At 64.4% G+C, this 44,836-nt stretch carries 39 protein-coding genes, 2 tRNA genes and 1 pseudogene; 26 read left to right on the plus strand and 16 right to left on the minus strand.

The features are described 5' to 3' along the window. Window positions 1–50: 50 nt before the first annotated feature. Window positions 51–126 (plus strand) — tRNA-Gly (locus tag QZ497_RS01635). Window positions 127–250: 124 nt separating this feature from the next. After that, a tRNA-Gly gene (locus QZ497_RS01640) sits at window positions 251–326 on the plus strand. 370 nt (window positions 327–696) lie between these two features. On the opposite strand, the gene QZ497_RS01645 is transcribed toward QZ497_RS01640, so the two are convergent. The 3 genes from QZ497_RS01645 to QZ497_RS01655 form a co-directional block, all read right to left on the minus strand. Beyond that, entirely contained in the window at window positions 697–1,470 is a 774-nt protein-coding gene (locus QZ497_RS01645) for an outer membrane protein OmpK (protein WP_295470502.1), read from the minus strand. Between the two features lie 433 nt (window positions 1,471–1,903). Continuing rightward, window positions 1,904–2,722 carry an NAD(P)-dependent oxidoreductase gene (locus QZ497_RS01650; RefSeq protein ID WP_295470504.1) on the minus strand — a complete coding sequence of 273 codons (819 nt, stop codon included), beginning with the start codon at window positions 2,720–2,722 and terminating at the stop codon, window positions 1,904–1,906. 74 nt (window positions 2,723–2,796) lie between these two features. Continuing rightward, window positions 2,797–3,522, minus strand: coding sequence for an oligogalacturonate-specific porin KdgM family protein (locus QZ497_RS01655; protein ID WP_295470506.1), 726 nt, complete (start codon window positions 3,520–3,522; stop codon window positions 2,797–2,799). 353 nt (window positions 3,523–3,875) lie between these two features. Between QZ497_RS01655 and QZ497_RS01660 the strand changes: the two genes are divergently transcribed. The 9 genes from QZ497_RS01660 (at window position 3,876) to QZ497_RS01700 (ending at window position 14,418) form a co-directional block, all read left to right on the plus strand. After that, on the plus strand, window positions 3,876–5,030 hold the full coding sequence (locus tag QZ497_RS01660; protein ID WP_295470507.1) for a mandelate racemase family protein: 1,155 nt from the start codon (window positions 3,876–3,878) through the stop codon (window positions 5,028–5,030). 69 nt (window positions 5,031–5,099) lie between these two features. Further along, window positions 5,100–6,710, plus strand: coding sequence for an ABC transporter substrate-binding protein (locus tag QZ497_RS01665; RefSeq protein WP_295470509.1), 1,611 nt, complete (start codon window positions 5,100–5,102; stop codon window positions 6,708–6,710). Between the two features lie 64 nt (window positions 6,711–6,774). Then, a complete protein-coding gene (locus tag QZ497_RS01670; protein WP_295470510.1) occupies window positions 6,775–7,812 on the plus strand; it encodes an ABC transporter permease in 1,038 nt (345 codons plus the stop codon). Between the two features lie 51 nt (window positions 7,813–7,863). Then, window positions 7,864–9,474 (plus strand): ABC transporter substrate-binding protein, encoded by a 1,611-nt coding sequence (locus QZ497_RS01675; protein WP_295470512.1) that lies wholly within the window; start codon window positions 7,864–7,866, stop codon window positions 9,472–9,474. Window positions 9,475–9,536: 62 nt separating this feature from the next. Next, window positions 9,537–10,454 (plus strand): ABC transporter permease, encoded by a 918-nt coding sequence (locus QZ497_RS01680; protein WP_295470514.1) that lies wholly within the window; start codon window positions 9,537–9,539, stop codon window positions 10,452–10,454. A gap of 11 nt (window positions 10,455–10,465) precedes the next feature. Further along, entirely contained in the window at window positions 10,466–11,305 is an 840-nt protein-coding gene (locus QZ497_RS01685; RefSeq protein ID WP_295470515.1) for an ABC transporter ATP-binding protein, read from the plus strand. Window positions 11,306–11,316: 11 nt separating this feature from the next. Then, complete coding sequence (locus tag QZ497_RS01690) at window positions 11,317–12,090, plus strand: ABC transporter ATP-binding protein (RefSeq protein WP_295470516.1); 774 nt, start codon at window positions 11,317–11,319, stop codon at window positions 12,088–12,090. A gap of 82 nt (window positions 12,091–12,172) precedes the next feature. Further along, complete coding sequence (locus tag QZ497_RS01695) at window positions 12,173–12,541, plus strand: 5-carboxymethyl-2-hydroxymuconate Delta-isomerase (protein ID WP_295470517.1); 369 nt, start codon at window positions 12,173–12,175, stop codon at window positions 12,539–12,541. Between the two features lie 131 nt (window positions 12,542–12,672). Then, the gene (locus QZ497_RS01700) at window positions 12,673–14,418 is read left to right on the plus strand and encodes a glycoside hydrolase family 28 protein (protein ID WP_295470561.1); all 1,746 of its coding nucleotides are present in this window, start codon (window positions 12,673–12,675) and stop codon (window positions 14,416–14,418) included. A gap of 13 nt (window positions 14,419–14,431) precedes the next feature. On the opposite strand, the gene QZ497_RS01705 is transcribed toward QZ497_RS01700, so the two are convergent. Beyond that, window positions 14,432–15,175: a FadR/GntR family transcriptional regulator gene (locus tag QZ497_RS01705; RefSeq protein WP_295470519.1), complete on the minus strand. Its 744-nt coding sequence runs from the start codon at window positions 15,173–15,175 to the stop codon at window positions 14,432–14,434. Window positions 15,176–15,273: 98 nt separating this feature from the next. Between QZ497_RS01705 and QZ497_RS01710 the strand changes: the two genes are divergently transcribed. Next, window positions 15,274–15,981, plus strand: a complete 708-nt coding sequence (locus QZ497_RS01710; protein ID WP_295470520.1) for a FadR/GntR family transcriptional regulator — start codon at window positions 15,274–15,276, stop codon at window positions 15,979–15,981. On the opposite strand, the gene QZ497_RS01715 is transcribed toward QZ497_RS01710, so the two are convergent. Both QZ497_RS01715 and QZ497_RS01720 read right to left on the minus strand, forming a co-directional pair. Next, window positions 15,963–17,099 (minus strand): M50 family metallopeptidase, encoded by a 1,137-nt coding sequence (locus QZ497_RS01715; protein ID WP_295470522.1) that lies wholly within the window; start codon window positions 17,097–17,099, stop codon window positions 15,963–15,965. The two genes, QZ497_RS01710 and QZ497_RS01715, sit on opposite strands and share 19 nt — an antisense overlap. Before the next feature lie 57 nt (window positions 17,100–17,156). Continuing rightward, window positions 17,157–17,636 carry an Lrp/AsnC family transcriptional regulator gene (locus tag QZ497_RS01720; RefSeq protein WP_295470524.1) on the minus strand — a complete coding sequence of 160 codons (480 nt, stop codon included), beginning with the start codon at window positions 17,634–17,636 and terminating at the stop codon, window positions 17,157–17,159. A gap of 139 nt (window positions 17,637–17,775) precedes the next feature. Here QZ497_RS01720 and kynB point away from each other — a divergent pair, with 139 nt between their 5' ends. The 5 genes from kynB to QZ497_RS01745 all read left to right on the plus strand — a co-directional run bounded on the left by kynB (window position 17,776) and on the right by QZ497_RS01745 (window position 23,045). Beyond that, window positions 17,776–18,417 (plus strand): arylformamidase, encoded by a 642-nt coding sequence (gene kynB, locus QZ497_RS01725; RefSeq protein ID WP_295470525.1) that lies wholly within the window; start codon window positions 17,776–17,778, stop codon window positions 18,415–18,417. Between the two features lie 5 nt (window positions 18,418–18,422). Continuing rightward, window positions 18,423–19,673, plus strand: coding sequence for a kynureninase (gene kynU, locus QZ497_RS01730; RefSeq protein WP_295470527.1), 1,251 nt, complete (start codon window positions 18,423–18,425; stop codon window positions 19,671–19,673). 10 nt (window positions 19,674–19,683) lie between these two features. After that, window positions 19,684–20,535: a tryptophan 2,3-dioxygenase gene (gene kynA / locus QZ497_RS01735; RefSeq protein WP_295470529.1), complete on the plus strand. Its 852-nt coding sequence runs from the start codon at window positions 19,684–19,686 to the stop codon at window positions 20,533–20,535. A gap of 249 nt (window positions 20,536–20,784) precedes the next feature. Continuing rightward, window positions 20,785–22,200, plus strand: a complete 1,416-nt coding sequence (locus QZ497_RS01740) for an amino acid permease (protein WP_295470530.1) — start codon at window positions 20,785–20,787, stop codon at window positions 22,198–22,200. A gap of 170 nt (window positions 22,201–22,370) precedes the next feature. Beyond that, window positions 22,371–23,045: a lytic polysaccharide monooxygenase auxiliary activity family 9 protein gene (locus QZ497_RS01745; protein WP_295470531.1), complete on the plus strand. Its 675-nt coding sequence runs from the start codon at window positions 22,371–22,373 to the stop codon at window positions 23,043–23,045. 163 nt (window positions 23,046–23,208) lie between these two features. Here QZ497_RS01745 and QZ497_RS01750 read toward each other — a convergent pair whose 3' ends face one another. Together QZ497_RS01750 and QZ497_RS01755 are read right to left on the minus strand one after the other, a co-directional pair. After that, entirely contained in the window at window positions 23,209–23,484 is a 276-nt protein-coding gene (locus QZ497_RS01750) for a hypothetical protein (RefSeq protein WP_295470533.1), read from the minus strand. A 46-nt stretch (window positions 23,485–23,530) separates the two neighbouring features. Then, window positions 23,531–24,001, minus strand: a complete 471-nt coding sequence (locus tag QZ497_RS01755; protein ID WP_295470534.1) for a RidA family protein — start codon at window positions 23,999–24,001, stop codon at window positions 23,531–23,533. A 130-nt stretch (window positions 24,002–24,131) separates the two neighbouring features. Between QZ497_RS01755 and QZ497_RS01760 the strand changes: the two genes are divergently transcribed. Together QZ497_RS01760 and QZ497_RS01765 are read left to right on the plus strand one after the other, a co-directional pair. After that, window positions 24,132–25,550 (plus strand): PLP-dependent aminotransferase family protein, encoded by a 1,419-nt coding sequence (locus QZ497_RS01760; protein ID WP_295470536.1) that lies wholly within the window; start codon window positions 24,132–24,134, stop codon window positions 25,548–25,550. 410 nt (window positions 25,551–25,960) lie between these two features. Further along, window positions 25,961–26,746 (plus strand): transporter substrate-binding domain-containing protein, encoded by a 786-nt coding sequence (locus tag QZ497_RS01765; protein ID WP_295470537.1) that lies wholly within the window; start codon window positions 25,961–25,963, stop codon window positions 26,744–26,746. A gap of 6 nt (window positions 26,747–26,752) precedes the next feature. On the opposite strand, the gene QZ497_RS01770 is transcribed toward QZ497_RS01765, so the two are convergent. The 3 genes from QZ497_RS01770 to QZ497_RS01780 all read right to left on the minus strand — a co-directional run bounded on the left by QZ497_RS01770 (window position 26,753) and on the right by QZ497_RS01780 (window position 31,077). Then, window positions 26,753–28,066, minus strand: a complete 1,314-nt coding sequence (locus QZ497_RS01770; RefSeq protein WP_295470539.1) for a nitrate/sulfonate/bicarbonate ABC transporter ATP-binding protein — start codon at window positions 28,064–28,066, stop codon at window positions 26,753–26,755. Window positions 28,067–28,076: 10 nt separating this feature from the next. Continuing rightward, window positions 28,077–29,801, minus strand: a complete 1,725-nt coding sequence (locus tag QZ497_RS01775) for an ABC transporter permease subunit (protein ID WP_295470540.1) — start codon at window positions 29,799–29,801, stop codon at window positions 28,077–28,079. A 262-nt stretch (window positions 29,802–30,063) separates the two neighbouring features. Continuing rightward, window positions 30,064–31,077 carry a helix-turn-helix domain-containing protein gene (locus QZ497_RS01780; RefSeq protein ID WP_295470542.1) on the minus strand — a complete coding sequence of 338 codons (1,014 nt, stop codon included), beginning with the start codon at window positions 31,075–31,077 and terminating at the stop codon, window positions 30,064–30,066. Window positions 31,078–31,184: 107 nt separating this feature from the next. On the opposite strand from QZ497_RS01780, the gene QZ497_RS01785 reads away from it, so the two are divergent. Together QZ497_RS01785 and QZ497_RS01790 are read left to right on the plus strand one after the other, a co-directional pair. Beyond that, window positions 31,185–32,039 (plus strand): alpha/beta hydrolase, encoded by an 855-nt coding sequence (locus QZ497_RS01785; RefSeq protein ID WP_295470544.1) that lies wholly within the window; start codon window positions 31,185–31,187, stop codon window positions 32,037–32,039. Between the two features lie 7 nt (window positions 32,040–32,046). Then, the gene (locus QZ497_RS01790) at window positions 32,047–32,670 is read left to right on the plus strand and encodes an FMN-dependent NADH-azoreductase (RefSeq protein WP_295470546.1); all 624 of its coding nucleotides are present in this window, start codon (window positions 32,047–32,049) and stop codon (window positions 32,668–32,670) included. A 9-nt stretch (window positions 32,671–32,679) separates the two neighbouring features. Here QZ497_RS01790 and QZ497_RS01795 read toward each other — a convergent pair whose 3' ends face one another. Beyond that, window positions 32,680–34,704 (minus strand): methyl-accepting chemotaxis protein, encoded by a 2,025-nt coding sequence (locus tag QZ497_RS01795; RefSeq protein WP_295470548.1) that lies wholly within the window; start codon window positions 34,702–34,704, stop codon window positions 32,680–32,682. A 328-nt stretch (window positions 34,705–35,032) separates the two neighbouring features. Next, window positions 35,033–38,803 (minus strand): Ig-like domain-containing protein, encoded by a 3,771-nt coding sequence (locus QZ497_RS01800; protein WP_295470549.1) that lies wholly within the window; start codon window positions 38,801–38,803, stop codon window positions 35,033–35,035. A 204-nt stretch (window positions 38,804–39,007) separates the two neighbouring features. Here QZ497_RS01800 and QZ497_RS01805 point away from each other — a divergent pair, with 204 nt between their 5' ends. Further along, on the plus strand, window positions 39,008–39,748 hold the full coding sequence (locus QZ497_RS01805; RefSeq protein WP_295470551.1) for a transporter substrate-binding domain-containing protein: 741 nt from the start codon (window positions 39,008–39,010) through the stop codon (window positions 39,746–39,748). A gap of 119 nt (window positions 39,749–39,867) precedes the next feature. After that, window positions 39,868–40,587 carry a class I SAM-dependent methyltransferase gene (locus tag QZ497_RS01810; RefSeq protein ID WP_295470553.1) on the plus strand — a complete coding sequence of 240 codons (720 nt, stop codon included), beginning with the start codon at window positions 39,868–39,870 and terminating at the stop codon, window positions 40,585–40,587. 158 nt (window positions 40,588–40,745) lie between these two features. On the opposite strand, the gene QZ497_RS01815 is transcribed toward QZ497_RS01810, so the two are convergent. Together QZ497_RS01815 and QZ497_RS01820 are read right to left on the minus strand one after the other, a co-directional pair. Further along, a complete protein-coding gene (locus QZ497_RS01815; RefSeq protein WP_295470554.1) occupies window positions 40,746–41,042 on the minus strand; it encodes a chorismate mutase in 297 nt (98 codons plus the stop codon). A 71-nt stretch (window positions 41,043–41,113) separates the two neighbouring features. Continuing rightward, on the minus strand, window positions 41,114–42,061 hold the full coding sequence (locus QZ497_RS01820) for an AraC family transcriptional regulator (RefSeq protein ID WP_295470555.1): 948 nt from the start codon (window positions 42,059–42,061) through the stop codon (window positions 41,114–41,116). A 169-nt stretch (window positions 42,062–42,230) separates the two neighbouring features. Here QZ497_RS01820 and QZ497_RS01825 point away from each other — a divergent pair, with 169 nt between their 5' ends. Together QZ497_RS01825 and QZ497_RS01830 are read left to right on the plus strand one after the other, a co-directional pair. Beyond that, entirely contained in the window at window positions 42,231–42,662 is a 432-nt protein-coding gene (locus tag QZ497_RS01825) for a hypothetical protein (RefSeq protein ID WP_295470557.1), read from the plus strand. Between the two features lie 52 nt (window positions 42,663–42,714). After that, entirely contained in the window at window positions 42,715–43,377 is a 663-nt protein-coding gene (locus QZ497_RS01830) for a hypothetical protein (protein ID WP_295470559.1), read from the plus strand. Between the two features lie 9 nt (window positions 43,378–43,386). Here the strand turns inward: QZ497_RS01830 and QZ497_RS01835 are convergent, their stop codons facing one another. After that, the gene (locus tag QZ497_RS01835; protein ID WP_295470560.1) at window positions 43,387–44,046 is read right to left on the minus strand and encodes a phytanoyl-CoA dioxygenase family protein; all 660 of its coding nucleotides are present in this window, start codon (window positions 44,044–44,046) and stop codon (window positions 43,387–43,389) included. Window positions 44,047–44,340: 294 nt separating this feature from the next. Here QZ497_RS01835 and QZ497_RS01840 point away from each other — a divergent pair. Continuing rightward, a pseudogene (locus QZ497_RS01840) lies at window positions 44,341–44,836 on the plus strand (calcium-binding protein); the annotation flags it as partial.

The following is a 44,836-nucleotide window of genomic DNA, read 5'->3' on the forward strand; positions in this document are numbered from 1 at the left end:
CCCTTTCACGGCGGTAACAGGGGTTCGAGTCCCCTAGGGGACGCCAATAAGCGGGAATAGCTCAGTTGGTAGAGCACGACCTTGCCAAGGTCGGGGTCGCGAGTTCGAGTCTCGTTTCCCGCTCCAGATTTGGCGTTTGAAGCCTTGCGGCTTCAGGGCAAAGAAGCCCCGAGCATATCGGGGTTTTTTTATGAGCCTTGCGAGGCTCATGAAGGTTCAACGACTCGTCGCTCTCGACGGGTCGTCACAAGCGGGAATAGCTCAGTTGGTAGAGCACGACCTTGCCAAGGTCGGGGTCGCGAGTTCGAGTCTCGTTTCCCGCTCCAAATTCAGGTTTCGCAAGCATCACTCGGCTTGGTAAACCATAGATAGAAGGGGCTTCGGTCCCTTTTTTCATTTCTGCTTTCCACACCGAGAACCCTTCCTGGCGATGATCCCGGTGGCTGCGCGCTGCTTTTTCATTCGCGGCACAAGCGCCCGACCGCGTGCTGATCAAGGTCGACGGTGTACGGCGACCAGCCTGGCGGGGCGCTACCCCTTTCAGGCGGTTGACGTTGATGTGCGCGGCCAGGCTGCATGCCTGGAAGGTCTGCTCAAGATGTGTTGCGCAGGCGTTTGGTGCGTTTTCGGCCCTGTGCCTCGCATGTTTGCGTTGCAAGCCTTCCTGGTCATGGGGTCGCTTGCCTGCGCAGGTACTTAGAAGTGTGCCTTGAGCAGGAAGCTGATGGCGCTCTGGTCGGTGGCGAAGGCCTGGCTGTCCTTGATGCCGTACTTGTCGCTCCAGTAGTCGTATTCCACGCCCACATAGAACTTCTTGCCCAGCCCGAGGCCCTTGGCCAGGTCGTACTTGATCTGCGGGTTGAAGTGCAGGTTGGCGTGGTAGCTCTTGTCGTTGTCCACCACCCAATCCATGAAGCCGTCGATGACCAGGTCGGAGTTGCCCACGGGAATGGTGTAGCTCCACACCGGGGTAATCTGCCAGACCCCGCTGCCATGGCGCTTGCCATCGGTCTCGCGGTAGTAGGTGTTGAGCTGGAAGTAGTCGAAGCCGGGAATGTTCAGATCCACCGCCGGGCCGAGCAGATAGCTCTCGGTGTCGTCTTCACCGAATTCGTAGGTGGCGGCCAGCAGCACGTCCTTGATCGGGCCGAACGACAGGTCCTTGCCGCTGATCTTGCCGAACGACAGGCGCGGGCTGATCTCGCCGTAGAAGGTCCGGTCATCACCGGAGGCGTTGGTCGCTTCGGTGTTGTAGTGGATGCCGTCGACGAACAGGAACAGGTCGCCGAAGCTCCAGCCGCTGGCGTGTTCGAAGGTCACGGTCTGTTGCCGGGGCGGGTCGACCTTGAAGTCGATGCCGTTGAGGTAGGTCAGGCTGTTGTCCTGCCAAAGCAACAAGTCGCCAGCCAGGCTGTGTCCGGTCATCAGCATGCCGCCGGCCAGCATCAGGGAAGTTGCGTTGCGCATCATAAAGGGGATTCTCAAATCGAGTGGTGAAGTGTGGGTCTTTACAGGTGTCGGGTCGTGCAGGCCGTCTCGGCATGCCGTCTGGCGGGACGGCGCCCGCTCATCGGCGTTGCGGTGCAAGTCGCTTCATGGTTCGAACGCGACGAGTGCGAAGCCGAATGCTGCTGGCCTGCAGCGAGGATGCGCTGCGCTTGAGATGGCATAGGTCGCTATGACGCTCTGTAGCGAATTCGAGACACGTGCCGGTCTTCTGTGGCGGCGTTGTGCGTGAAGGAGAGGCTCGCTCGACCGCAGAATCGGTGTCGCGGTGGTGCGCAGCGCAGCTCGCTGATGTTCGGCGGTGTGCTGGCTGATGCACGAGGTGGCTGGGGTGGTCTGGTGGGAGGAGGGCGGTCTGGGTGACCGCCTTCGGTTTGCGAGAGGGGGGGGCGTGGTTTCAGTCGAAGGGCCCTGCAGCGGTGAACGGGCCGCCTTGCAGCAGGGCGGTCGGGTCATCCGCAGCCGGCCTGGGTTGCTGTTCCAGCTTCTCGCGGAAGCGCTCGGAACTGTCTTGCGGATTGAATCCCAGGTGCGCGGCATAACGGTTGTTCCACCACAGGTCGCGGTTTGCCGACATCCCGTACACCACGGTGTGACCGACATGCTCCGCCAGCAGGGCGCGTTCGATCAGGTGAGCCAGGTCGCGGTAGCTCAGCCAGGTGCTGAGCATGCGCAGGTTGCGCGGTTCGGGAAACGATGAGCCGATGCGCAGGCTTACGGTCTCGATGCCGTAGCGATGGAAATAAAAGGTCGCCAGGTCTTCGCCGAACGATTTCGACAGCCCGTAATAGCAGTCCGGGCGGCGAAGGGAGTGCGCATCGACTGGCTCGTCCTGGCGATAGAAGCCGGTGACGTGGTTGGAGCTGGCGAAGATCACGCGCTTGATGGCGTGTTTGCGGGCCGCTTCATAGATGTGGAAGGTGCCGCGGATATTGGTTTCGAGAATGGCCTCGAAGGCACGTTCGGTGGAAATGCCGCCCATGTGCACGATGGCATCCACACCTTCGGCCAGCGCCAGTACGCCGGCCTTGTCGGCCAGGTCGCAGGGCCGGACCTCTTCGTGTTCACCGGCAGCGGGCGCCAGCGGGCTGATGTCGGAAACCCGCACGACGTCGGCATGTGCCTGCAGCGCCTCGCGCAGTATCTGGCCCAGGCCGCCGGCGGCGCCGGTCAGCAGGAGGCGGTTGAAGGGTTTGCTCGTGGCGGTCTGAGTCATGGCGGAACCTTTGCGCAGTGGCGGGGAAGCGAAACGGTGCCGGGCCACCCTGAGGGCGGCCCGGCGGCGAGGTGTCACAGGAAGTTGTACTGGATGCCGATCCGCCAGCGGGCCTGGCGATCGTCGGTGGTGGAGTTGACCTTGATGTCGCCCACCTCCATGAAGGGCGACCACTGCTTGTTGAGCCTGTACTTGACGATCAGGTTCTGCTCGTAGTCGCTCTTCTTGTTGTCGTAGCGGATGTAGTCCGTCTCGAAATGGATGTACTGGTATTCGAATGCCCATGGGCCCTGGGGCGTATAGCCCAGCCAGCCTTCCAGTCGCGTGGTGTTCTGGTTGTCCTTGGCGCGGTCATCCTTGCTGCGGTCGATCAGGTCGCGGTCGAGACTCCGGGCGTCCTGGCGTACACGTGTGGCGACGTACCAGGTGTCGGAGATCTTGTAGCTGTACTTGAGACCGAACTTGTAGGTGGTGGCGTCCTTGGAGCTGTCCATCTGGAAGGCCGGAGTCAGCGTCGACTGGGGGCTCAACTTGTAGTTGTAGTCCACCGTGAATTCATGGCCGTTGTTGACCATGTTGTCGTACGCGACGTCTTCGCGGTCGCCCGCGGTCTTGTATTTGATCTCGGCGGCGAACCCCAGACCGCTGTCCATGCGGTAGCTGAGCTTGATCCGGTCGGAGTGCATGCTGTCGTCTTCGGTGAAGCCGTGGCGGTAGTTGATGCTCGCGGAATCCGCGCAGGCATAGAAAGACAGGCTGAGGGTGCTGACAGCGATGAGGCTGCGAAGTGTTGTGTTCATGCGATCTTCTTTTTTGTTGTTGTTGAGGACGTTATGAGACAGAGCGGCGAGTCGGGCGGTTGTAGGTCTTCTCCGTGGGAAATTTCGCGATAAGTTATCGTACAACCATGGGGTTGTCTACGATTTCTTGAGATGTTGTCATACCACGTGAAGGGTGGCTCTATTTAGCGCGTTTCATGGGTTTTGTCTGGTTTGGCAGGGGCGATTGACCATTGGTTGGCCAGGTTTTTGTGCGTGAGGGGGCGTTTTTGAAAAGTTTGCGAGGGGCGCTTTTCAAAAGTTGTATGATGACGTAGGATCCGTCGCAGAGCGTGACACACCCGCCACAAATCCAAGAAAAAGGCTCAATGTCCATGATCATCACTGCTGTGAACGTCCAGATCTTCTCCTACCCCACGCGTCGTGCAGTCGACAGCGCCGGGCATGCCCACCCCGGCGATGTCACCCAGGCCAGGATGGCCCTGCTGCGTATCCGCACCGAATGCGGCAACGAAGGCTACGCACTGGGTGCGCCTGAGCTGATTCGCCCCTACGTGCTGGATAACTTCGTGCGCAAGGTGCTGGTGGGCGCCAATGCCTTCGATCGCGAAAGGATCTGGCACGACCTGGCGCACTGGCAGCGCGGCAGCGCCAGCCAACTGACCGATCGCGCTCTGGCGCTGGTCGAACAAGCCTTGTGGGACTGGGCCGGGCGCAAGCTCAAGCTGCCGGTCTACAAGTTGATCGGGGGCTACCGCGACAAGGTGCCGGCTTACGGTTCGACCATGTGTGGCGACGAGCTGCCCGGTGGTCTGTCCACACCGGAGGAGTACGGCCGCTTCGCCGAGACCCTGGTCAAGCGTGGCTACAAGGCCATCAAGCTGCACACCTGGATGCCGCCGGTGTCCTTCGCGCCGAGCGTCAGCATGGACATCAAGGCCTGCGCCGCCGTGCGTGAAGCCGTGGGCCCAGACATCGCGCTGATGATCGATGGTTATCACTGGTACAGCCGCACCGAAGCCCTGACCATCGGCCGGGCCCTGGAGAAGCTGAATTTCGCCTGGTTCGAAGAACCGATGATGGAAGACTCGGCCGAGTCTTACGCCTGGCTGGCCAGCCAGCTGGATATCCCGATCCTTGGTCCGGAAAGCCTGGGCGGCAAGCACCTCAGTCGTGCCAGCTGGGTGAAGAACGACGTCTGTGACATCCTGCGTGCCGGCGTGGCCGGTGTCGGCGGCATCGCTCCGTGCCTGAAGGTCGCGCACATGGCCGAGTCGTTCGGCATGGATTGCGAGATCCACGGCAACGGCGCCGCCAACCTGACAGTGGTCGGTGCGATCAAGAACTGCACCTGGTACGAGCGCGGCCTGTTGCACCCGTTCCTGGACTACGACGAGGTGCCGGCCTACCTGAATCGCCTGGTCGACCCGATGGATGCCGACGGTTTCGTGCACCTGTCCGACCAGCCTGGCCTGGGTGAAGACATCAACTTCAACTACGTCGAAACCAATACCCTGGAAAGCTTCTGATTCGTCCATGGCGACACGCGCCAGATGCGTGTCGCCCGAGAGTCCAATAACTATAAAAAGGCTACTCACATGAACGTTATCCCGAAACTCTGGGCGGGCGCCTTCGCCGCATCGCTGGCGTTGACTTCGCTGCCTGCCGCATTCGCCAAGACGCCTGCCGACCAGCTCATCGTCGGCATGAGCATGATCAACCTGTTGTCTCTCGACCCGGCCGCGGCCACTGGTCTGGACGTCTCCGAGATCAACGCCAACCTGTACGACATGCTGTTGGTTCAGGATGTCAGGCAGCCTGACACCCTGAAACCCGCACTGGCAGAAAGCTGGCAGGTCAGCGATGACCGCAAGACCCTCACCTTCACGCTGCGCAAGGACGTGAAGTTCCAGTCGGGCAACCCGCTCAGCGCGCAGGATGTGGCCTGGTCGCTGCAACGCGTGCTCAAGCTCAACTTGGCCCTGGCCTCGACCTGGAAGGCCTACGGTTTCACCGCCGCCAACGTCGAACAGCACATGCGCGCCACCGACGACTCCACCTTCGTCGTCGAACTGCCGCGCCCCACCGACCCGATGCTGGTGTTCAACACCCTGGCCACCTCGCCCAGTGCGTTCATCCTCGACCGCAAGGAAGTGCTCAAGCACCAGAAGGGCGATGACCTGGGCGCCGCCTGGCTGACCACCCATGCCGCCGGCAGCGGCCCGTTCATCCTCAACGACTGGCGCGCCAACGACGTGCTGCTGATGAGCCGTTTCGAGGGCTACTGGGGAGGGCCGGCCAAGCTCAAGCGCATCGTCATGCGCAACATGACCGAGTCGCAGTCGCTGCGCCTGATGATCGAGCGCGGCGATCTCGACCTGGCCAAGGGCATGGCGGCGCCGGACATCGCCGCCCTGGAGAAATCCGACAAGGTACGCGCCGAGACCGTCCAGCGCGGCACGCTCTACTACGTGGCGCTCAGCGTGAAGAGCAAACCGTTCGACGATGCCCGGGTGCGCAAGGCGGTGCGTTCGCTGATCGACTACCAGGGCATCAACCAGACGGTGATGCCGCACTATGGCCTGCTCAACCAGCGGCCGCTGCCACTGGGCCTGCCTGCACGCCTGGACGATCCCGGCTATACCCTCAACGTCGCCGAGGCCAGGAAGCTGCTGGCTGAAGCCGGCTACCCCGAGGGCTTCAAGACCACCATCCGGGTGCTCACCGAGCCGCCGTTCGTCAACATCGCTTCCAGCCTGCAGGCGACCCTGGCACAGGCCGGCATTCAGGCCAGCCTCATCACCGGCACCGGCAACCAGATCTACGGCGCCATGCGCGATCGCAGTTTCGACATCCTGGTAGGGCGGGGCGGCGGAGGGGCCGAACGGCATCCGCATTCGAGCCTGCGTACCCTGGTGTACAACCCGGACAACCGTGACGAAGCCCGCCTGAGCAATTTCCAGGGCTGGCGCACCTCGTTCTACAGCCCGGAACTGAACCAGTTGATCGAAACCGCCGAGGTCGAACCCGACAAGGCCCGGCAACGGGCGCAGTACCAGCAGATCCAGGAAAAGCTCGACGAGCAGGTCGGGGCCATCATGCCGGTGTCGCAGATGACCGACACCGTGATGGTCTACCACGACGTGCAGGACTATCAGGGCCACACGGCGGCCACCACTCGTTACAAAGACGTCTACAAGTCGCGTTGAGCGGGCAGGGGCGTGCGCGCCCCTCACGCCCTGGTGACCGATAACGCTTTTTCAGGAGCCTGTTATGTTTGTTTCGACTGCCTCTGCCCTGGGCACCCGCGTATCCGGGACCGCCCGCCGGGCCAGCACCGTCCTGGTGACCTTGCTGGGCCTCTTGGCGCTGACCTTTTTCATCGGCCGGGTGATGCCGCTGGACCCGGTACTGGCCGTGGTCGGTCCGGACGCCGACAGCTCCACCTACGAGCAGGTGTACCGCTCGATGGGCCTGGACAAGCCGATCTGGGCACAGTTCGGCCTGTACCTCAACGACCTGGCCCACGGTGACTTCGGCGATGCGCTGCTCACCGGCCATCCTGTGCTGGAGGACATCAAGCGCGTCTTCCCCGCCACCATCGAGCTGGCGACCCTGGCCATTCTCTTCGGCATCCTCATCGGCCTGCCATTGGGCGTGGTAGCGGCCAGCAATCAGGGGCGCATCGGCGATCACGTGGCTCGCGTCATCACCCTGTTCGGCTATTCCACGCCGATCTTCTGGGTGGGCATGATGGGCCTGCTGATCTTCTACGCCTGGCTGGGTTGGGCCGGCGGCGCCGGGCGCATCGACCTGGCCTATGACGGCATGGTGACCGAAGTCACCGGGCTGCTGTTAATCGACACCGCGCTGGCCCGCGACTGGGAGGCTTTCTCCAGCGCCCTGCGGCACATCGTGCTGCCTGCGCTGATCCTGGGCCTGAACTCGGTGGCCTATATCAGCCGCATGACCCGCAGCTTCATGCTCGAACAACTTTCGCAGGAGTACATCATCACCGCCCGGGTCAAGGGCCTGTCGCGGCGCCAGGTGGTGTGGGGGCATGCGTTTCGCAACATCCTCGTGCAACTGCTCACGGTGGTCGCGCTGGCCTACGGCTCGCTGCTCGAAGGCGCGGTATTGATCGAGACGGTGTTTGCCTGGCCCGGTTTCGGCCAGTACCTGACCAGCAGCCTGATGCTCGGTGACATGAACGCGGTGATGGGCTGTGTCCTGCTGATCGGCCTGATCTTCGTCGCCCTCAACCTGATCAGTGACGCGCTCTACAAGGTGTTCGACCCACGGACCCGCTGAGCCCCGCGCCAGCCCGAACACACGAATAACTATAAAAAGAAGGACGACTCCATGAAGACTGTATTCCCTTCCCTGCGCATGAGCCTGCTCGGTGCGATCCTGGCTCTGGGGCCGATGGCTGCCGTACAGGCCAAGACCCCGGCTGACCAACTGATCGTCGGCATGAGCATGGTCAACCTGTTCTCCATCGACCCGGCCAACGCGCCCGGCCTGGATGCTTCCGGGATCAACGCCAACCTCTACGACACGCTGATCAAGCGTGACAACGGCAACCCCGACCGGCACCTGCCACAACTGGCCGAGCGCTGGAGCGTCAGCGAAGACGGTACGCAGATCACCTTTCACCTGCGCAGCGACGTCAAGTTCCACTCCGGGAACCCGCTCACGGCCGAAGACGTGGCCTGGTCGTTGTACCGGGTGATGAAACTCAACTTCGGCCTGGCCACCACCTGGAAGGCCTATGGCTACAGTGCCGAGAACATCCAGGGGCTGATCCGTGCCACCGATGCGCACACGCTGGTGATCGACCTGCCGCAGCCGGTCAACCCGCTGCTGGTGATCGATTCGCTGGCCGTATCACCCAGCGCCGTGGTGGTGGATCGCGTGCTGGCGCTCAAACACGAGAAAAACGGTGACCTCGGTGCTGCCTGGCTGGTCACCAACGAAGCGGGCAGCGGTCCCTTCACCTTGAGCAAATGGAGCGCCAACGACGCGCTGGTGATGACCCGCTTCGACGGCTACTGGGCCGGCGCGGCGAAGATGAAGCGTGTGCTGGTGCGGCACATGACCGAGTCGCAGTCGCTGCGTCTGATGCTCGAACGCGGTGATCTGGACCTGGCCTATGGCATGGCCGCGCCGGACATCAAGGCCATCGAGGGGTCGGACAAGCTGCAGGTGCAGGCCTTGCAGCGCGGCACCATGTACTACGTGGCGATGAGCATGAAACAGCCGGAGTTCGCCAACCAGAAAGTGCGCGAAGCGGTGCGCAGCCTGATCGACTACAAGGGCATCGACGAGCAGGTGATGCCGCACTACGGCAAGCTCAACCAGCAGCCGATGCAGCTGGGCCTGGAGGCGCGCCTACCCGACCCCGGCTATCGCCTGGACGTCGCCAAGGCCAAGACCCTGCTGGCCGAGGCAGGCTACCCGCAGGGCTTCACCACCACCATCCGCACGCTGTCGGAGCCGCCGTTCATCGACATCGCGGCGCGCATGCAGGCGACCCTGGCCGAGGGTGGCATCAAGGCGAGCATCGTCACCGGCACCGGCAACCAGGTCTATGGCGCGATGCGCGCCCGCAACTTCGAGATGATCGTGGCCCGCGGTGCGGAGCGATACCCGCATCCGTACTTCAGCCTGCGCACCTTCGTCTACAACCCCGACAACAGCGACAACGCCGGGCTGCCCAACTTCCAGGGCTGGCGCGCCTCGTTCTTCGATCGCCAGCTCAACGACCTGATCGACCGCCTGGGCGTGGAGCGTGACGCCGCCAAGCGCCTGACCCTGTACCACGAAGCGCAGCAGCGCTACGACCAGCTGGCCGGACCGATCATGATCGTTTCGCAGATGACCGACACCGCGGTGAGCGCCAGAGACGTCAAGGGCTTCACCGGCGATGACGCCGAGGCGACCCGTTACCTGGGCGTGTACAAACAACGCTGAATCCCGCCGGGCGCGCCTGCGGGCGCTTCCGGTGGCCATGATTCCCCATCGAGAGCATGCCGATGATTGCCAACATGTCTTCTTCCGAATCAGCTGCCAAGCACAAGAACGAACACGCACCGTCCTCCAGCATGGAGGCGCTGTACAAGAGCAGCCTGCGGGTGTTCAACCACCTGCTGCGCAACCCCATGACCCTGGCCGGGCTGCTGGTGGCGCTGCTGCTGATCGTGGTCGCCACCTTTGCGCCATGGATCGCCACCCACGACCCGGTGGTCCAGAACCTCGGCGCGGCGCTGCAGGCGCCTGGGGCCGCGCACTGGTTCGGCACCGACGAATACGGCCGCGACATCTTCAGCCGCCTGGTGTACGGCGCACGCATCACCCTGTACATCATCGTGCTGGTGACCGTCATCGTCGGCCCTATCGGGTTGTTCATCGGTACGGTCTCGGGGTACTTCGGCGGTTTCGTCGACACGCTGTTCATGCGCATCACCGACATCTTCATCTCGTTCCCCAGCCTGGTCCTGGCCCTGGCCTTCATCGCCGCCCTCGGCCCTGGCCTGGAGCATGCGGTGGTCGCCATCGCGCTGACCTCCTGGCCGCCGATCGCGCGCCTGGCGCGGGCCGAGACCCTGTCGCTGCGCAAGGCCGACTTCGTGGTGGCGGTGGAGCTGCAGGGCGCCTCGTCGACGCGCATCATCCTGCGCCACATCGTGCCGATGTGCCTGTCGTCGGTGATCATCCGCCTGACCATGAACATGGCCGGCATCATCCTCACCGCCGCCGCCCTGGGCTTTCTCGGCCTGGGCGCGCAGGCGCCGCTGCCGGAGTGGGGCGCGATGATCTCCACCGGTCGCCGCTACATGCTCGAATGCTGGTGGCTGGTCGCCGTGCCGGGGGCCGCGATCATGCTGGTCAGCCTGGCGTTCAACCTGCTGGGCGATGGCCTGCGGGACATCCTCGATCCACGTAGCGAATGACCGGAGGCCCCATGTCCAATCCAAAACTGATCGTCGATTCGCTCAACGTGCGCTTCGTCAACGGCAAGAAAGTCATGCATGCGGTGCGTGACGTGTCCTTCACCCTGGGCCGCGAGAAACTCGCCATCGTCGGCGAGTCCGGTTCGGGCAAGTCGACGGTCGGGCGCAGCCTGCTCAAGCTGCACCCGGCCAGTGCGCAGATCACCGCCAACACCCTGCAGTTCGGCGACGTCGACCTGCTGACCGCCAGCGAAAAGGCCATGCAGAAGATCCGTGGCCAGCGCATCTCGATGATCATGCAAGACCCGAAGTACTCGCTGAACCCGGTGGTGCGTGTCGGCGAGCAGATCGCCGAAGCCTACCTGGCCCACCACAAGGCCAGCCGCAGCGAAGCCCGCGAGCGGGTGCTGCTGATGCTGGAGAAAGTGCACATCCGCGACCCCAAGCGGGTCTATGACCTGTACCCGCACGAAGTCAGCGGCGGCATGGGCCAGCGCATCATGATCGCCATGATGGTGATCACCAACCCGGAAGTGATCATCGCCGACGAGCCCACCTCGGCCCTGGACGTTTCGGTGCGCCAGCAGGTGCTCAACGTGCTCGAAGAGCTGGTGGTCGAGCAGCAACTGGGGCTGATCTTCGTCAGCCACGACCTCAACCTGGTGCGCAACTACTGCGACCGCGTGCTGGTGATGTACGCCGGGCGTGTGGTCGAGTCGCTGGCCGCCAGTGACTTGCATCGCGCCGAACATCCCTATACCCGTGGCCTGCTGGCCGCCTTGCCGAGCATGGACAACCGCCGTCCGCGCCTGCCTGTGCTGCAGCGCGACCCGCTCTGGCTCACCTGCTGAGGAAACTGACCATGTCCATGATCCAAGCCCAATCGTTGAACCTGAGCTTTGGTGTCGGCCCGGCGCTGAACCAGGTGCTGCATGACGTCAACCTGAGTGTCGAGGACGGCGAGTCGTTCGGTCTGGTCGGCGAGTCCGGTTCCGGCAAGACCACCGTGCTGCGCTGCCTGGCCGGTCAGTACCGGCACTGGAGCGGGGCACTGAGCATTGCCGGCGTGCCGCTGCAGCACAAGATTCCCAAGGAGCACTTTCGCAAGGTGCAGATGGTCTTCCAGGACCCCTACGGTTCGTTGCATCCACGCCACACCATCGATACCGCGCTGCGCGAGCCGCTGGCCATCCACGGCATGGGCGAGCGCGACGAGCGCATCAACGACATTCTGCACAAGGTCGGCCTCAACGACAGCTTCCGCTATCGATACCCGCACCAGTTGTCCGGCGGTCAGCGCCAGCGCGTGGCCATCGCCCGGGCGCTGATCCTCGAACCCCGGGTGCTGCTGCTCGACGAACCGACTTCAGCCCTCGATGTGTCGGTGCAGGCCGAGATCCTCAACCTGCTGTCCGACCTGCGCCAGCGCGAGAAGCTCACCTACCTGATGGTCACCCATGATCTGGGGGTGGTCAGCCACCTGTGCGACAAGGTCGCGGTGATGCAGCACGGGCGTATCGTCGAGCGCCTCGACAGCCAGGCCTTGAGCCAGGACCAGGCGAGCCACGAGTACACCCGCATGCTGGTGCAGGCCAGCCGCGACTTCAGCGCCGAGCCGGTGCGCGCCGCCGTCTGAACACCCCTGTCCCTGTGCGGGGATGGCGTCACGCGCCGGCCCCGCCCATCGGCGGATCGATGACGGTCCGCGAGGAAAGCGTATGCCTCATTGCATCATCGAATGCCCCGCCGGCCTGGCCCGGGCGGTGGGCGAGCAGACCCTGCTGGGCACCGTCCACGACGCCATCGACGCCAGTGGGCTGTTCACCCCCGGTGACATCAAGGTCCGTCTGGCCCTGTACGAACACTACCGCTGCGGCGCCACCCAGGACGATTTCGTCCATGTGACCCTGCAGATTCTCTCGGGGCGCAGTGCGGATCAGCGCCGTGCCCTGGCACTGGACACCGTCGGCGCGCTGGTGGCACGCCTGCCGCAGGTGCAGGCGGTATCGATGGACGTGAGGGAAATGCCGCGCGAGACCTTCGTCAACCGCCGTCATTACCTCGCACACGCCGCCGGGCAAGGCTGAAGCGGATTCGGCCCAACCCCGGTGCGATGACTGGCAACCACAAGGAAAACAACAACATGCCGATAGCAACACCCCTCACTGCATTCCTTGCCAGGCGCGGCCTGGCTGGTTCGATCGTCGCCGCCCTGGCCATGGGCAGCAGCCTGCCGCTCTGGGCACTGGAGGCGCCGGCCAGGCTGCAGGTGCCGACCCTGGCCTTCGATGACCGGCAGATCATCCTGGTCTGGGAAAAGCCCGAAGCCCATGCCGACATCCAGGACTACCACGTCTATGCCAACGGCCAGCGGCTGGGCAGTGCCAATGCCAACAACGACCGGGTGTCGCCAGCCAAGCCCTATATCGACCGCTTCTACGAGCAGGACACGCGCGGCTTTCATCACCGCATCGCCATCCACAGCTACACCGCCGAGGGCCTCACGCCTGACACCGAGTACCGCTTCACCGTGCGTTCGGTCGGCCGTGACGGCAAGGAGTCGGCCGACAGCCCGGTGCTGGTGCAGCGCACCACGCCGGTTCCTGCAGTGTTCGACGTCAGGCGCTACGGCGCCAAGGGCGACGGCAGCACCCTGGATACCGCCGCGATCCAGCGCGCCATCGATGCATGCACACGCGGTTGCAAGGTGCTGCTGCCGGCTGGCACCTACAAGAGCGGTGCGCTGTACCTCAAGAGCAACATGACCCTGGAGATCGCCGAGGGCGCGACCCTGCTCGGGTCGGAGCGTGCCGAGGACTACCCGCGCGAGGGTTACATTCAATACCCGTATTCGACCACCGTGCGCCCGGCCTCGCTGATCAACGCGCTGCCACGTGACCCGCGCAGCCACCAGGCCTTCGAGAACATCCGCATCGTCGGCAAGGGCACCCTCGACGGCAACGGCTGGAAACGCAATGACGACGTGGTCGACGAGCGCGGCCAGCGCCTGCCGTTCTATCTGCCCAGCGACAACAGCCGCTACCTGCACGACGGGATACTGGCCAAGGCCCAGGTCGAACGTGCGGTGGCCGAAGGCATGAACGTCAAGGATGCCTACGGTCAGATGCGTTCTTCGCTGATTACCCTGCGCGATGTGAAGAACGTCTTCTATGGTGGCTTCACCGTGGTCAACCCGGCGTTCCACGGCATCATGAACCTGGAAACCGAAAACGTGGTGCTGGCCAATACCACCCACAAGACCTATGACGCCAACAATGGTGATGGCATCGAGTTCGCCAACAGCCGTGGCGCGATGGTCTTCAACAACTTCTTCGACACCGGTGACGACTGCGTCAACTTCGCCGCTGGCACCGGCGCCGAGGCGGTGAAGCAGAAACCCCAGGAAGATGCCTGGATCTTCAACAACTACTTCCGCAAGGGCCATGGCATGGTGGTCGCCGGCAGCCATACCGGTGCGTGGATCCAGAACATCCTGGCTGAAGACAACGTCTCGGACGGCACCGATGCCGGGCTGCGCATGAAGAGCACCAACTTCATGGGCGGCGGCGCACGCCATGTCACCTTCCGCGACTCGGCAATCCGCAACACGGTCAAGCAGGCGTTCATCTTCACCCTCGACTACCACGACCCCAACGCCAAGCTCGACTACCAGCGCTCGACCATCGCCGGTCAGTTCCGCGACATTCGGGTCAGCAATGTGAGCGTGGAGAATGCGCGTGGCGCGGCCATCGAGGTCAAGGGTGACAGTGCCCACGACGCCTTTCACCAGGGCCTGGTGTTCGAGCGGGTGCGCTTCAGTGGCCCGGCACAGGCGAAGATCGATGGGTTGAAGGACTCGCGCTTCGACGCGGTGCGCTTCAGCGAAACCGGCGATGTGCAGCCCTGGCAGGTGAAGAACAGCCAGGGCCTGAGTTTCAGTCAGGTGGAACCGGCGGCGCCCTGAGCCGCCCGCGGCCTCACTCGTTGTAGAAGGCCTGGCGCTGCTGGGCCTCGCGCAGGCGAGTGCGGCTGTTGCTCAGGTGCAGGAACATGGCCGCGCGCGCTGCATCCACGTGACGGCTGGCGATGGCGTCGAAGATCTGCTGGTGCTCGGCGTTGATGCCTGCCAGGTAGGTACTGCGATTGCTCTGGCCGATGTAGGCCGAGTTCATCCGGGTACGCGGAATCAGCTTGGTACCCAGGTGCTTCATGATGTCGATCAGGTAATGGTTGCCCGAGGCCTTGGCGATCTGCAGATGGAACTGGAAGTCGGCGTAGGTGGTGCTGCCGGATTTTTCCGGGCCTTCCAGCAGGGCGTGCAGCGCCTGCTCGACTTCTGCCAGGGCTTCAGGCGTGGCACGCTCGGCGGCCATGCCGGCGGCCTGCACCTCCAGGCTCAGGCGGAACTCCAGCAGGTCGAGGACGTCGGAGAGCTGCACGATGGTCGCCGGGCCCAGGGCGAAGCCTTCCGGGGCGGGCATGTCGAGAATGAAGGTGCCGACGCCGTGGCGGGTCTCGACCAGCCCGGCCGCCTGCATGCGCGACAGCGCGTCACGCACCACCGTGCGGCTGACGCCTTCGTCCTGCATGATGGTGGCTTCGGTCGGCAGCTTGTCGCCACGCTTGAGAGCGCCATCGCGCATGCGCTGGGCAAAGCGTTCGACCAGGGCTTCGGCGAGCCGGCGAGGTTTGTTGGCAGCTGGGGCGGAGAGGTCCGGCATGGGTATGCTCTGGCTGGTTTGGACAAGGATTATAGTGCGAACGGACGCGAAGCTGCGCTTATACTGCTGACAATTTGATATCTCAATGGATCCTTCCCATGGACAGTTCTCCCCCCGAGCGACGCCTGAGCCTGGCCCAGCAGCTGGTCCTTGATCTGTCGCGTCGAATCCTCGCCGGTGAACTGCCTGCTGGCAGCAAGCTGCCCACCGAGCAGGCACTGACCCAGGAACGCGGGGTCAGCCGCACGGTGGTGCGTGAAGCCATGTCGCGGCTCCAGGCCGAAGGGCTGGTGGAAACCCGGCGCGGCATCGGCACCTTCGTGGTCGATACCACCGGCCCCGGCGCGTTTCAGGTCGGGCGTCATGACCGTGATCCGGCCTACGACGAAGTGGCTTTCATCGAGCTGCGCATGAGCCTTGAAGTGGACGCCGCAGCCATCGCCGCACAGCGCGCCAGCGCCGAGCAGCTGCAAACGCTGCGCACCGCGCTGGACGAGGCCAATGCGCTGCCGCGTATCGCTCAGGACAGCATCGCCACCGACTTCCGCTTTCATCTGCTGATCGTGCTGTGTACGGGCAACAGTTTCTTCATCGATGCCATGACCCACATGAGCAATACCCTCAAGGTCGGCGTGACCCCGCCGCCCGAGCTGGCCGAGCTGCATCGCCAGGCGTGTCGTCGCGAGCGCGAGCAGATCTACACCGCCATCTCGCACCGCGACCCCGACGGGGCCCGCGCGGCGATGCGCCTGCACCTGATCAATTGCCTGCAACGCGTGCGGGCGGCTCAGGCGACGGCGGGCTGAGCCTCTGCCGGGTGCGTGCGGGCCCGTTCGCGGATCTGTGTTGCCAGTTGCTCCTCCAGTGCCGCATAGCCGCCCGCCACATGGTTGCGCGCCAGTTGCAAGGCCTTGGCCAGATGGCGCTCCATGCTCGGCACATCGCCCTGCAACGCGGCGCGCAGGGCGTCGCAACGCGGTGCCAGGGACGGGGCGAACCAGTCCACATCCCGGTTGCGGCCGTACGCGTCCAGCGCCGAGGCGTCCTGGGTGTAGTAGGCGCGGCTGTAGGCCAGGTCGCGCTGCATGATCGCGATGCTGGTGGCCACGGGCAGCAACTGCTTGCTATGGGCGTCAAGCATCGCTTGCAGCGCGCTGTCCAGTTGCTGAATACCCGGCCAGTCTTCAAGTGCTTGCCGGGCATAGATCTGATAGGAGAGGGCGATCAGCGGCATGGGCATCGGCTGTTCGGCCAGTGCCTGAATGTCTTCGACCGCTAGCCGCTCGGCCGGCACGCCAGCGACGTAATGCGCCAGCAGACGGGTGTAGGCCAGGTCGGCAGCGTTTTGGTCCGGCCGCCGCCACCAGGTCAGCAGCTTGAAACCGTCGCTCTGGCTACGCCCCCAGGTCGGCACCAGGTTGGCCAGACCCATGCCCAGGTTGATCAGCGCGAAGCCCGGCAGCACGCCGATCAGCGAGCCACCCAGCACAGCGAGGATCAGGCACAGGGCGGCGGCGATCAGGTTGGCCAACGGCCCCATGACGACGAACAGCAATAGCGACTCGCGTACCGGTTGGTCCGGACGCTGCGCGGCGAACACGTAGCCGCTCAGTCCCAGGCTTCGCGGCACGCCCTTCAGGCGCACCCGCAAGCCTCGACGCTGGGGCTGGATCGCCAGGTGGAAGACCTGCACCTGCAACACCGGCATCCCGGCCAGGCGCGCCCCCAACCAGTGCCCGGCTTCGTGGATCAGCGTGGCAAGCATGATCAGCACGGTGACCAGCAGCACGCTGACGAACGGTCCATGCCTGAAGATACCGCCCATGCCCATCAGCACGCCGGCCCAGGCGCAGGCGCCGATGAACAGCGCCACCTGGATCAGCACCATCAGGCGGTTCAAGCCGCGCTTTGCAGTATTGCCCATGGCATGTCTCTCGTGAACGATGCCCAGCAGACCATGGTGGGGCGCCTGGGTTCCGGCTCAGCCCTGGCTCGGCCGCACCAGGTCGAGCAGGTTGTCCCGCGACTTGAGGCTTTGCAGGATGATGTCCGAGCGAATGTCGGTAACCCCCTGGCTGGCGTGCAGGCGGTTGACGATGAAATCGGTGTAGTGCGCCAGGTTGCGCGCGCGCACGCGCAGCAGGTAGTTGCTGGAGCCGGTGACGATGAAGGCGTCGGCCACTTCAGGCCAGTGCTGCACGGCTTCGATGAAGCGTTCGTGCCAGCCGTCCATGTCCTGGCGCACGTTGACACTGACCATCGCCTGCACTTCGATGCCCAGCTTGGCGGTGTCCAGGCGCACGCCGTAGCCGGCGATGATGCCCTCACTTTCCAGGTTGCGCAGGCGACGCAGGCAGGCCGAGGGTGACAGCGCGACTTTTTCCGCCAGGTCCTGGTTGCTCATGCGTCCGTCCTGGCTGAGGCAGGCGAGGATACGCAGGTCGATGCTGTCCAGCTTCATCGTGTGCAGATTCCTTCGTTTTTAACTTCTTGATTCGAATAATCTGCGAATAAATGTCACTCCGGCGCTGAGATTGCAAGAAAATTCTTGGCCCTTGCAGATAAGCTTTTCCCAGCCTGCAAGGGAGCAGAACAACAACATGCCAACGCAAACCGCCTGGTGGGACATCAGCCCGCCCTTGAACACCGACACGCCGACCTGGCCCGGCGACACGCCTTTCCAGGAAGAGCGGGTCTGGGCCTATGGTCCGCAATGTCCGGTCAACGTAGGACGCATCACCCTGTCGCCGCACACTGGCGCGCATGTCGATGCGCCCTTGCACTACAGCCCCGACGGCCTGCCCATCGGTGAGGTGTCACTGGACCTGTACATGGGCCCGTGTCGGGTCATCCATTGCCTGGGCAGCGGTGCGCTGGTAGAGCCGACGGATATCGCCGCGCACTTGCACCAGGTGCCCGAGCGCGTGCTGCTGCGCACTTATCGGCAGGCGCCAGTGAGCCACTGGGACTCTGACTTCACCGCCGTCGCGCCAGCGACCATCGAATTGCTGGCGAGCCATGGCGTACGCCTGATCGGCATCGATACGCCGTCGCTCGACCCCCAGGAATCCAAGACCCTGGACGCTCACCGCACGGTGGAGCGCCAGGCCATGGCGATCCTCGAAGGCATCGTGCTGGATGCGGTGCCCGAGGGTGACTACGAACTGATTGCCTTGCCCCTGCGTTTCTCCCACCTCGATGCCAGCCCGGTGCGCGCCGTACTGCGCCCCCTGAAAGGATGAATGACATGTCTGTACAACAAGAACTGCGCGAGCTTGATCTCGCCGACCCGCTGGCGCCGCTGCGCGACGCATTCGCCTTGCCCGAAGGTGTGGTCTACCTCGACGGCAACTCCCTTGGTGCCCGCCCGCACGCCGCGTTGGCGCGGGCCACGCAGATGATCGAGCAGGAGTGGGGCGAAGGGCTGATCCGCAGCTGGAACACCGCGCAGTGGAGCACCCTGTCGACGCGCCTGGGCGACAAGCTGGCCGGGCTGATCGGCGCAGGGCCTGGCGAAGTGGCGATCACCGACACCACCACGGTGAACCTGTTCAAGATCCTCGCCGCCGGCCTGCGCATCCAGGCCCAGCGCGCGCCGCAGCGCAAGGTGATCCTCTCCGAGCTGCACAACTTCCCGGCTGACCTGTACGTCATCGAAGGCCTCGCCGACCTGCTCGACGAAGGCTATGAACTGCGCCTGATCGACAAGCCCGAAGACCTCGCGGCGCAGCTCAGCGACCAGGTGGCGCTGGTGCTGCTCACCCACGTCAACTACAAGAGCGGCCACATGTACGACATGGCCGCGGTCACCGCGCAGATCCACCAGCATGGCGCGCTGGCGCTGTGGGACCTGGCGCATTCGGCCGGTGCGGTACCGGTGGACCTCACCGCTGCCGGGGCGGACTACGCCATCGGCTGCACCTACAAGTACCTCAACGGCGGGCCCGGTGCACCGGCCTTCGTGTGGGTTTCTCCGGCGCTGTGCGACCAAGTCTGGCAGCCGCTGTCGGGCTGGTGGGGCCACGCCCGGCAGTTCGCCATGGAACCGCACTACGCACCGGCCTCCGGTATCCAGCGCTACCTCTGTGGTACCCAGCCGCTGGTGTCGCTGGGCATGGTCGAGTGCGGCCTGGACATCTTCGCCAAGACCGACATGGTCGCGCTGCGGCGCAAATCCCTGGCGCTGACCGACCTGTTCATCCGCCTGGTGGAAGAGCGTTGCAAGGCGCACCCGCTGACCCTGATCACCCCGCGTGACCACGCCCAGCGCGGCAGCCATGTGAGCTTCGAACACCCTGAAGGCTATGCCGTGGTGCAGGCGCTGATCGCCCGCGGGGTGATCGGCGACTACCGCGAGCCACGCATCATGCGCTTCGGCTTCACCCCGCTGTACACCTCGTTTCAGGACGTCGGCGCGGCCGTGCAGGCGCTGGTCGAAGTGCTCGACGGCGAAGAATGGCGTCAGCCGCAATACCAGACCCGTCACTCGGTGACCTGAGGAGCCTTCCATGAGCCAATGTCCCTATTCCCACGGCAACGCCGAGCAGTGGCATGACGCCAAGCTGGATTTCAGCAACGACATGAGCTACGGCGATTACCTGGACCTCAAGCGCATCCTCAGTGCCCAGCATCCGCTGTCGGAGGACCACAACGAGTTGCTGTTCATCATTCAGCACCAGACCTCCGAGCTGTGGATGAAGCTGATGCTCCACGAGCTGCGCGCGGCCCGCGAACAGCTCAAGCAGGGTGACCTGCCACCGGCGTTCAAGATGCTCGCGCGGGTGTCGCGGATCTTCGACCAGATGGTCCACGCCTGGGCCGTACTGGCAACCATGACACCCAGTGAGTACGTGGCCTTCCGTCCATCGCTGGGGCAGTCGTCGGGCTTCCAGTCGTTCCAGTACCGGGAGATCGAATTCATCCTCGGCAACAAGAGCGTGCCGCTGATGCAGCCCCATGCACACCGGCCCGAGCTGCTGGACGGCCTGCAGAAAAGCCTGGAAGAACCGTCGCTGTACGACGAGGCCATTCGCCTGCTGGCCAAGGCCGGCCTGCCGATCGATGCCGAGCGCCTGGAGCAGGTGGCACCGACCCGCACCCTGCGCAACGACTCGGTCGAGGCGGCCTGGAAAGTGGTGTACCAGAACCCCAGCCAGTACTGGGACCTGTACCAGCTGGCCGAGAAGTTCATCGACCTCGAAGACTCGTTCCGCCAGTGGCGCTTCCGCCACGTGACCACCGTGGAGCGCATCATCGGCTTCAAGCAAGGCTCTGGCGGCACCGAGGGCGTGGGTTACCTGCGCAAGATGCTCGACACCGAGCTGTTCCCCGAACTGTGGAGCCTGCGTTCCACCCTCTGATCGAACCGGCGCGCGCTGACCCAGCGCGCGCCGTGCTGCGTGCCTGAACCCCGAACATCGAACAATAACAAGGACAAATCTGATGCCCATCGACGCCACCCCACGACCGTACCCGACTTCCAGACTGCCGTTCTGACGCCCGCCGACGATTGCTTCGCCAGCGGACCAACATGACCTGCATCCACGTCGGTGGCTGCGCATGACTGCGCGCTGAACCTGCGGGGGTGTCTGTTTGATCGAGGTGCATCCATGACTCACGAAACGTCATCGGCCGGCTTGCAGCGCGGCCTCAACAGTCGTCACATTCAGCTCATCGCCCTGGGCGGCGCCATCGGCACCGGGCTGTTCCTCGGTTCGGCCGGGGTCCTCAAAACCGCCGGTCCGGCGATGATCCTGGGCTACGCCATTGCCGGCTTCATTGCCTTCCTGATCATGCGCCAGTTGGGTGAGATGGTGGTCCAGGAGCCAGTGGCCGGCTCTTTCGGCCATTTCGCCAACCGTTACTGGGGGGGCTTCGCCGGGTTCCTGTCGGGCTGGAACTACTGGATCATGTATGCGCTGGTGTGCATGGCCGAGCTGACCGCCGTGGGTAAATACGTGCAATTCTGGTGGCCGGAGATTCCCATCTGGGTCAGTGCCGCAGCGTTCTTCGTGCTGGTGAACGCGATCAACCTGATCAACGTCAAGGCCTTCGGGGAGACCGAGTTCTGGTTCGCCATCGTCAAGGTCGCGGCGATCATCGGCATGATCCTGCTGGCCAGCTACCTGCTGGTCAGCGGCGAGGGCGGCCCACAGGCGTCGCTGAGCAACCTGTGGAGCCATGGCGGGTTCTTCCCCCACGGGGTCAGCGGCATGTTCATGGCCATGGCCTTCATCCTGTTCGCCTTCGGCGGCATGGAGCTGATCGGCATCGCCGCCGCCGAGTCGGATGAGCCTCGGCGGGTGATTCCCAAGGCGATCAACCAGGTGGTGTACCGCATCATCATTTTCTACATCGGTGCCTTGACGCTGTTGCTGGCGCTGTATCCCTGGGACCAGTTGCTCGACAGTCTCGCTGCCAGCCAGGACGCCTACGGTGCCAGCCCCTTCGTGAAGATCTTCGCGCTGATCGGCAGCGACCTGGCGGCCCATGTGCTCAACTTCGTGATCCTCACCGCAGCGTTGTCGGTGTACAACAGCGGCGCCTACTGCATGAGCCGCATGCTGTTCGGCCTGGCCGAGCAGGGCAATGCGCCGAAAGGCTTGCTGCGTGTCAACCGTCGCGGCATTCCGGTGCCGGCGGTGCTGGTCTCGGCGGCGGTGACCGCATTGTGCCTGGTGATCAACTACCTGCTGCCGGGTGAAGCCTTCGAACTGATGATGGCCCTGGCCGTGGCGGCGCTGCTTATCAACTGGGTCATGGTCAGCCTGACCCACCTGCGCTTTCGTCGCGTGCTCAAGGCTCGCCATGAAACACCGCACTTCAAGGCGCTGTGGCATCCCATGGGCAATTTCATCTGCCTCGCCTTCATGCTGATGATTCTGGTGGTCATGCTGCTGATTCCCGGCATCCGCATTTCGGTGTTCATCATCCCGATATGGATTCTGGTCCTCTGGGCCATGTTCCGCTTCAGCAAACCGCCTGCCGCCGGCGCCGCCCAGCCGGCGCCCAGCGCCGGGCTCTAGGCTGGCAGAAGTCTCAGGTCCGCTGCCTGGCCAGGTCTGTTAGGGTCCGGCTGTCCGCTCCGCCGTGGGGCGGGCAGGGTGCCTGAGGGTGGTCATGGGTGCGGCGACCAACGATCCGCCAGCACCCCGCGTGGTCCAGGTCGCTTCTTCACGCAAGGAGAACCAGCACCATGAGAGCCAGAGAACTGAGAACCGTCGTCGACGATTTCCTCGACCGCCTGTTCGCCGCCTACGCCGCCGGCCAGCCCCGGCATGGTCGCGTCATCAATCCCAAGTCACGCGCCGTCTACCTCAACGAGCAGGGGGAGCTGGACGAAGGGCAGATGAACGAAGTGGAGGGCGGCAAGGGCTTTCCCGGCACCACCGCCGGCTACGTGGACCCTGCCGGGCCCGACGATGTGAAAGGTAAGGCGCCGCCGGCAGATGGTCTGATCGCCAGCGGCGGGCACACCGACGCGCGGGTCAAGCTCAACCAGCCCGGCAGCCACTGGCCCAAGCATCCCGTCAAGTCCGGCTCCACGCTGACGGTGGAATGGAACTACTCGATGCCGCACAAGACCCGGCGCTGGACCTACTGGATCACCAAGGACGGCTGGAGCCCCAGCCAGCAGCTGGTGCGCGCGCACCTGGAGGACAAGCCCATCCACGAGGTGGTCAATACCTACCAGCCGTACTGGGGACCGGACGCCGAACAGGAGTTGATGGCCCGCAACCCCACCATCCACCAAGTGCCGCTGCCGCAGCGCAGCGGCCATCATCTGTTGCTGGGGGTGTGGAACGTGGCCGATACCGAGGCCGCGTTCTATCAGGTGATCGACCTGGATTTCGGCGATGGCCAGTCGTGATCAGGCCGCTTTTCGGCCAGACCCAATGCTGGTCAGTTAAGCGCTTTGCGCCTTGTGGGAGCGAGCTTGCTCGCGAAAAGCTGGCAAAGTCGCTGAGCTTGCTATGAACGTGACGCCGCCTTCGCGAGCAAGCTCGCTCCCACGGGACTGAACTGTATTGCGGCTAGACCTGACCGACCTGTATGAGGTTGAGCATCCGGCGCAGCGGGTCAGGCAGCGCCGCTGCGATTCGCTCAACCTGCCCTCGGGCACCGTGCACCTCGCCCTGTTCCCAGCGATCCCATTGCATGTCGATACGCAGTTCACCCTGGCGCAGAATGGCCCAGGCGTGATCCAGGCCGCCGCCTTTTTCCATGGCCCAGCCGGCGTCCACCAGCGCATCGCGCAGGGCCAGCCAGTCGGCTTCGGGGAGGTCAGCGAGGATCAGGGCGTCGGTCATGGTCGTGTGCTCGCAGGGCGGGTGAGCAGTTTCGACCCTGCTCGCCTCAATCGGCAATGGCCAGCAGATCAATCTCCACGGCGGCATTCTTTGGCAACTGATACACCCCGACCGAAGTGCGCGTGTGGACACCCGCTTCGCCCAGTACCTGGTGGAAGATCGCCGAGGCGGCATTGGCCACTTCGCTTTGCTGGCAGAAGTCGCTGGCCGACTGCACGAAGACGTTCATGCGTACCAGACGGCGAATGCGTTCCAGCGAACCCAGATGCGCTTCAAGCAAGGCCAGGCAACGCAAGGCGCTGACCTGCGCAGCGATCTGTGCGTCTGCCAGGCTGACCTCGGCGCCGACCCGGCCAGGGTGGATGACGCTATCGTTGACCCGGGGGATCTGCCCGCTGACGTGCACCTGGTCGGCGTGCTGGATGACCGGTACGTAGTCGCCGCCAATCTTCGGCGTTCCCTCGAAGCGGTAGCCCAGCTTCTGCAACGCGGCCTGGTAACGCTGTGTTCTGCTCATCGACGCCTGGCTCCTCATCTGTTCACGACCCGGTTGGCCGCGCACGCAGGTTAGAAAAACCCTCCGCTTGAGCACCAGAAACACTCTGCCTAGAATCCACCGGACTTTACTGCCCGGACGACCCGTACAGATGCAGATCCAGCGCGCTGCCATCGCCAGCATTGCCTACCTGGCGGGTGAACCACGGGGCCGGCAGATCGTCGAGCACATCACCGCCTGCATCACCGATGGCCGCCTGGCACCGGGCGTGCGCCTGCCACCGATCCGCGAGCTGAGCGGCCTGCTGCAGGTCAGCAAGTCGACGGTGGTGGAAGCCCTCGACCGCCTGCGTGCTGCCGGGCTGCTCACCGCCCGGCAGGGGGCCGGTTACTATGTGGCTCGCGATGCCCTGGCCAGCGCACGGCCAGAGCCGGTGACCAGCACGGCGCCCGCCCCGGACATTCTCGCCACCCTGCGTCAGGCGCTGATGCTGGACAACGGTACGCGGCGCCCCGGTTGTGGTTTCCTGCCGGCGGCCTGGCTGCCAGACCAGGAACTGATGAAGGCCATGCGGGGCACGCTGCGCGCCAGCGCCCTGCGCATGGGCGAGTACGGTGCCGTGCCGGGCTACCTGCCGTTGCGCCAGACCTTGCGCCATAAGCTGGCAGCCTTGGGCATCCAGGCCGGGACGGGGCAGATCGTCACCACCGCCAGCACCGTGCAGGCCGTGGACATGCTCTTGCAACTGCTGCTGCAGCCGGGCGATACCGCGCTGCTGGACGAACCGGGCTATGTGAATTTTCGCGCCGCGCTGACACTGCGCGGTGCGCGAGTGGTCAGCGTGCCGCGCAGCCGTGAAGGCCTGGACTTCGCCGCCCTGGAGCGTCTGCTGGGTAGCGAACGCCCGCGGGTCTACCTGACCAATAGCACGCTGCACAACCCCACCGGCCACAGCTTCAGCGTGCTGCAGGCGCAGCGCCTGCTGGAGCTGTGCCAGCGCTTCGCGGTGCAGGTCATCGAAGACGACATCTACTGCGACCTGCAGCCAGACGCACCGCGCCTGGCTGCCTTGGGTGGCCTGGCCAGGGTCAGCTATGTCTCCGGCTTCTCCAAGACCCTGAGTGCCAACTGCCGAGTCAGCTATGCCGTGGTCGAGGCGCAACTGGCCGAGCGGCTGCAGGCGCTCAAACTCACCAGCGGCGCGGTAACCTCCGAACTCACCGAGCAGGTCATCCAGCGCATGCTGCTCGAAGGCAGCTACGAACGGCACACCCGACGCCTGGTCGACCGCTTGTATGAGTCGGGTGCCCGGGTTTCCCGCTGGCTCGCAGAGGCCGGCTGCACGCTGCACTCCACGCCCGGGCAGGGGCTGTTCATCTGGGCGCGGCTGCCAAGCGGCCAGGAGGCCGTAGCGCTGGCGCGGCGGGGCCTGGCGCTGGGCCTGGTGCTGGCGCCCGGCGCGTTGTTGAGTCAGGCGCCTGACGCTTGCCACTTCATGCGCTTCAATGTCGGGCACAGCGACAGCCAGGTGGTACGCGATGCCTTCCTGCGCCTGCTCGAGGGGCGCTGAGCCTGGCCGGTTGGATGCGCCTGCGCTGCCGGGCGACATATTCTTGCGACGCCTCGACAATCAATGCGCGGGCCGCTGAGGCCTCGGGCACAGGGCTCGATCTGCATCTATTCTGAGTCAATGCCGATACAGGTCTGTCACGCGTTGTGTGCATCCGTAGAGCGGCTTCAGCCGCGAAATAGCCGGAACGATCAGGGTATCTACGGTGACCAACAGGCAGCCCCTCGGCTAAGCCCATGCGGTTCGGTTAGACCAGGCAGGAGCGGCACCCGCGCGAAGCGACCTCATGTTCACCGCCGATGCAGTGAATGTTCTGGCCCTTTCGCGGTTGAAGCCGCTCCTGCCAGCCCCGACCGAGCTGTTTTGGAGCCAACGCCGACCCTGTGCTTCATCCTGCCAGACTGAGCCAAATGCCTTCCTCGATGCGTTTTCTCCATGCCCTTCGCCGCCGCACCCTCCAACTGGGTTGCGCCGTGCTGGCATTGTCTTGTGAGGCTGTGGCGGCGGCCGAGCCCTTGCCGGTGTACATGCTCGAGGCGCCACCGCTGACCATGTCCGGTCCGCCCGGCGAGAACGGCATCCTCGGCGATGCCGCCCTGTTGGCCGGTGCGCTGGCAGATCAGCCGCTGGCGCTGCAGTCGTTGCCATGGAATCGCGCGCAGCGCATGGTCCAGCTGGGTCAGGATCTGTTGATCATTCCCCTGTCGCGCACCCCCGAGCGGGAAAGCAAATACACCTGGATCGCCCCGGTGATGACCATGGAGCGCGCCTTCTTCAGTCTCAGCAAACAGGTCGGCAGCTTTGCCGAAGCGCGCCAGACCTATCAGCGCATCGCCGTGGGCATGGGCAGCGCCCAGGAACAGAAACTGCGCGAAGAGGGCTTCTCCGACGAGCAGATCTACCCGTTGAAAATCGGTGAGAACCCGGCGCAGATGCTTCTGCTGGGCCGGGTGGACGCCTGGTTCAACGGCGTACCGGAAACCCAGTACATCTGGAAGGGTGTGTCCAGCAAGCCGCTGTTGATGAGCCCGCCACTGATGAGCGCCGACCTCTACCTGGCCTGTTCGGCGCAGTGCAGTGAAGCACGGGTGCACAGCCTGCGCCAGGCGGTCGAAACGTTGCGCCGCAACGGCACCCTGAACCGCCTCATCCACCATTACCTGTATGGCCTGCCCAGCGATAGCAGCGTGCCCTGACGTGGCTCAGCGGCCCACCGGTTCCAGGCGTGCCAGGGTGAAGCTGTGGTTATGGAAGTTGTATTCGAACAGTTCGCTGTAACGTCCCCATTCGATGACCACCTTCACCACCCGCAGCGCCTCGTCTTCGTTCATCCACTGCGCCAGGCGCTCCAGCACGGCTGCCCTGGGCAGACTGCCGGCCGGGTCGAGGTGCAGGCGGTCGAGTATGAAGTTCACCAGGGCGATGCGCCCACGGCACTGGCGGGCGAACAGATCCTGGCGGCGCGCCTGGGTGGTGGTCACGTAGTGTCGGCCCTGGCGGTCCAGGCGCAGCTGGCCGTCCTCGATGTGTGCCAGGCCCAGCAAGGCCAGCGCTTCGCACACCGGCAGCAGCTCTTCGTCGGGCAGTTCGGTTTCCTCGGCCAGCTCCGGCAGGCTGGCCTTGCCTTTGAACGGTTCGGCAGCCAGGCGCTCCAGCACGCTTTCCAGACGCGCGATATCCGCTTCCGGCAGGCGGTAGCCCAGCGGCGCGGCCATGTGCGCGCTTTCCTGTGCGGGCACCGGGGTTTCCTGACGCTGGGTCATCAATGCATAGACCTGGGCGACCAGCGCCCGCACGGCTGGCGAATCGGGGTCGCGGGGGCGTGGCAGGTCGACCTGCAACTGGGTACGCACGCGGCCGGGGTCGCTGTCGAGAATGACGATACGGTCGGCCATCATCACGGTTTCCTCGATGTTGTGCGACACCACCAGGATGCAGCGCGTAGCCAGGCGGCGCTCCTGCCACAGTTCGAGAATGTCGTCGCGTAGGTTCTCGCCGGTGAGCACATCCAGCGCCGAGAAGGCTTCATCCATCAGCAGCACTTCCGGGTTGGTCACCAGGGCGCGGGCGATGCCCACGCGCTGGCGCATGCCGCCGGACAGCTCGCGGGGCAGGGCGCCGCTGAAACCGGACAGGCCGATCAGCTCCAGAGCCGCGCTGGCCAGGCGTTCGCGCTCGGCGGGCTTGACGCCCTGGGCCTCCAGGCCCAGTTCGACGTTCTGCTGCACGGTCAGCCAGGGAAACAGCGCGAACGACTGGAACACCATGGCAATGCCGTTCACCGGGCCATGGATTGGCCGCCCGCGATACAGCGCCTGGCCTTCGTCGGCCAGCACCAGGCCGGCGATGATGCGCAGCAGGGTGGATTTACCGGAGCCAGAGCGGCCCAGCAGGGCGACGATCTCGCCTTCCTGCAGGTGCAGGTCGACGCCCTGCAGCACGGTGCGCGAAGTGCCGTCGGCGGCCTTGAAGCCTTTGTCCACGGCCTTGAGTTGAATCAGTGCTTGGGTCTTCATCGCAATCCCCTTAACGACGGGTTTCGGCACGCAGGAACAGGCGGCGCCAGAAGAAACGGTTGAGCAGCATCACGTACAGGCACATCACCCCGATGCCCAGGGCGATGCGGTGGAAGTCGCCAGCATCGGTCATCTGCTTGATATAACTGCCCAGGCCCTGGGCCTGCAGCGTGGTGTCGCCCCAGGTCACGTACTCGGCGACGATACTGGCGTTCCACGAGCCGCCGCTGGCGGTCACCGCGCCGGTAAGAAAGCTCGGGAAAACCGCTGGCAGGTACACCCGCTTCCATTTCAGCCAGCCACTCAGGCCCAGGTTGTCCGCTGCCAGGCGCAGTTCGTAGGGCATGGTCGAGGCGCCGGCTACCACGTTGAACAGGATGTACCACTGGGTGCCGAACACCATCAGCGGGCTGAGCCAGATGTTCGGGTTGAGGTCCAGGCGCACCAGCACCACCACCACCAGCGGGAACAGCAGGTTGACCGGAAACGCGGCGAGGAACTGCGCCACGGCTTGGACTTTCTGCGCATAGCGCGGGCGCAGGCCGATCCAGATCGACAGCGGTACCCAGACCAGCGAGGCGAGGACGATCAGCACCATCACCCGGGCCAGGGTCAGCAGGCCCAGGCCCAGCACATGCAGGGCTTCGCCCCAGCCGACGTCCTGGTGCACGAACAGCGTCAGTTGCACCAGCGCCGCCAGGCACACCAGCAATAGCAGCGCGTCCCAGGCCCGCAGCCACCAGCTCGGCAGTTGCAGGCTGCGCCGAGGCGGCTGGGTGCCGTCGCCCTGCAGCGGGAAGGCGCCGATGGCGGCCTGTACACGGGCCGACAGACGCAGGCTGGCGGCACGGATCCAGCGGCTGCGCCGCCCCCAGTCGAGCACCCAGGAGCGCTGCGCGGTTTCGCCCTGTGCTTCTTCGAAGCGAAAGCGGTCGGCCCAGGCCAGCAGCGGGCGGAAGAACAGCTGGTCGTAGAACAGGATGCCCAGCAGCATGGCGCCGATCGCCCAGCCGATGGCGCCCAGGTCGCGCTGGTCGATGGCCACGGCGATGTACGAGCCGATGCCGGGCAGCTTGATGTCCTGGCCGGCCACCGAAATCGCTTCGGCAGCGACCAGGAAGAACCAGCCGCCAGACATCGACATCATCATGTTCCACAGCAGGCCCGGCATGGCGAAGGGCAGCTCCAGGCGCCAGAAGCGCTGCCAGGCCGAGAGGCGGAAGATCCGCGCCGCTTCATTGAGTTCCGCCGGCAGGGTGCGGAACGACTGGTACAGGCTCAGCGCCATGTTCCACGCCTGGGACGTGAAGATGGCGAAGATCGCCGCGCACTCCACGCCCAGCAGGTTGCCGGGAAACAGCGCGATGAAGGGCGCGATGGCGATGGCCTGAAAACCCAGGATCGGCACCGACTGCAGCACGTCCAGCAGCGGGATCATGGCCTTTTCCGCCGCCCGGTAGCGCGCCGCGATGGCGGCGAAAACGAAGGCGAACAGCAGCGAGATGCCCAGCGCGGTGAACATCCGCAGCATGGTGCGCAACAGGTAGTAGGGCAGCTCGCTGGGGTCCAGGGAGATCGGCGTGGGTTCGCCGACGATGAACGGCCGGCTCATCTGCATGGCGCCCCAGGCGGCCAGCACGATGGCGGCCAGCACCAGGGGCAGCAGCGCCCAGTCCCAGCGGTTGGGCGCGGCGCCGCGCAGGCGCGAGGCCTGGTTGCGAAAGGAAATATGCATCGACTTACCTCGGCCCGGACGCGCCGGCAGGTAAGTCGCAGACGAGGCTCAGCCCGGCGTGCGGCTCGACCGACCAGCCCGTGGCGGGCATTGTCGTTTGATTGTCTTGGTCGCTTGCCCGTCCAGCATCAGCGTGGCGGGCCGGCGACTACCGGGATAACTGTCCATGGCTCTCGTCGTTTAATGGCAAGGTGCCTCTGTTGAGACCTGCGCTTTATACGAGCGTGTACGCGACGGGTCAACGAGGTATGGCAAAACTAAATTACATTTCATCTGTTGACAGCATGGCACAGCTTCGCCGCTTGCCCAGCCATTCCACATAGCCGCTTGGCGACAAGCCCATGACCTGGGCGAAAGCACGCCGGAACGACGACTCGTCGGCGTAGCCGGCCTGCATCGCCACCTGCTTGACCCGTGCTCCCGGGCTTTGCAGCAAGGCGCAGGCGGTCTCGATCCGCACCCGGGTAATGAACGCCTTGGGGGTTTCGTTTAGCAGTTCCTTCAGGCGCCGGTGCAAGGTTCGCTCGCTCAGCCTCAAGCCTCTCGCCAGCGCCTGCGCAGTCAGCCCGGGGCCGGCCTGGCGCACCGTCTGTTCGGCTTGCAGCAACAGTGGGCTGGTGGCGTTGATAAAGCCCCGGGGGGCGTAGACGGTCTGCGGTAAGGCCTGGTTGTCGGTCACGGCCATGCTGGCGGCCAGCCTGGCCACGGTGTCGCCGGCCAGGCGCCGGATGACGTGCAGGGCCAGGTCGATCCACGACAGCGGCCCGCCGCTGCTGATTACCCGGTCGTGTTCTTCCAGGGCCGAACCCCATACCGCATCGGCCTTGGGAAAGCGGCGTTTGAAGATCGGGTGCAGCCACCAGGTGGTGGTGCAGCGTCGGCCATCGAGCAGGCCTGCTTCGCCGAGTACGAAAGCACCGGCGCAGGCTCCGGCGACCAGGCCACCGTGCTGGTGATAGCGGCGCAACCAGGCCGCCGCCTGGCTCACTGAGGCGCAGCGGGGCGGGCTGCCGTCGGTGTCCAGGGCCATGCCGGCGATCAGCACTGCATCGCAGCCCAAGGCGTCGTCGAAGCGCCCATCGACCTGCACCGTTCGCCCCTGGGCATCCATGACGGCGGCGGCATCCGCGCTGACCACCAGGGTCTCGAAAACCACGCCGGCAGAGCCGCCGTCCGGGGCATTGCGCAGGGCCTGATTGGTGATCCAGAACAGGTCGACGAGGCCCACCACGGCGGAGTGCAGGCAGCCTTCGACGGCAACGATGGCGATACGCATGGGGACCTCGGCAGGTGCTGGCGAACTTTGCGCGGTAAGTGGCAAGCCTGCCATCTGTTGCGTATTCGTACAACGCATAGACTCACCGAAACTCAACGGAGAGCCTCATGAAAGTGCCGAGATTCAGCAGTGTGGTGCACGCGGTACTGGCCCGGTTGAAGCCCGGTGGCGTTCGTTGCCTGCTGGCTGCCCTGACTGGAATGTCCATGACCCTTGCCCTGCTGCCCCTGGCCGCCCAGGCCGATGCGCCGCCCATCCGCAACATCGTGCTGGTGCACGGCGCTTTCGTCGACGGCTCCAGCTGGCAGCGCGTGGTGCCCGAGCTGGCTCGCCTGGGCTATCACGTCACTGCAGTGCAGAACCCGCTGACCTCGCTGGAAGACGACGTACGCGCCACCCAGCGCGTGCTGGAGCGCCAGCACGGCGACGTGCTGCTGGTGGGGCATTCCTGGGGCGGGGCGGTCATCACTCAGGCCGGTAATGCGCCCAACGTCAAGGGCCTGGTGTACCTCTCGGCCCTGGCGCCGGACAGCGGCGAGTCGGTCGATGACCTGCTGCACCGGCTCAAGGCGCCGATGACCGGCCTCACCCCGGATGCCCATGGCCTGGTGTGGCTGGATGATCCCGACGCCTTCCATGAAGTCATGGGCAACGACCTGAGCAAGGAGCTGGCCCACAGTCTGGCCGCGCTGCAGCAACCGATTGCCGTGGTCGCCTTCACCGGCAAGGTGCGCCACGCCGCCTGGCGCGACAAGCCCAGCTGGTACCTGCGCACCGGCCAGGACCACGCCTTGCGGCCCGAGGTGCAGCAGGCCATCGCGCAGCACATCAATGCCCAGGTGCGGTCCATCGAATCCAGCCATCTGTCCATGCTTTCGCACCCCAGGGATGTGGTCGTCTTGCTCGATGAAGCCGCCAGGCAGGCGGGCGCGGACCAACGCAGTACCACCCCCAATAGATGAGGTTCAGATGAACATTCTGCATATCGATTCCAGCCTGTCGGGCGATGCCTCCATTACCCGTGAACTGAGCGCCGCCATTCAGGCCGAACTGCTGCGCCTGTACCCGGCTGCGCAGCGCAGCTATCGCGACCTGGTGCAGGACGACATCCCGCACCTGACCGGACCGATCGCTGCCGGTTTCCGCCCTTCGAGCTTCAGCAATTTCGATGCGGCCACGCTGCGCGAACATCAGCGTTCGGCGGAACTGGTCGAGGAGTTCCTGGCTGCCGATGTCCTGGTCATCGGCGCGCCGATGTACAACTTCTCGGTGCCCAGCCAGCTCAAGGCCTGGCTGGATCGCATCGCCCAGGGCGGGCGTACCTTCCGCTATACCGAGCAAGGCCCGGTTGGCCTGTGCGCCGGCAAGCAGGTCATCGTGGCGTCGGCACGCGGCGGCTTCTACGCCGGAACGGCGCTGGAGCGCATGGATTTTCAGGAGGACTACTTGAAGGCGTTCTTCGGCTTCCTCGGCATCAGCGACGTACGCTTCGTGCATGCCGAGGGTGCCTCCCGTGGCGCCGAGGTGCGCAGCGCGCAGGTCAGCGCCGCGCTGGCGTCGATTGCGGCAGTGGTCAGGCCGTTGCCGGCCTGACCCGCGCCATTAGACGCTGAAGCGCCCGACCACGCTGCGCAGCTGCGCGGCCAGGCCGGCCAGGTCGTCGGCGGTGGTGGCGTTGGCGTTGATGCCGCCCATCAGCGTGGCGGTGCCGTTGCGGATATCGGTGACGTTGCGGTTGATGTCCTCCGACACCGCATGTTGCTGCACCGCCGCGCTGGCGATCTGGGTGTTCATGCCGGCGATGCGTTCGACGTTATCGTTGATTTCGTCCAGGCTGCTGGCGGCCTGTTCGGCCGAAACGATGCATTCCTGGGCCTTGCCGGTGCCGACGTTCATCTGCTCGACGGCTTCGGCGGTGGCCTGCTGCAGTTGCTGAATGATGCGGCGGATTTCCTCGGTGGAGGTCTGGGTGCGTGAGGCCAGGGTGCGCACTTCATCGGCGACCACGGCAAAGCCACGACCCTGCTCCCCGGCCCGCGCGGCCTCGATGGCAGCGTTGAGAGCCAGCAGGTTGGTCTGCTCGGCGATGTTGCGGATCACCTCGATGACGCCGCCGATCTCCTGGCTGTGCTGGGCCAGCGCCGCGACCTTGTTGGCGCTGAGTTCCACTTCGCGGGTCAGGGCACCGATGGTCTCCCGGGTGCTCTGCATCACGCTCAGGCCGGTGCTCGACGCACGGGTGGCCTGGGCCGCGGCGCTGGCAGCGCCCTCGGTGTTCTGTGCCACGTCGGCGATGCTGGCGGTCATTTCATTGATGGCCGTGGCGACCTGTTCGGTCTGGCCCTGTTGCGAGTTCATCGAGTGCTTGGCCTGGTCGATGGACTGGCTCAGGTGGCCGGCCGCGTCGGCCACGGAACGTGCACTCTGCTCGACTTCGGTCAGCGAGGTGCCGAACGCCTGCACCATGTCATTGAGGGCATGGCCGACGTGGGCCATTTCATCCTTGCCGCGCACGGTGACGCGCACGCGCAGGTTGCCCTGGGCGACTTCGCGGGTGACGGTCTGTACCTCGTCGATGGCGCTGCGCAGCGAACGGTAGATACCGCTGAACAGGTAGGCCACCAGCAGGCCCATGACAGCGAGACCGATGATCAGCAGCGAGCGCTCATTGGACTTGGCGGTCACGCGGTGGGCGAGGATGTCGCTCAGGGTCGCCTGTGCCGCATCCAGGGCCTTGTACAGGTTGGCGACCACGGCGTTGCCTTTATCCGCCAAGCTCTGCACGTTGCTGGAGCTACCGTCGTAGGCGGCGATCAGGCGTTCCATGTCGCTGCGGAAGCTTTCCAGGTCAGTGAACGATTGATTGAGCGAAGCCTGCAGTTTGTCGGCGGCTTGCGGCGCTTCACGGCGCAGCAGGTCCAGGCTCTGGCGCAGCTCTGCGCGCAGTTGGGTTTCCTGTTTCAGCAGGGCGCGGATGGTGCCGCGTGCTGCGGTGCTGGGCATCTGCCCTTCGCGCAGCGCGCCGGCCTGCCCACGCAACTGCCCGACGATGTTGATCTGGCGCGGCAGGCGCAGGGTGCTCAGGTCGATCAGAAACAGCGAGGCGTAGTCTTCATCGAGCACCATGCCCGAGGTCGCGGAAATGAAATAGATGAAGTTGAGCACCTGCGAGAGCTGATCGTTCCAGTCTTCGAACAGCGCCAGCGGGTTGCTGCTATCGCCGGCACGGTCGATCAATTGCTGGGCACGACTGCGCAGGCGCTGAACCCGGTCGGTGGTTTCCAGCTGGCCGCCCAACTGGCGGTCGATGCTTTCCAGGCGTGCGAAGGCTTCGAGCAGTTTGCTCTGGTTGGCGGCCAGGTCGCCCTGCACGCTGGTGTCGCCGCTTTGTACGCGGAAAGTCAGGGCGCGCTGCAACATCGACAGGCGCAGTATCGGTGTGACATCCAGCAGGTACTGCTGGCCGACCTGTTCGCCACGCAGGGATTCGAGGTTGTCATTGAGCTGGCTGATGGTCCGCCAGCCCAGGAACAGCAGCGGAATGAGGACGATGATCGCCAGCAGGCCGAATTTGGCAGGAAAGCGCAGACGGTTCGTCAGGTGCACGGCGGGGGCCAAGAGGTTCATGGGCGTTCTCACGGTAAGAGCAGATCTGTTTTAGGAGTTATTAGGTGAGAAGGGTCCGTTTTCCCGAGGTGTTCCTGCACTGTGCGTAAAAGTGCCAGGAGCCTTTTTACCTGCAAGTGAAAAAATAGTGGCTATTTGATTTCACTTGATTCCGATCCGACCTGCACACTGTGATGAAGGTTGCATGTCGCAGTGGTAAATAGCTGAGCCGTTCGTCGAGGTACGAAAGGTATGCCGCTGCGCTGCGGTGAAACCCGCCTGTGCGGCATGCGAGGTCCAGCCGCGAGGCTCCCAGACGGGGGCGCCTCTTGGCTGGCAGGCGGGGGGCTCAGACGATGAAGTCCCAGCCCTGGGCGGTGATCTGGTGCAGGTCCATCTCGCTGGCCGTGGCGAAACTCTGCGCCACCTGTTCCAGGGTCATGCCTTGCTGCATGGCTTCAACCCAGTAGGCTTTGCCACCGGCATCGCTCTGGCGACCGAACAGGGTCTGGTACAGCACCTCGATGTCATCGGCGTTGTTGCCGTTGAACGCCGCCGTCTGCTGCCCCTTGTGCTCCGCCGAGTTGATGATCGAGATTGCGATCTGCCCCAGACTGGCGCCGTTCTTGGCCTCGTTGGCCCAGTACTCGAACCCCTGGTAGTCGGCCTGGCGACCCAGGACCTGCTGGTAGAAACCGGCCAGGGTGGTCTGCGCGGCAGTGCTCTGGATTGCCAGGGTGGTGTCGCTGAATGCCAGGCTTTCCGCGTTGACCACCACCACCTGGTCCGCCGGTTGCGCCTTGTTGATCACCACCACATGCCCTTCATGGAACTGCACGTCGTAGTCGGAGCTGGCGCCACTGAACACGGCCTGGTCGTTGCCGCTGCCGCCGTGCACCAAGGTGGTCGCGCTGCTGGGCGCCGCATTGTTGTCGGGCACCGTGTTGACCACCAGGGTGTCGCTGCCGCCACCGGCGAAGACGTTGCTGCCGCTGTCGGCCTTGACCGCGAATTGCTGGCTGGCGGCGTCGCCGGTGAGGATCTGCCCATTGGTCGTGCCGGTGACCTGGGCACTGCCGACGATGGCGGCGAAGTCCACGCTGTCGAGTGCCAGCTTGCTCTGCGCCGGTAGCTGCGAGGCGTCGATCACCAGGGCGGTGTGCTGGCTGCTGGTGCCGGTCAGGGTCAGCGTGGCGGCAGGTGCCGTGCTGCTGTCAGCAATCGGTACGATTGTCTCCACCAGCAGCGGCGAGCTGGCCGCCAGTTTGTTGAGGAAGGTGGTGCCGTTGCTGGTCAGGTGGGCCTGGTCGTTGGCGGCGTTGTTGGGCGTGGCGGCGATGATCGCCTGAATCAGCTGCTGCAGTGAGTTTCCGGCGGGCTGGCTGGCGCCACCGCTGGCGCTCAGGCCGAAGCCGACGGGCAACTGAGCCAGCAGCAGGTTGCTGCCGCCGCTGCTGGCCAGCGGAATATCCGCCAGCACCGTATTGCCGCTGGCGTCGACACGGCCGCTGGTGACCACCGGAATGCTGACTTGCGTGCCGGTGCCGCCACCGGGCAGGGTCACGCTCTGCTGTGTGACCAGCACGCCATCGATGGTCTGTTGCGTACCCGGTGTGCTGGGTGTGCCCGGAGTCACAGGCGCCGCGACGATGGTGAGATCCAGCGACTGGCTGGCCTGTGAAAGGCTACCTGCGGCGTTGGCCTGTTTGACGGTCAGGTTATGCGTGCCCACGGCCAGGGTGCTGCTGGTGATGCTCCAGTGGCCGCTGCCGTCGGCGGTGCTGCTGCCCAGCACCGTGGTGCCATTGCTGTCATAGAGCGTGACGGTGGCATTGGCGAGACTGCTGCCGGTAATCACGGGGCGCGCCACATTGGTGATGCCATCGCCCTGCACGCCGCTGTCACTGGCCGCGTTGAGCTGCGGTGTGGCGGGCGCTGTCGGAATGCTTGTGTCGATGGTCAGGGTCAGTGGGCTACTGGCCGAGGAGGTATTACCCGCCACGTCTGTCTGTTCGGCGGTCAGGGTGTGCGCACCGTCGAGAAGGGTCGTGGTGGTGATGCTCCAGGCGCCGCTGGCATCGGCCGTGGCACTGCCCACTATCATGATGCCGCCAGTGTCATACACCGTCACCAAAGCGAACGCCTCGGCTGTGCCGGTCAGGGTTGGCGTGCTGTCGTTGGTGCGGTTGTCACCTGGCAACCCACTGTCGCTGGCGGCTGCCAGGGCCGGCACGCTCGGTGCGTTGGCACTGGTATCGATCACCACGGTTTTGCCGCTGCTGGCGGCTGACACGTTGCCGGCGGCATCGGTGGCTTTCACGGTCAGGGTGTGGCTGCCGGAAGCCAGGGTAGAGCTGGTGATGGTCCAGGTACCAGCGGTCGCCGTAGTCGAGCCCAGCAGCGTGGTGCCATCGGTATCGTAGAGACTGACGGTGCTGCCGGACTCCGCGCTGCCGGTGAAGGTTGGCGTGGTATTGCGGGTGATGCCGTCTGTGGACGAGCTGCCCGTGTCGCTTGCGGGGTTCATGGACGGACTTGCAGGAGCGGCCGGTGGTGTATGGTCGAGCGTGTAGGTGGCGCCGGCCGTGTAGCCGCCGGAGATTGCCTGGCTGGACCCATTGACGATGCCAGTACCGCTGTTGTTCAGGTCCAGGCGCAGGGTACCGTCGCCGCTGAGGGCGTTGACGCTCACGGTGTAGGTCGTGCCCGAGCCGCTGACCGAACTGATAGTGCCGCTGGCCGTGCCAGTAGAGGTGAGAGCGAAGTCGCTGGCATCGACACCGGTCACCGACTGGTCGAAGGTTACGGTATAGCTGATGCCCGTAGCGTTCGCCGCAACGCCCGATGGCGACCCGGCAGCGCGTACGATGGACGTGACGCTGGGTGTGTCGACGACATTCAGGCTGAAAATCTGGTAAGCGGCGTTACCCGCTGCGTCGGTGGCCGACAGGTAGACATGGTAAGTACCCGTGGTCAGGCTTGCGCCCGCGACCTTGAAGGTGTTGCCGGAAATCACGAACCTGCTGTTGTCGGCGTCGATCACACCGTTGCCAGTGGCGAATTGGTAGGTGACCGCCGAAAGATCGGTCGACGAGAGGGTCGCGACAGTGCTGCCCGCAGTGGCCTGGGTTTGTGACACCTGGGTCGTGCTCAAAGCCATGCCCATTGGCCCTACGGTATCGAGTACGTAGGTGAACCCGGCGGAAGCTAGCGAGACGTTGCCGGCCTTGTCGGTCTGCACGGCGGTAAGGGTGTGCGAGCCTTGTGTCAGGGTGCTGCTGGTGATGCTCCACGTGCCGCTGTTGTCGGCCGTGGCGGAGCCCAGCAGTGTCGTACCGTTGTCGGTGTACAGCTTGACCGAAGCGCCCGCTTCGCTTTGCCCGGTAATGACCGGCGTAGCCGAGTTGCTGATGCCATCGCCGAGCACACCGCTGTCGCTGGTGGGTTTTACGCCCAGGCTGCTCGGTGCCGCTGCCTGGGTGTCGATTTGTAGCGTCAGGCCGGTACTGAGCGGCGAGGTCGCGCTTGAACCGTCGGTTTGCGTGACCCTCAGGCTGTGCGCCCCGTCGCTCAAGGCACTGCTGGTGATAGTCCAGTTGCCGGAGCCGTCGGCGGTGGTGCTGCCCAGCAACGTGGTGCCGTCGGTGTCGTAGAGCTTGATCGTAGCCGAGGCCGCCGCCGTGCCGCTGACGGTCGGTGTGTTGTCGTTGGTGATGCCATCGCCGAGCGTACCGCTGTCGCTGGCTGCGCTCAGTGAAGGTGTGGGGGGCGCCGAGGGGCCAGGACGGTTGATGGCGACCACGATGGAGTGAACGAAAGAGGCAGCATCTGCGCCGTCGGTACCCTGGATGGCATTTACATCGTTATTGCCCGTCGGGTCCGTATACACGAAATCGATGACGTCACCCGGCAGCAGGGTGTAACCCAGCAGATTCAGGGTAACGGTCTTGGCGCTGCTGTTCACCGTGAGGCTAGAGGCGCTTACGCCCGTACCGTTGACCTGGATATCGAACGCCGCCAGCGCCGGCGGGTTTACCGCATCCAGAGGCACGTCGAAATTGATCGTGAAGAAGGACTCGCCGATATAACCTTCGGCATTCTGATAACTGGGTTGGGACATGAGGCGGGCCCTCAGGGTACGACGGGTCGTCGTAAGACCGTGTCAGCAAGTGGCTGTCACTGAAACGGGTTATCGGCTGCGTCGAGTCCGGCTGGAGGCCGTAGAGGCGGAGTATCGCGAAATTCTGCTAAACCTTCGGCGTATGCTTGACTTGCCGTGCGGGGCATGGGATTTCCCGCACGGCCATCTTTCCAGGCGGTATACATGAGATCTAGGTTATGGGCCGCCGTATTGCTGGGGCTGCTGTTCAGCAGCGCAGTGAAGGCCCAGCTCTATCAGGTGGTCACCGAAGAGTGGGCGCCTTACAACTATCGGGAAAACGGCCGGCTTACCGGGATGAGCACCGAGATCGTGCAGGCGATCATGGCGCTGACCGGCGACCGTTTCGAAATCACCATGCTGCCCAGCATGCGTGCCAGCTATGTGCTGCGCACGCGGCCGAGGATGATCATGTATTCGATGTTCCGCACCCCGGAACGCGAGGCGCTGTACAAGTGGGTGGGGCCGGTAGTCGAAGAGTCCATCCACGCCTACCAGCGCGGCGGTATGCCGCAGATCGACAGCCTGGCACAGCTGCGCCGGGCCGAACGGATTACGACCCGGTCTGACGGGCTGATCCCTGACACGCTGCAGGCCATGGGCCTGAGCAACCTGGACAAAAGCGCGACGGACAACCTGCAGTTGTACCGCATGCTCATGGCCGGTCGTACTGACATCATCGTCGGCGATACCGATGCCGGAGTGGCGTACTACAGCCGTCAACTGAACATGCCAGTGGGCACTCTGCGGCGCATTCCGGTCGAGCTGTACCGTGCTTCGCTGTACATCGCCTTCAGCCTTGACTGCGACGACAGTCTGGTGGACGACTGGCGCCATGCACTGGAGCAATTGCGCGCGACGGGCGAACTGGCGCGCATCCAGCAGCGCTACGAGCAGCTGCCTTGAGGATAGTGCCCACGTTGATCGTCGCTGTCATTCCTCGCAGGAATGACCTAAATGAAAAATGGCGATTTAAGGAATTCTAATCCTGGGGCTAGAGTGTGGGCTCACACAGGAGCTTGCCCATGACTGCCTCGCCCGTTGACCCCGCTGCCAAATTCGACACTTGGCGTGCCGCCGAGTACGCCGTACAGAGCCGCATTGCCCTCGCCGGTTATGACGCCTGCCATGAACTGACAGCCTGTGTGCTGGCCGCCAGCCTGGGGGAGCGGGCGGCGGCGCGCATTCTGGTGGTGGGCGTGGGGGGCACCGGCCAGGAGATCATCAGCCTGTCGACCCTGCGTCCGAGCTGGCGTTTCGTCGGCGTGGACCCGGCACCGGCGATGCTGCAAGCCGCTGCAGGGAATTTGCAGGCCCAAGGGCTGCTGGAGCGCACCGAGCTGGTGGAAGGCAGCGTGGACGACCTGCCGGACGAGGCGAGCTTCGACGCGGCAACGCTGATCGGCGTGCTGCACCATGTGCCGGGAGACGAAGCCAAGCAGCGATTGTTGGCGTCCATCGCCCGGCGCCTGCCCAGCGGGGCGCCATTGGTGCTGGCCGGCAATCACTACCGCTATGCCGAGCAGCCGTTCCTGCTCGACGTCTGGGCCGAACGCTGGCGTCAGCAGGGCGCGACGGCGCAAGAGGTGCAGGCCAAGTTGGGCAAGATCCTCCAGGGCGCCGACCCGCCGGCTTCCGAGGAAGCGGTGAAGCAATTGCTGGAGCAGGGAGGCTTCGAACCGGGCCAGCGATTCTTCCAGAGCCTGTTCTGGGGCGCCTGGGTAGCGCACAGAAGCGCTATCTAGACGGGTAGGCGGCTTTATCTGCATACAGGCAGGTTAGGCGCGCTCAAGCTTTTGTTGGCGAGCTTGCTCGCGATGGGGCCGGCGAAGTCAATGCATCTGCTGTGAACAGGCGGTCGCTTCGCGGCTGAAGCCGCTCCTACGGGATCTGCCTGTCGCCTTCAGCGTGGGGTCAAGGCGGCATGGGTCTTGAGTTCTTCGGCGATGAACGCAGCGATCATCGCTCGGTATACGTCTTCCACCACATCGGGCGCGGCGCCGGTCTGTTCGGCCAGCGCACGCACCCGGGCGATCACCTGTTCGACCCGCTCCGGAGCACGAACGTCCTGGGTGGTTTTCTTGAAGGCGGCAGCCTGGGTCACCAGTTGGCCACGACGGGCCAGCAGGCTGACCAGTTCATGGTCGATATGGTCGATGCGTTGGCGAACTTCTTCCAGTGAAGTGCAGGGGGCGGTCATGCGTGGCGTCCTTGAAAAGCCAAGTGGCCGCCCACCTTAGCCGCCCCCGACGCGCCGCGCCAAGCCCTGTCTCAGCGTTCGGCACCTGGCGGATGGCCGAAATGCGCCTTGTACGCATGGTTGAAGTTGGCTGGGTTGGCGTAGCCAAGACGATAGGCGATCTGTGCGACCTGCCATTTGCGCTGGCGCAGCATGGTGCGCGCCAACTCCATGCGCTGTTGGCGCACGTAGTCGAGCATCGACTGGCCGAACACCTGGCCGAAGGCACGGCGCAGGGTGGTCTCGCCGACGCCCAGCTGGCGCGCCAGGGCCTGGCTGCCCGGTGGCTCCAGCAACTGCAGGTCCAGTTGCCGGCGCGCCTCGAAGGCCAGGTCGCGTTGACCACGCACCGCCTGCGAGGGGCGCGGGGGCTGGTCCTTGAAGTGCGCGGCCAGCTCCACCAGCACCGCCAGGCTCAGGCTCTCCTGGTTCAGGCGTTCCAGAGCACCCTGGAAGGGCGAGTGATAGAGCCGGGTAAGCAAGCCACCCAAGACCTGGCAGTGTTGCAGCGCGGAGAACTGGATACCGTCGTCAAGCAGGCCCAGCAACGGTTGCAGGCTGGGGTCTTCCTCGGCCAGTTCGTGCAGGTATTCACCGGCGATGCGCAGCCCGGCCATGCGCGCATGGCTGCCGGCCGGCAACTGGTCCACGGCTTCCATGCTCTCGCTCAGCCCCAGCAAGTGGGGCGCGCCGGTGGTGTATTGGTTGAGCCGGCCGTCTACGCGGTGCTGCCACTGGCCGTGCAGGACCTGCACGATGCACAGGCTGCCGGGCAGCACTTTGTCGATGCGCAGTGGCTCGGTGAACTGCAGGTTGCAGTCGAAATACTGCAGGTGTGGGCGCACGCTGCGCGCCCGATAGTGGCCGATGGCGCTGCCGTGCAGCTGCCCGGCGGCGCTGTCCAGCACACCGGCCTTGGCCAGGGTCGCGGGCTGGTCGAAGCTGAACTGCGTGTCCAGGTAGGGGTTCCAGCGTTCCATTACAGGTACTTCCATGGAGGCTTGGTCGAACGGCGGCGCATGGTAACGCGAACACCCCGCCAGTTGTGAGAGTCGGCCTTTGTGTTGTGCGCGGCGGCCGGGGTGCTTGGCAGGCCGGAGTCAGCACATTTCAATGAGCTACCCTTCTGACAACCAAAGAGCCTGAACGATGCGCAGACTTTTCAAATCGGCCACCTGGCTGGCCGCCGCCCTCGTCCTCATGACCGGCCTGGCGCAGGCCGAAGACCGTCCGGCGGTGGCCGACAAGGTACAGGCCTATTCCGGCGAGCAGGGCCTCAAGGTCTGGACCCTGCGCATTGGCGAGCGCAGCGAGAACCAGGCGCTGGTGCAGCTCGAAGACGTCGACCACGACTGGAACATGCGTATCCAGAAAATGAGCGTGGAAAAGACTTCCCGTGATACACGCTACTCCACCACCGTCGACGGCCAGAAGTTCGTGGTGCTGATCCTCCAGGGCAACTGGGGTGAACTCTACCTGCCTGGCCAGGCCAACCCGGTCAATGTCGTCTATAACGCCGCGCTTTCCGAGCAGGGCAACGCCCAGGCGTTTCTCACCGACTACCTGAACAAGGCCCAGTGAACCTCGGGGCGCAAGGACCTTTGCGCCCATACCTGACCCAAGGACTCGCGCCATGACTACTTCCCAGCCCACCGACCCGCTCGCCGGCTTGTCTGACTCCCTGAGCGCCGATTACCACGCCTCGCAGAGCGCCCAGCGCGACCGCGAGGTGGCTGACCTCAAGAAACTGATCGAGGCAGTACCGGAACAGACCGAGTTCACCAACTCTCGCCGCTGGAAAACCCTCGGCCCGTTGTTCGTGCTGATCGCCGTGGTTTTTCTTGTCATGGGGCTGAAAAATGGCAGCACAGGCTTGGCCGTGTTCATGCTGGTGCTGGCCCTGTTGTTCATGCTGGTGACCTGGCAGCACCGCGATTCGGGGCAGAAGCCATTCATGAAGCTGACCCGTCGGCAGGTGATCGTCGATACCCTCAGCGCGCCGGTTGAGCTGGTGGACGTGGAAGACATTCTGGTCAAGGACGAAGGCCTGATCACCCTGCAGAAACTCACCTTGCGCCCTGGCGCCAACCTGCCGGTGCACCGCGCCCGCTTCCAGCTGTTTGGCAACCAGGCCATGGCCCTGAAAAAGCCCCAGCCGCACATTCGTATCAACTCCGCCGGGCTGATGACCGGCGGTCGCAAGATCGGTTACGAAGAAATGGCGGCCATCCTCAATGCCTACTGGCAGGCCGCTGCCGCCCAGCAGCAGCTCGACGTGCTGCAGCGTCGCGGCTGACGTTGGGGTTCAGAACCGATAGTCGCGCGGGTCGAAATACTCGCGGGTGTCCATGCCCACATTGCGCAGCCGCGCCGTCTGCTGATACTGCTCGTACAGCGGCAGCGCGGCATAGCCGATCAGCAGCGTGCGACGCCGTGCAGCGCTGATGTTCAGGCTGCCGGCGTGGACCAGGTCGACGTCGAACACCAGCATGTCCCCGGCGCGGCCGCTCAGCTGCATGGCCGCGGACTCGTCGTCCAGATCGCAGTCCGCACGACGATGGCTGGCCGGTACGAGGCGCGTGGCGCCATTGGCCGGCCCGTAGTCGTCCAGGTAAGCGAGGATGCTGACGCTATCGCCGGGCCTCTGCGTCGACAGGTCACGATGCAGAGGCTGATGCCCGCCACCGCCCACCGGTTCACGCCCCTCCACCTGGGCCAGAAAGAACCGCTCGCCAATCAGTTCCCCCACCGCCGCCAACACCTGTGGCAAGCGGCAGACCTGCTGCACCCTCACGTCGTCGTCCAGCATCGAGTGTCGCCAATCTGCGCCACGTGGCACCGGCCACTGCGCCGAGGGCTGATATCCGGCATCGAAGGTTGCGCGCAAGGCTTCCAGCCAGTCGGTGGGGATGGCGTTGCGCAGGAGAAGGTAGCCGTCGTGGTGCAACTGCTTGCGATGGGGCATGGGGATGAGTCCGTTCGTAGGCTGGTAATGCCAGGGATTCCAATAGGAGGTCCGCTCATACATTACAGCCAACTTGATTGTCCTAGGAGAGATTGTCAGAGTTTGACTAGATACTCTGAAGTATCCAGTGCCCCGTAAATGGGGGGCGGATTCACAAAAAATGGTTGTGCACCCAGTTGCTTCTTAATTTTTCTTAAAAACTGCCGAAAGCCATTCAGCAATGGTGTTTACGACATGGCCCTCCGACCTTGCCGTGTTGTTAGTCCATCCAACATCAAGACAAGGAAGCAGCAAATGGCAGTTATCAATGGGACAGCTGGTGCCGATGTCCTCACTGGAACAGCGGAAGACGATCAGATCAATGCCTTGGCTGGTAACGATTTGATCAAGGGGAGTTTGGGGGCAGACAGAATTGATGGTGGTGCCGGATCGGATACCGTCGACTACTCGGCGTCCGCCGAAGCGGTCAACGTGAATGTACGCCAAGGGCTGAGCTTGGCCGGTCGTGGCGGTGATTCCGAAGGGGATATTCTGTATAGCATTGAGGGCGTTATCGGTTCGAATTACGACGATATCATCACTGTCGGTCCCTTCAGTTCCTTCATCGGCTTTCGACTGGAAGGCGGTGCCGGTAACGATGTATACAACATCGGTGTGGGTTATACCCCGGTCATTGTCGAGCAGGCGGGCGGTGGTGACGATGAGGTAAGGGTGTCGGTGATCAATCCCAATAACACCTACTTGGCCGAAAACGTGGAGCGCTTGACCTATGTCGGTGCTGGCAACTTCA

The sequence above is a fragment of the uncultured Pseudomonas sp. genome, assembly GCF_913777995.1.
Taxonomy (GTDB): domain Bacteria; phylum Pseudomonadota; class Gammaproteobacteria; order Pseudomonadales; family Pseudomonadaceae; genus Aquipseudomonas.

Coding starts and splice junctions, on each gene's coding strand:
- QZ497_RS01760 (WP_295470536.1), top strand. CDS start 24,132: ATGCAGATCCAGCGCGCTGCCATCGCCAGCATTGCCTACCTGGCGGGT.
- QZ497_RS01685 (WP_295470515.1), top strand. CDS start 10,466: ATGTCCAATCCAAAACTGATCGTCGATTCGCTCAACGTGCGCTTCGTC.
- QZ497_RS01750 (WP_295470533.1), bottom strand. CDS start 23,484: ATGACCGACGCCCTGATCCTCGCTGACCTCCCCGAAGCCGACTGGCTG.
- QZ497_RS01770 (WP_295470539.1), bottom strand. CDS start 28,066: ATGAAGACCCAAGCACTGATTCAACTCAAGGCCGTGGACAAAGGCTTC.
- kynA (WP_295470529.1), top strand. CDS start 19,684: ATGAGCCAATGTCCCTATTCCCACGGCAACGCCGAGCAGTGGCATGAC.
- QZ497_RS01695 (WP_295470517.1), top strand. CDS start 12,173: ATGCCTCATTGCATCATCGAATGCCCCGCCGGCCTGGCCCGGGCGGTG.
- QZ497_RS01645 (WP_295470502.1), bottom strand. CDS start 1,470: ATGATGCGCAACGCAACTTCCCTGATGCTGGCCGGCGGCATGCTGATG.
- QZ497_RS01680 (WP_295470514.1), top strand. CDS start 9,537: ATGATTGCCAACATGTCTTCTTCCGAATCAGCTGCCAAGCACAAGAAC.
- QZ497_RS01830 (WP_295470559.1), top strand. CDS start 42,715: ATGACTACTTCCCAGCCCACCGACCCGCTCGCCGGCTTGTCTGACTCC.
- QZ497_RS01800 (WP_295470549.1), bottom strand. CDS start 38,803: ATGTCCCAACCCAGTTATCAGAATGCCGAAGGTTATATCGGCGAGTCC.
- QZ497_RS01820 (WP_295470555.1), bottom strand. CDS start 42,061: ATGGAACGCTGGAACCCCTACCTGGACACGCAGTTCAGCTTCGACCAG.
- QZ497_RS01700 (WP_295470561.1), top strand. CDS start 12,673: ATGGGCAGCAGCCTGCCGCTCTGGGCACTGGAGGCGCCGGCCAGGCTG.
- QZ497_RS01755 (WP_295470534.1), bottom strand. CDS start 24,001: ATGAGCAGAACACAGCGTTACCAGGCCGCGTTGCAGAAGCTGGGCTAC.
- QZ497_RS01715 (WP_295470522.1), bottom strand. CDS start 17,099: ATGGGCAATACTGCAAAGCGCGGCTTGAACCGCCTGATGGTGCTGATC.
- QZ497_RS01790 (WP_295470546.1), top strand. CDS start 32,047: ATGAACATTCTGCATATCGATTCCAGCCTGTCGGGCGATGCCTCCATT.
- QZ497_RS01740 (WP_295470530.1), top strand. CDS start 20,785: ATGACTCACGAAACGTCATCGGCCGGCTTGCAGCGCGGCCTCAACAGT.
- QZ497_RS01765 (WP_295470537.1), top strand. CDS start 25,961: ATGCCTTCCTCGATGCGTTTTCTCCATGCCCTTCGCCGCCGCACCCTC.
- QZ497_RS01690 (WP_295470516.1), top strand. CDS start 11,317: ATGTCCATGATCCAAGCCCAATCGTTGAACCTGAGCTTTGGTGTCGGC.
- QZ497_RS01775 (WP_295470540.1), bottom strand. CDS start 29,801: ATGCATATTTCCTTTCGCAACCAGGCCTCGCGCCTGCGCGGCGCCGCG.
- QZ497_RS01795 (WP_295470548.1), bottom strand. CDS start 34,704: ATGAACCTCTTGGCCCCCGCCGTGCACCTGACGAACCGTCTGCGCTTT.
- QZ497_RS01710 (WP_295470520.1), top strand. CDS start 15,274: ATGGACAGTTCTCCCCCCGAGCGACGCCTGAGCCTGGCCCAGCAGCTG.
- QZ497_RS01815 (WP_295470554.1), bottom strand. CDS start 41,042: ATGACCGCCCCCTGCACTTCACTGGAAGAAGTTCGCCAACGCATCGAC.
- QZ497_RS01675 (WP_295470512.1), top strand. CDS start 7,864: ATGAAGACTGTATTCCCTTCCCTGCGCATGAGCCTGCTCGGTGCGATC.
- QZ497_RS01745 (WP_295470531.1), top strand. CDS start 22,371: ATGAGAGCCAGAGAACTGAGAACCGTCGTCGACGATTTCCTCGACCGC.
- QZ497_RS01670 (WP_295470510.1), top strand. CDS start 6,775: ATGTTTGTTTCGACTGCCTCTGCCCTGGGCACCCGCGTATCCGGGACC.
- QZ497_RS01780 (WP_295470542.1), bottom strand. CDS start 31,077: ATGCGTATCGCCATCGTTGCCGTCGAAGGCTGCCTGCACTCCGCCGTG.
- QZ497_RS01705 (WP_295470519.1), bottom strand. CDS start 15,175: ATGCCGGACCTCTCCGCCCCAGCTGCCAACAAACCTCGCCGGCTCGCC.
- QZ497_RS01810 (WP_295470553.1), top strand. CDS start 39,868: ATGACTGCCTCGCCCGTTGACCCCGCTGCCAAATTCGACACTTGGCGT.
- kynB (WP_295470525.1), top strand. CDS start 17,776: ATGCCAACGCAAACCGCCTGGTGGGACATCAGCCCGCCCTTGAACACC.
- QZ497_RS01660 (WP_295470507.1), top strand. CDS start 3,876: ATGATCATCACTGCTGTGAACGTCCAGATCTTCTCCTACCCCACGCGT.
- QZ497_RS01835 (WP_295470560.1), bottom strand. CDS start 44,046: ATGCCCCATCGCAAGCAGTTGCACCACGACGGCTACCTTCTCCTGCGC.
- QZ497_RS01665 (WP_295470509.1), top strand. CDS start 5,100: ATGAACGTTATCCCGAAACTCTGGGCGGGCGCCTTCGCCGCATCGCTG.
- QZ497_RS01655 (WP_295470506.1), bottom strand. CDS start 3,522: ATGAACACAACACTTCGCAGCCTCATCGCTGTCAGCACCCTCAGCCTG.
- QZ497_RS01785 (WP_295470544.1), top strand. CDS start 31,185: ATGAAAGTGCCGAGATTCAGCAGTGTGGTGCACGCGGTACTGGCCCGG.
- kynU (WP_295470527.1), top strand. CDS start 18,423: ATGTCTGTACAACAAGAACTGCGCGAGCTTGATCTCGCCGACCCGCTG.
- QZ497_RS01805 (WP_295470551.1), top strand. CDS start 39,008: ATGAGATCTAGGTTATGGGCCGCCGTATTGCTGGGGCTGCTGTTCAGC.
- QZ497_RS01720 (WP_295470524.1), bottom strand. CDS start 17,636: ATGAAGCTGGACAGCATCGACCTGCGTATCCTCGCCTGCCTCAGCCAG.
- QZ497_RS01650 (WP_295470504.1), bottom strand. CDS start 2,722: ATGACTCAGACCGCCACGAGCAAACCCTTCAACCGCCTCCTGCTGACC.
- QZ497_RS01825 (WP_295470557.1), top strand. CDS start 42,231: ATGCGCAGACTTTTCAAATCGGCCACCTGGCTGGCCGCCGCCCTCGTC.